Raw genomic sequence first — 57,671 nt, forward strand, 5'->3', positions numbered from 1 at the left:
TTTAGCTATTGAACCAAACAGTCCGACCTATCTGAATGCTTATGCCTATACACTGGCGCTGCAAAACCGCCGTCTCAAAGAAGCCCGTAAATACGCAGAGTTGGCACTGGATTTTGCCCCTGAGCAAGCCTCAATTCTCGATACATTAGGTTATATTGCCTTCCTGCAAAATGATTTTGATACCGCAGCCAAAGTCTTAGGACAAGCCTATTCGCTAAGTGAAAATGTCAATATCGGAATTCGTTATGCCAAAGCCTTATATATGCAAGGGGCACTCACGCAATTTAGCGAGGTGTTACAGCAATTAAAACAAAAACATGCCAATGCCCCACAATTACAACAACTTGATAGCTTAATCTTACCCATCACCGTAAAAAAGAGTTAAACCATGCATTTGTTTTCAAAGTTATGCATCACCGTATGTAGCAGCAGTATTTTATTGCTAACAGGTTGCCAACATTTGAGCCAGCCCAATAAAGTGCCAGTCTCACCACAAGTACAAGATGAAAATAACTTTAGTTTACAAGGCAAAATCGGTGTCCGTACCCCACAACAATCTGGTAGTGCTTTTTTTACATGGGTACAGCAACAACAGCAATTTGATATTGAGCTGACAGGCATTTTAGGTGTGGGTAAAACCCAAATTGAAGGCAAACCTGGTCAAGTTACTTTAAATAGCGCCAAAACGGGCCTGATTACCGCCGAAACACCAGAGGAATTACTTGAAAAAGCCACTGGTTGGCAAGCCCCAATTATGCATCTTGCCTACTGGGTACAAGCCAAGCCAGCCACTCAAAATGCACAGATTAGCAAAGATGAAAACAATCGCCTGAAACAACTGATTGAAGATGGTTGGACTGTTGATTTTAGTTATAACGATGCGCAAAACCTCCCGAATAAACTTTTGTTGAAGCAAGCGCTTGCAGATGGCAAAGAAAACCGTATTACAATGGTCATTCAAAACCGATAATTTAGATTCTTTTATGATTAGAGTGCCTTCCCCAGCCAAATTGAATTTATTTCTACATATCACAGGCCGTCGTGACAATGGTTATCATGAGTTACAAACTATTTTCCAACTGATAGATTTATATGACTGGATGACTTTTGAGCCATGTTCAGAAGAACATATTCAAATTGAAGGGCTCGCAGAAGTACAGATCGAACAGAACTTGATCTATCGTGCCGCACAACTGCTCAAGCCACATGCAAAAAAAATCTGTGGATTGAAGATTAAAATTGAAAAAAATATTCCGATGGGCGCAGGCCTCGGTGGTGGTTCATCCAATGCCGCCACCACCTTGATCGTACTCAACCAACTCTGGCAATGCGATCTAAATGAACAGCAACTGGCCGATTATGGAGTGCAGTTGGGTGCTGATGTTCCCATCTTTGTTTTAGGCCGAAATGCATGGGCCGAAGGCATCGGTGAACATTTATCATTCATAGACTTAGCTCAAAAAAAATTCATAATCTTAAAACCTGACTGTTTTATCAGCACTCAACAGCTTTTTTCGCAAAAAACATTGACAAGAGATTCTAAGATCACTACATTTTGCGCCTATCAGATAGAACCTTCTAATTTTGGAAATAACTTTGAACCTCTGGCTCGACAGTTATACCCTGAAGTAGAAGAAGCAATGCAGTATTTAGATCAGTTTGGTCTAGCAAAGCTTACAGGTACAGGTGCTTGTGTTTTTACTGAAGTAACCGATGAAATGGATACAGAGCAAATTTTGCAAAACGCGCCTTGTAAAGCTTACTTGGTCAACAGTTTAGCAGAATCACCTCTAAGACATTTTAAAGTTACCTGTTAGGGGCGTCGCCAAGTGGTAAGGCACCGGGTTTTGATCTCGGCATCCGTTGGTTCGAATCCAGCCGCCCCTGCCAATTCATCTGTAGATATATGTAATATATAGGGGCGTCGCCAAGTGGTAAGGCACCGGGTTTTGATCTCGGCATCCGTTGGTTCGAATCCAGCCGCCCCTGCCATATCTAAGACAGACTTGTTTTATATTGATATTTGATCAAATATATTGACATTATCCTGTAAAACTATTAAAGTTCTGCCGCATTAGGGGCGTCGCCAAGTGGTAAGGCACCGGGTTTTGATCTCGGCATCCGTTGGTTCGAATCCAGCCGCCCCTGCCATCCAAATTCATTATAAGCCAACCGCCAAGGGTGCTTCATGCCCAATCTTGTCGTTTTTAGTGGAAGTGCTCATCCACATTTCGCGCAAAAAGTCGTAAGCCATTTACACATTCCTTTAGGTGCTGCTTCTGTAAGCAAGTTCTCTGATGGTGAAATTTCAGTAGAAATTACTGAAAATGTTCGTGGTAAAGACGTTTTTATCGTTCAGTCTACCTGTGCGCCTACCAATGATAACCTGATGGAAATCTTGGTTATGGCTGATGCTTTGCGTCGCGCAAGTGCTGGTCGTATCACTGCTGTCATTCCTTATTTCGGTTATGCACGTCAAGATCGTCGTCCGCGTTCTGCGCGTGTACCGATTACAGCGAAAGTTGTTGCAGATATGCTGACAACCGTTGGAATTGACCGTGTGGTAATGATTGACCTACACGCAGACCAAATTCAAGGTTTCTTCGATATCCCTGTTGACAACATTTATGGTACGCCAGCGTTATTGGCTGACTTACGTCAACAACAACATCATAACCTCGTGGTGGTTTCACCTGACGTTGGTGGTGTTGTTCGTGCCCGTGCTGTTGCAAAACAAATGGGTGATATCGACTTAGCTATCATCGATAAACGTCGCCAAAAAGCAAATGAATCACAAGTGATGCATTTGATTGGTGATGTAAAAGATCGTGACTGTGTCATTGTTGATGACATGGTAGATACAGCAGGTACGCTTTGCAAAGCTGCCGATGCACTGAAACAGTTTGGTGCTCGCCGTGTTGTTGCGTATGCGACTCACCCTGTTCTATCTGGCAAAGCAATTGATAACCTTCGTAACTCTGTGATTGATGAACTGGTTGTTACAGACACCATTCCGCTTTCAGATGAAGCATTGAATCTAGGCAAAATTCGCCAAGTTTCTGTTGCAAGCATGGTTGCTGAAACAATTCGTCGTATCAATAACGAAGAATCTATTAGCGCAATGTTCGATAGTTATCTATAATAGCCCAGCTTTTTTCTTAAACCCTAGCTCGCTAGGGTTTTTCTATCACTAAACTGGTCGCAAGTTTAGTTACTTACACTCAATGAGGATATGCCCATGGCAAACTTCGTATTAAATGCTCAATCACGTGAAGCTGCACAACAAGGGAAAGGTTCGAGCCGCCGCCTTCGTCACGCTGCTCAAATTCCAGCAATCATCTACGGTGGTAGCGCTGAGCCTGTAGCAATTACTTTAGAGCTTCGTGAAATTGTTAAAGCTTTAGAAAACAACGCTTTCTTCGAAGAAGTTATCGAAATCAAAATCGGTGACAAAGTTGAAAACGTTAAAATCCAAGCGTTACAACGTCACCCAGCTAAAAACACGCCTATGCACGCTGACTTCAAACGCGCATAAGTGTTAAAGGCGTAAATTAGTGTCAAATATTTCGCTAATTGTCGGTTTGGGCAATCCTGGAAAGGAATACGCCCAAACCCGCCATAATGCAGGTTTCTGGTTCGTTGAACAGCTTGCAGATCGTTATGGCATCTCTTTAAAAGCTGATCCTAAGTTTCATGGATACAGTGGTCGTGGCCAGATCGAAGGTCATGACGTTCGTTTATTACTCCCCACCACTTTTATGAACCGTTCTGGTCAGAGTGTTGTCCCCTTCGCCAAATTTTATCAAGTTGCTCCTGAAGCAATTCTGATCGCGCATGATGAACTGGATATGAATCCAGGTATTATTCGTTTGAAAACAGGTGGCGGACACGGCGGACATAATGGTCTTCGCGATATCGTTCCACATATCGGTGCGAATTTTCATCGCTTACGCATTGGAATTGGACACCCTGGTTCAAAAGATCGTGTTTCTGGCCATGTGCTTGGTAAAGCGCCAAGCAGTGAGCAAGGCTTAATGGATGCAGCCATTGACCATGCCCTATCCCAAGTGAAAATGCTGGTTGATGGACAAGTGTCACAGGCCATGAATCAAATTAATGCTTACAAGCCTGCTTGAACTGAATTGTTGATCAATCCCGCTTGCCATATTGCATTTTTAAGCGCAAAATGCGCATCAAACCGCCCATAGCCCGCGGAAAACGTGACAAGTCAACCTTAAGAGAATCATCTTAGGTCTTACTCAGGAGACGCTAGCCATGCTATCTCGTTTATTAAAATGTAAAATTCACCGTGCAGTTGTGACGCATGCAGAGCTTCATTATGAAGGTTCTTGCGCAATTGATGGCGTATTAATGGACTTAGCAGGGATTCGTGAATACGAAGAAATCCACGTATGGAACGTCACCAATGGTAAACGCTTTACCACTTATGCAATTCGTGGTGAAGACGATTCAGGCATTATCTCAGTCAATGGTGGCGCAGCCCATCAAGCTGATGTCGGTGATTTAGTGATTATTGCGACTTTTGGTGATTTTACCGAAGTTGAAGCCAATCTTCACAAACCACGTCTAGTCTATGCAAATCCAGACAATACAGTAAACCATACTGCAAACTGTATTCCTGTACAAATTGCATAAGCAATTAAAGATTTCCAAAAAGCCAGTCGCATATATGAACTGGCTTTTTTATTGACTGAATAACATCAATTTAATATCTCCAGTATCAATACAAAAACACTGAAAAATAAGGTCAGGTTTTACGCAAGCAAACTTGCAAAATAGCGCTAGAATTTGTTCAATAAAAAGACAATAAAGATAATTTGAACAATATGGATATTATTAATATTTTAACTAAAGTGAGCCTCTTTGCTGAGCTAGATCATGCGATGCTTGAGCCATTGCTACCCTATTGTCATATTCGTCATCTGCAAACGGGACAACAACTGTATTGTGCCCATGATATTGCGGATCATGTCTATATTGTTGCCTATGGGCGCGTCAAACTTACCACCACGACGGGACTATTGACCTATTATGGCCGTCATGAGCTTATCGGTGAAACAGGCGTAATTTCCAATCAGCCCCATCATGCTACGGTCAATGCTGTTCGAGACACAGCTCTACTCGGTATTCCTCAGCAACAATTTCTAAATTTTATCCATCAACATCCCAAAGTCCTGTTCGCCTTATCCAGACTGATCATCAATCGTTCACAGCCCGAACAGCAACATTGTCATGTAATGGGAAGCAGCCGGACACTTTCGGTTATTCCTGTCTCTGCCCACATTCCAGCTACTCACTTGGCAGAAAAACTCACTGAGCACCTACAACGTTGGCCACGTGTACGCTTGGTGACTGCCGCGCATATTGATGCCCTGTTTGGAGCAGGTTTCAGCCAAACCCCACTGGATTACAGCCCTGAAGATTTACAGCTTAGACAATGGTTAGCCAGCTTAGAAGAAAAACATTGCTATGTACTTTATGCCGCCGACAACAGTGAGGATGAATGGTCAAAGCGCTGTTTGCATCAGGCAGATCGGATTCTGATTCTGGCGGAGGCCAATCAAACACCAACCCAAACCCCACTCTCGCATGTGCTTACTCAACACGACTGGCAAAGCCCAATTGAATTGGTTTTGCTTCGTTCCGAAGGTGATCCTTCACCCCATACCCTCATCTGGAAACAGCTCTATCATGCCCGTGCCCATTACTTTGTCCATCCTTGGGCTCAGAATGATATCTGTGCGGTGGCGCGTCAGATTTCCAGTCAAGGGGTGGGTTTGGTCCTTGGCGGTGGCGGTGCACGTGGCTTTGCCCATATTGGTTTAATTCGTGCGCTGGAGCAATTGCATATCCCGATTGATATTGTCGGTGGTACCAGTATGGGGGCTTTTGTGGCCGCATTGGTCGCTTGTGGTTTTGACAGTGTAGAAATGACCCATATCGCTTATGAGACTTTTGTAGCACGCAACTATCTCAATGATTACACCATGCCACGGGTTTCCCTGATTCGGGGACAACGTTTTCATAGCCGCCTCCATGCCATTTTTGGACACCGACGTATCGAAGAACTTAGACAGACCTATTACTGTATTTCGACCAATCTCACCACAGGACAGGCCGTTATTCATGATCAAGGTGAACTTGCAACTTGGGTCGGCACCAGTATGAGCGTACCTGGGGTAGCACCACCAGTGGCTTGGCATGAAAATCTCCTCTGTGATGGTGGTGTGATTAATAATCTACCTACCGATGTCATGCAGAATTTAGAAAGAGGAACAATTATTGCCAGTAATGTCAGTTTACACGATGATATCCGAGTCCCCGGCATTGGACTGGACAAACCAGATCAAAGTGCCCTGCTCAACTGGAATAAAGTGATTAAAGATAAACTATTACATGCACCACGACTGGCAGAAATCCTGATGCGTACTGCAACCCTTGCCAGTGATACCATGATTCAAACAGCAGCCATTGAACGGGCCAATTTACATGTGCGCATGCCGATTGAAGGCATTGGTATGTTTGACTGGCATAAACTTGATGAACTGGTTGAGCGTGGCTATGACCACGCCATAGAGATATTGCTCCCTATTCGAGAAACGCTACCCAGTGCATAAGCAAGAAATGGAATTACACAATGGCAGACCGAATCTGATAGCGATCTAGTAAAGTGTCTAAATACCGATAAGTTTCAGGGTCTAATTGCTGCATATAACCATCAAGAATACGATGACACTGTTGCTGCTTTGCAACAGGCATCCGTCGCATGATGTCAAATGTCACTTCCCATTGTGAGCGTAATAATGACGCATAAGCAATATGATGCAGGACTTGCTCATCAATTTGGGCAATTGCGGTCGCGACGACCTCTCTCGCTTCATCTTGCATATAGTTCACAATAACCAACATATCGGTCCACAAATCGCAACGATCAGCCGCCTCGACAATACTCTGGATAATCTCCACACGCCTTAATGCTGGCAAATTAGCAACAAAACGCTGTGCTTGTGCCGACAAGCAAGCCACAACAGGCAACATATCTTCCCATAACTGGTCTTCTTGCGTCGCCTGAATAATAGCATTGACCACAGGTTCGCCTTGCAGAACCGCTAGATCGCCAAGCTCCTGCTTCAGTCCATAACTGATATAACTCATTAGCGCCAGAACTTTGGGCCAGACTAGACGTTGACTTGGATCACCAATGATTAATAAGGCTTTCTCAATCCGCTGTTTGGGTAAGACATGCACCAAATGGTCAATTTGCTCACGCGACTCAATAAAAAAAGCAATCTCCAGCAGATCGCTCTCACTCTCAACCACTTGTGCCACGTCCTGCAAAACCACATCAGACAACATGCTGACGAAGCGCCCCATGGTGACAAAATCACGCTGTTCCAGCAGGACTTGAGTAATCTCGGTAATCTGATGCGTAGTGAGATAGCCCAACAACTCTCTCGCCAAGCGTGGGTCTAAATACACTGAGATTGCAGCAACAGTTTTAGCTGGCAAGTGCTTCACAATACGATAAGAACGTTCCGTGGGCAAATACACCGCAATTTGCGCCACGATAAAGGGTTCCAAGACGTGTTTCACCATAACAACACTGATCCAGCGCGGTAGCCAGTTGACCCAGGCAGCCAAATAGCGAAATCGTTTTTTCTGCTGATTCTGTAATCGTTCTAAGAGCGCAAAACGGAATTGCCTTAAATTTTCAGGCGCCAAAGACTGCATAAATACCAATTCTGCTTCAGTGACCCTCAAGATACGTGCCAACTTGATGATTTCTGCCTGTACCGCAAGTCGAGTCATGACTTTCCATCCCCCTTATCGATCTCGGAACAACCAACGTAGAAAAAAAGGAGTCTGATATAAGCTCTGATTCATTTTCTGATCTTCATGCTCAAGGGTGCGTTGTAATTGCTGATTGAGCCAAGCCAAATCTTGACTAGATAATTGAGAAAATGCTTGAAGACTCATCACCGGTCGATGTAATTGTTGCGCTAATTGTTCTAGCTCAGTTTTCGCTACTTTCTCCATTTTACTAATCCCTGCTCATGATTATTGTTTTATCTATTGAGTGTATGCTCAATTTGATGCGATTGCCAATTTCACAGATCGGCAGCAAGATCTGAATGGCGGCTCAGTTCTTTTTTTCATTTTTATAGAACGATTCATTCTATAAAAAGTTGCCTTTTCGCATAAAAATCTGGCTATAATCAAGGCACATCGCTTCAGGGCGGGGTGAGATTCCCCACCGGTGGTAAGTTAGGCCTTGCAACCCAATGACCTAATCAGCCCACGAGCCTGTATATATTTATATATACTCGCAGATTTGGTGAGAAACCAAAGCCGACGGTATAGTCCGGATGAAAGAAGACGAAATCACTAGAACACGCTTTTGGCGTTGTTTTTGTGCACGCTTATTTTTACATCAGTCCTGAAATGTTCAACCGTATCCTAATTACGAGAGCGTTTCATTATGTCCAGTTTAATTCAACCCGAACTTTTCTTTTCAGCCCTTCCTCCTGCTGAACAACGTATTCAACAAGCTTTAGAAGACATCCGCCAAGGCAAACCTGTGTTGGTGATGGATGACTTTGACCGTGAAAATGAAGCAGACCTGATTATCGCGGCGGAAACACTGAGCGTTGAAACCATGGCACAAATGATTCGGGATGGTTCAGGTATTGTGTGTTTATGCCTAACTGAAGCCTTGGCTGATCATTTAGAACTTCCACCCATGGTGGTCGACAATTCTAGCCAATTCAAAACCGCATTTACCGTAACGATCGAAGCCGCACAAGGCGTGACCACGGGTGTTTCAGCCAAAGATCGCGTCACCACCGTTTTGGCAGCAACCCAAGCAGGTGCCGTAGCGAGTGACCTCAATCGCCCAGGTCATGTTTTTCCTTTACGCGCGCGTGAAGGTGGTGTGTTGAGCCGTCGTGGCCATACTGAAGGAACCATTGATTTAGCACGTTTGGCAGGTTTAAAACCAGCTGGAGTACTCTGTGAATTGACCAATCCAGATGGTTCAATGGCGTCGGATATCCAAGTGCTTGCTTATGCACAAACCCATGGTCTTACGGTAATCAGTATCGATGAACTGGTGCAATATCGTCTCAAACATAATCTCTGATGAAAATAAAAAGCCTCGATCATTCGAGGCTTTTTTATGTCATCGATATTTATGATACTTTCCGCTCTGCATTCAGTTCAGCAATCGCTATAAGCAGTTGACTAAATTGTGAAATTTGGCTCACGGGTTGTGCCTGAGCCAACTCCTCTGCTCGACCATAGCCATAATTCACTGCAATGGTTTCAATGCCATTGGCACGTGCGCCCATAATGTCATATTGGCGATCCCCCACCATAATGCAATGCTGAGCATCCAGTTGTTGTTGCTCAAGAATATAGGCAATTAAGTCAGCCTTATTGGTTCGCTCACCAGTCAGTTCACTGCCATACATTTCGGTAAAATATTGATCCAACTGAAAATGAGCCAGAATCTGCTTGGCATAAATGATGGGCTTGGCTGTCGCTAAGAACAAAGCATAACCTTGTGCTTGTAATTGTTGCAAAGTCTCGACGACGCTTGGATAAACCTCATTTTCAAATAAGCCAATGACCGAAAAACGTTCACGGTAAGCCAACAGAGCCTGTTCAGCCAACGCATCATCTTGGGTATTCAGTAATTTTGCCAAAGATGCTTTGAGTGGCGGCCCAATAGTCCAGTCCAGATCCACATCATCAGCGACAGGCTGGCCTAATTTTTCTAATGCAAAACGAATTGAACCATGAATCCCAATTTTAGGATCGGTTAAGGTTCCATCTAAATCGATGAGAATATTTTTGATCGTCATTCGTTCAATCTCTTGCAGTCTTACACAACAGTGTCGAGAGTTTCTCGAAACTTCCCTATACTACCGTAGATTGAAGAATAAAAGGAAATTGCAGTGCGCCCAACCGTACTTTGTTTTTCAGGTTTAGATCCATCGGGTGGAGCTGGCCTACAGGCCGATATTGAAGCAATTGGACAAAGTGGCGCACATGCAGCCATTGCCTGTACTGCTTTAACCATTCAAAACTCACAACAAGTGTTCGGTTTTGAAGCCACTTCCAAAGAATTACTCTTGGCGCAAGCCAATGCAGTGGTTGCTGACTTGCCAATTAAATGTGTGAAGTCAGGTATGCTCGGCACAACTGATAATATTGCGGCACTGGCTGAATTTTTACGTGAGCATCCCGATTATCTCTATGTGCTCGATCCAGTACTGGTCGCAAATAGTGGCGGTTCACTCGGCGATCAGGCGACCTTAGTCAAAGCCTTTGTAGAATTGATTCCTTTGGCGACGGTGATCACCCCCAATACGGTTGAGCTAAGAGCCTTAACTGGTCTGGATGATATTGAACAAGCGACCCATAAACTGTTTGAAATGGGTGCAAAAGCAGTATTGGTTAAAGGCGGCCATGAAGACACTCCAGATCATATCCGTAACGTGCTTTATGCCGATGGCAAAATGCTGGCTGAGAGCCGCTGTCCTCGCTTAGAAGGTCAATACCACGGTTCAGGTTGTTCATTGGCAAGTTTCATTGCTGGACGTTTGGCCCTAGGTGATTCTTTAAAAATTGCGGTTCAGCATGCTGAAACCTGGTTATTTGGTGTATTAAAACAGGCAGAAACACCCGTACCCAATGGGCAAAAGCTTCCAAAACGCTTTTAAACGCTCCAGAAATCGTTAATTTTTTCAAAAATTTTTTATTAAAAAAGGCGCATCAAGCGCCTTTTTTAATACTCACAGATTATTGTGGAATACGTAAAACTTGTCCTGGGAAAATATCATCTGCATTTTTAAGTAATGGACGATTAGCTTCAAAGATTTTATTGTATTGGTTTGGATCACCATAATACTCTTTTGAAATCTTCGACAAGTTGTCGCCTGATTTTACCGTGTAGAATTTACTTTCTGGCTCAGGACTTTCTACCGTCATCTGATCATCCACTTGTGCGACATGATCGGTATTTCCTACAGCAAGTACGATCTTTTCTTTATCTGCCTGACTTTTAACTTGCCCTTTAATTGTTGCAGTATCCGTTGTGCCGTTATATGTCACAGCCAAGCCTTCAACCCCAAGACCTAAACTTTTAATCAAACCTAATAATTTATTTGCAATCTCTTGAGCTGAAGGTTCAGCTGGTGTTGCTGGCGCAGCTTGAGGCTCTGCAGGCGCTGTATTTTTCTTACCAATACCTTTAACAAAATCAAAAAGACCCATTGTTATTTCCTCTGTAATTATAAACCGCATATGGTCAAAATCGACCTACATCTAGTTATACAGAAAAAATAAATCACTCGAGTTTCAATTTAAAGCGGTCTTGTAAATATATGTATATGCCATAGAACTTAATTAAAAACATTCTGTTGCGAAAGCATTACACACAAAAAAGCCACCTTGCGGTGGCTTTTGATCATGCAAGATGATTAACCAAGTTTCTTAGTTACGTAATCGATTGCAGATTGAACAGTTGTGATTTCGTTTGAATCTTCATCTGGAATCGTGATGTCAAAATCATTTTCGAAAGACATTACAAGTTCAACCAAATCTAAAGAGTCAGCACCTAAGTCATCCATGAAAGATGCTTCGTTCTTAATCTCTTCAGCACGCATACCTAATTGTTCAGCTACAGCTTGTTTGATGCGTTGTTCGATATCGCTCACAGGAATTCTCCTCATTGCTTGTGGCGTTTTAATTTGCCACTAGTTTAATTGAATATTAAATTTTTTAAAAGTTTATACATCGCCACTTAGGCCATGTATAGACCACCATTTACATGTAAAACTGTACCAGTAATGTAACTAGCCTTATCGCTGGCAAGGAAACTCACTGCATCCGCAATATCTTGAGGTTCACCTAAACGATTTAAAGCGACTTGATCAGTCATTTTTTTACGAATCTCTTCGCTTAACTGATCAGTCATTTCAGTGGCAATGAAACCAGGTGCAACACTGTTCACTGTAATCTGACGGCTCCCCATCTCTTTGGCTAAGCTACGACTGAATGCTTCAATTCCTGCTTTTGCTGCCGAGTAGTTTGCTTGTCCAGGATTGGCAAAATGTGCAACCACCGAACTGATATTAATAATGCGACCAAAACGCGCTTTGGTCATGCCTTTCAATACACGCTTAGACAAGCGGTAAACGGCTTTCAGATGGATATTGAGAATGTCATCCCAATCATCTTCAGACATACGAAGCAACAAATTATCTTTGGTAATGCCTGCATTGTTGACCAATACCAACACTGAACCATATTTTTGCTCAATGTCTGATACCAGTGCATCAATGGCTGCGCCATCGCGAACATCCAGTACAGCGCCTGTTCCATGCTCAGCAAAGCTTTCTGTCAATTTTTGCGCGCCTGCTTCAGAAGTCGCGGTACCAACTACAAAAAAACCGTCTTGAATGAGTTGCTGTGCAATCGCTGCGCCAATACCGCGGCTTGCTCCTGTCACTAACGCAACTTTTCGTTGTTGTGTCATGCAATTTTTCCTTCTGCCACTAACACTGCGTTTAGGGCATCTTCCATACGTGCTTTGCTATCAATGGCAAATGCTTTTTCTATGTTCGGTAATCGCTTGGCAAGATTACTGAGCACGGTACCTGGTCCACATTCAACCACATACTGAATACCCTGATCTTGCAGATATTGCATGGTCCGTGTCCATTGAACTGACTGATACAACTGAGCCGTTAATGCCTGACGTAACTGGGCAACATCTGTCGCGATTTCCGCGTTGACATTTTGTATTACAGGAAGGCATGGTAGCTCAATGGCAGTTTGTTCCAAAGCTTCCGCAAACTTTTCTGCGGCTGGCTTCATCAAGGTACAATGTGAAGGCACCGAAACAGGCAATGCGATGGCCTTACCTGATTGTTCTTTTGCTTCTGCCATGACTTGTTGAACCAAAGCCGTGCTACCTGCAATCACAACCTGCCCTTGTGCATTATAATTTGCAGCTTCAACCGAGCCTTGTCCCGCAGCAGAGGCATTGGCATTCTGACAAAGCTCAATCACTTTTTCATCCGCCAAGCCAAGAATCGCAGCCATGGCACCTGTACCCTGAGGAACAGCACCCTGCATCAATTTGCCACGCAAATGAACCAGTTTAACCGCATCAGCTAAAGTCATTGCTTCTGCCGCAACAAGCGCACTGTATTCCCCTAAAGAGTGCCCAGCAAGGTACTTTGGCACAATTCCACCCAGTTCTAACCACACACGCCATAAAGCAATGCTTGCTGTCAATAACACAGGTTGAGTATTTTCAGTTTGGTCTAAGCCTTCACCACTCTGGGCAATCTGCCACAGATCAAAACCGAGTGCTGCTGATGCTTCTGCAAATGTATCTTGAACGACACTAAATTGCTCTGCAAGTTCAGCCAACATACCTGCTTTTTGTGAACCCTGACCAGGAAAAACAAATGCTGTTTTTGTTGCCTGAGCTGCCTGCTCAAGTCGTTTAGTCGACATATAAAAATCCTTAAAATGGTCTATCGCCAATTTGATCAACTCCCATGATTCTACATGAGAATGACAACAGACTCTTTTCCGATGCGGCAATTTACCATTGATTAAATCGTTTTTTAATTGCGAAAAACAACAAAAAAGGGAGCTTTCGCTCCCATTTTTTCTATACTTTAAGCTAACGCTTAATGCATATGGTTCAATTATTCAGCATCAGCTGCTTTAGCGAATAATTGACGACCACGGTAAATACCGTCTTTAGTCACGTGGTGACGACGATGAGTTTCACCAGTAGTTTGGTCTACAGATAATGCATTCTCGGTTAAAGCGTCATGTGAACGGCGCATGTCACGGCGAGAGCGACTTTTACGGTTTTGCTGAACGGCCATGATGGCTCCTTACAAAGATCGAAAAAATGGATCAGAAACAAATTCAGTTGTCTTAACTCAACATTATATCACAAATTATGAGTTAAGTTTACCCTTCAAACTTGCCAAAACATCAAACGGGTTATCCCGCTTCTCTTCGACAACGTCCTGAATGGCAGGTCGATGTTTATGCTCACAAACATCATGCTTGGGAGATAAAGGCATCAACAATAACAGTTCATCTTCTAGTAGTGCGAGCAAATCAATCGAAGCAGGTGTATCAAAATCACCTTTTTTCGAAGACTCACTTTCACCTAAAACGATGAAATCAGCATCCTCATCCAAGCGCTCTATCAGTGACTCATCATCGATCAAAGCCAAATGAAAGCTTGAAACAAGTTCAGTTTCAACGGTATCCAAACAACGTTGGCATTCCATTGGAACTTTCGTTTCAATATGTCCATCCAGCCATACAATACGATGATATGCATCCATTGATAGCTTACAGTCTACGTTGATCAATCGATCATTAATTGATCCAACAGCTTCACGAGCAATACGAGCAAAGCGAGACAATGGCAGTGTGCCTGACCATGTAAAGCCCTGTTCAGCCCATTTAAACGGCTCAATCTGTGCCGGAAAGGTATTTGCTGACATAATTAAGGCGGCAATTCTACAAATTCATCGGTACTCTGTCAAAGATTAAGATACAATTTTGCACTTCTTTAGACAGAACTCGGGGTAAATTAAGCAATGCACCTGTTGCAGCCGCAACTTGAAGTAACAACTTCATTACTCGTAAGCACCCATTCAACCTCTGCTCCTGCATTAACGCCAGATCAAGTGCAACGCTCATCTTGGCAAAAGTTAACATCAGAACCAGAACAGGTTGATTGGCTTATTTTACACTTTAATCACTGGTTTTCCCACCATAATGTGACACTAGTTAAAGGTGATTTTGAACCAGAATATTTCCCATCAGAAAATGGACAGCCCGCAAGAATCCAATTTGCCCACGGTTTCTTTAATAGTGCGCTGCATGAAATTAGCCATTGGAGCATTTCTGGCGCGCAACGTCGCCTACTGCCTGATCTTGGGTATTGGTATGCACCAGATGGCAGGACGGCTGAACAACAAGCCTTATTTGAACAAGTCGAAATCAAACCCCAAGCAATTGAATGGCTATTCGCAACTGCCTTTGGTCGGAAATTTCGTGTCTCTTTGGATAATTTAACCGGCGACAGCGGCAATGGCCAACAATTTAAAGATCATGTCTTTGCACAAGTACAGCGTTATTTTTCTGGCGAAGCTAAATTGCCACGCGACGCAGCGCATTTCATTCATTACATCTGCCATTGCACACGGAATAGCACACCATTACAACGAGATGAATTTAAACGCGAACACCTTGATTAAAAGACAAAATTGTCACATCTAATGCTTGCAACTTAACCATAACCCGTTTCATACTAAATTTAGCCATATAGATCAGGGAGTTCAAAGATGTTGCATTTACATATTCATCCTGAGAATCCACAGGCTCGCTTAATTACCCAAGCGGTAGAACGTATTCGTGCAGGTGATGTGGTGGTGTATCCTACCGATGCCGCCTATGCAATTGGTTGCCAAATCGGCAATAAAAACGCAATGGAACGAATTGCGCAAATCCGTGGCTTAGGCCCGAAACATCAATATGCGATTATGTGTTGTGATTTATCTGACATTGCGACCTATGCCAAAGTCGATAATGCCATGTATCGCTTATTGAAAAACAACACCCCCGCAGTCACAACGTTTATTTTGCCCGCGACTAGCGAGGTGCCAAAACGATTAATGCATCCAAAGAAAAAAACCATTGGTCTGCGTATTCCAAGTAATCCTGTTGCACAGGCCTTATTACAAGAACTGGGTGAACCGCTGCTAACCAGCACCCTGATTTTGCCTGAGCAAAAAGATCCGCTGGATGATCCTTATGATATTGAAAACCAGTTAGGCAAACGTATAGATGTATTTATCGACAGCGGCTTCGGTACCTTATCCACCACCAGTATTGTGGATTTATCTGGAGAAAATCCTGAAATCGTACGTCGTGGTGTCGGTGATGTCAGTGCTTTTGAATAAACACTGATTTTTAATTTATAAAGAAATCAGATAGCCGCTGTTTCTGAAAACCTTGTGCATCAAAATTATCAGGACTAAGCCATTGCTGATAGATTTTTTCTAAATCAGGCCACTCCTCATCGAGGATTGAAAACCATGCGGTATTACGGTTATGCCCTTTGGTAATCCGATCTTGACGGAATAAACCTTCGTACTGAAAACCAAACCGTAAAGCAGCAGCTTTAGAAGGTGCATTACAATCATCACACTTCCACTCTACACGCCTAAACCCATGGGCAAAACATTGTTGTAACAGTAAAAATATCGTTTCAGTTGAAGCTTTAGATTTTTTCATTCGATGAGAAAAATAAACATTACCGATCTCAATTACCCCCAGCTCCAGTCTTGGATTTAACAATGCAATCCAGCCTTGAATTTCCCCATCGACTTCTATGAGGAAATGTGTAGAGCCATTAAAACCAAATCGATTTTGCAAATCCTGTTTTAACAAAAACTGGCTTTGCGGTGCAGCATAAGGTAAATAAGTCCAGCATGCTGCATTGGGCTCTGTGGCAACCACTTGCCAAATCTGACTAGCTGCCTGATCAGAGATTTCACCGACGATATGAATCAGTCTTAGGGAGCGACTGACAAGATCGCTGCTGATTGGCTGACTAGGTGGATGGTCTAAGGCAAAGCCAACGGTTTGTCCAAATGAGTTTTGTTGTGTTTTTAAATATTGTTTCATGGCAATTTATCATTTAAATAAAATAATGATTTCGCTGCTCATTTAAGCATATGTTTTTTCTATAGCCGATATAATCTTGCATAAATACAGAAAATACCCTGAGAAGTTTAAGGTTTTTGTAAGTCAGTAATTTATTAAATTGGCAATTTCGATTAGAATAGACTTGCTCTTGGTAGCATGTGCCCTCCTTGCACACAAAATTATATCTTTCATGCTTTTGAAAATTCGCGTGGCTTATAACGGTAATGAACCAAATTCTCCCCCAAACATTGGAGTCCACTCCTTCCATTCGCGTGCTTGACGAGTGGCAAGAAGTCATACCTGAAGATTTATATATACCCCCTGCTGCGTTTGAAATTTTACTGGAACAATTTGAAGGTCCTTTAGACTTTCTGATCTATCTGATTCAAAAAAATGGCTTTGATTTATTGCAGGTCGATATTTCTCCGATTGCAACCCAATATCTATCCTATATGGATAGTATGAAATCACTCAATATCGAATTAACTGCAGATTATATGGTGATGGCTGCATTACTGGCTGATCTGAAATCACGTCTACTTCTACCAAAACCTGTTGCTGTTGATCAGTTTGAAAAAGATCCGAAACAGGAATTGATTGATCGTTTAGAAACCTATTTACGTATCAAGCAAGCGGCGGAACGATTGGGGCAAATGCCAATTTTCGAGCGCGATACTTTTAGCACCAATGTCAGTATTGGGCATATTGCCCCGATTTATGAAGGCTATGATGTTGCTGCCTTACATGATGCTTTATTTTGCGTCTTCAACCGCCCAGAACCGATCACCCATGTGGTCGCACAAGAGCCCGTCCTCTTAGAAGAACGTATTGCCTTTATTGAAAGCCAACTAGCATCAGGTGAAGCCTTGAGTTTTATTGAATTATTAAATCCGATGCAAGGCCGTATGGGTATGGTTGTGACGTTTATGGCGGTACTTGAACTGACACGTCAGCAAAAAATTCAAATTATTCATACCGGAATTGAAGCTCCCTTAACGATTCAAGGAGTGACGGCATGAGTTTAGATCAATTTGAGCAGAATGAAGGCATGTCCTTTGAAGACATTCATCATGAGGTTTTATTGCAAATTGAAGCGATTTTATTCGCCAGTGACTCCCCAGTTTCTCTTGCGCGCCTAAAAGAAGCCTTTCAAAACCAATATAATAAGCAACAATTACGTACGTTTTTACAGCAACTTGCGATGTTGCAACATGGCCGATCCATCGAGTTAATTGAAACGGCGCAAGGTTTCCGCTTTCAGGTACGTGCTAAATATCGAAATGTGATTGCACAGGTTTGGCCAGAACGCCCAACCAAATTATCACCATCATTGCTCGAAACAGTCGCAGTGATTGCTTACCATCAGCCCGTCACGCGTGCTGATATTGAACAAATTCGTGGTGTGTCCAACAATAGCCAGAATTTAAGAACGCTTTTTGACTGGAACTGGATTAAAGAAGCTGGTTTCAGAGATTTACCTGGAAGACCTGCGTTGTTAATTACAACGCCCCAATTTTTAAATGCATTTGGTTTAGCTTCGCTAGGCCAATTGCCTCCCCTGCAGAACGCCAAGGAAGCATTCATGGCTCTCGATGCACATGCACCGAAGTCTTGAGAAGGTGAACTGTTGATCATTATGTCTAAGGTTGTGCTGTCATGAGTGAAAAATTACAAAAGGTTTTAGCGAGAGTCGGGTTAGGCTCGCGTCGCTATATGGAGGAAGTCATTGCTGCTGGTCGTGTCAGTATCAATGGTCAGATTGCCCAAGTCGGTGAACGTATCGAACCAGGTGATGAGCTTCGTATCGATGGTCGTAAAGTACAATTCCAAATTGAAGACGAAATCCGTCGTCGTGTTTTAATTTACTATAAGCCAGAAGGTGAAATTTGCTCACGCAATGACCCTGAAAAGCGTCCTACCGTATTTGATCATTTGCCGCAAATCGCCAATGACCGCTGGGTCATGGTCGGTCGTCTGGACATTAACAGTACTGGTTTGTTGTTATTCACCAATGATGGTGAACTTGCCAACCGTTTAATGCACCCTTCAAACGAAGTTGAACGTGAATACGCGGTTCGTGTGATGGGCGAAGTGACACCTCAAATTCGCAATAACATGCTGAAAGGGGTTGAGCTTGAAGATGGTCCAGCCAAGTTTGAATCATTCTCTGAAATTGGTGGTGACGGGATCAACCGTTGGTATCAAGTGGTGGTGAAAGAAGGTCGTAACCGCGAAGTTCGCCGTATCTTTGAATCACAAAGCCTGAAAGTCAGCCGCTTATTGCGTACCCGTTATGGCACGGTCATTTTACCGCGTGAGTTACGTACAGGTCGCTGGATGGAACTGGATAAAACCGATATCGACAACTTGGCAAAATCAGTGGAATTAAAACCACGTCAAGGGACAGGTTTATTCGGTATGGCAAAACGTCGTACCGAGCGTATGGCCGACAAACCTATGGCCGCGCGTCGTGGTGGTTACCTCCGTCAACAACGCCGTGATGACGAACAAGATCAATCACAGCAACGTTCAGGCGCAAATAGCAACAACAATAATGGTCGTAAAACCATTGGTTTCAATAAAGGTTTTAAAAAGTTCTAATCTTTTTTCCTTTAAAATAAAAAAACGCTCTGATCAGAGCGTTTTTTTATGCCTTGCTTTTAATGAGGGTGGGCAATCCCCTGAGGAATCGCATTCAGCAACTTTTTGGTATATTCATGTTGTGGATGGAGGTACAGTTCATCCGAATTGGCGATTTCCACCAACTCACCATGATTCATGACCATTACCTGATCTGAAATATATTTCACCACCGATAAATCATGAGAAATAAAGATATAACTCAAACCAAACTCGTCTTGCAGGTCCTGCAATAAATTCAGCACCTGTGCTTGTACCGATACATCCAGCGCAGAAACCGATTCATCACAAATCAAAATCTCTGGTTTTAAGGTCAAGCAACGTGCAATCGCAATCCGTTGTCGCTGCCCGCCAGAAAACTCATGCGGATAGCGATCATATGCTTGCGCCGGTAGGCTTACCCTTTCCAGTAATTCCAAAGCAATCTTTTTACGTTCTGCATCATTTTGACCAATGCCATGAATTCGCATCGGTTCCAATAGAATCTGTCCGATGGTAAAACGGGGATTAAGCGATGCATACGGATTCTGGAAAATAATCTGAATCTTGCGCTGGTACTGACAAAACTCTTTCTCACTCATGGCAAGAATATCTTTTCCACCAATCAATGCCTGTCCGCCGGTTGCTTCATGTAAACGCATCAGCAACAAGCCCACAGTGGTTTTACCTGAACCTGACTCGCCAACCAGCCCTAAAGTTTTACCTTTTGCAAGCTGAAAAGAAACCCCTTTCACCGCTTGAAACTCGTCACGTCCCCACAAGCCCTTACGGCTATAAAACGACTTTTTCAGGTCTTTGACATCTAAAACAATGGGTTCTTCGCCAGTCAGACCACGGACACGTTGTTTCAAGTTTAGATCAGACAGATTGGTGGCTTCGATCAGTTGTCCATTTTCGTCCTGCTTCATAAAATCACTGGTCACAGGCAAACGATATGGACGAGTCGAGAGCTGTGGACGACAATGCAGCAAAGCACGGGTATACACATCTTGTGGTTGTTCCAGCACCTGTTTAACTGGGCCATTTTCACGAATTTCACCATGACGCATCACAATCACTTCATCTGCGATTTCCCCGACCAAAGCCAGATCATGGGTAATAAACAGCATCGACATTTCATGACGTTGCCGTAAAGACTCCAGTAAATCAATAATCTGCTTCTGAATCGTGACATCCAAAGCCGTAGTTGGTTCGTCCGCAATCAACAGCTTAGGTTCACAGGCAATTGCCATCGCAATCATCACCCGTTGCTGCTGGCCTCCTGAAAGCTGACTCGGATAGGCATCAATCTTGGTTTCGGGTGCTGGTATACCCACTTCTCGAAGTAGCTCTAATACACGTCCTCGCGCTTGCTTGCGCCCCATACCTAAATGAATACACAATACCTCGGCAATCTGGTCGCCTACAGTAAAGACTGGATTCAGTGAGGACATCGGTTCCTGAAAAATCATGGCAATGTCTTTACCACAGATCTTTCGAATTTCTTTAGCCGATAAATTCAGTAAATCTTTTCCCTCAAAGCTGATTTGGCTCTGTTCTGCAATCTGGCTTTGCCCTTTGGGCAACAACCCCATCACCGCAAGGGAGGTGACCGATTTGCCACTACCCGACTCTCCAACCAAAGCCACGGTCTTGTTTTTAGGAATGGAAAATGAAATACCTTTGACCGTTTCAATCCACTGTTTATTTTCACCTTTAAAGCTGACATGCAGATTGTCGACATGTAATAGCGTCGTTTCATTTTGATCTTGCATAATTATCTCTCCGCTATTTCAACTTAGGATCTAAAGCATCACGCAATGCGTCGGTAAACATTGAGAATGCTGTGACCAAAACCGCCATTGCGATCGATGCCGCTGCCAATTGCCACCATTTGCCCAAGATCAACTCACTTTGCGCTTCATTCAACATACTGCCCCAAGACACCACCCCCACAGGTACGCCAAAACCGAGGAAGCTGAGAATCACTTCGGATTTGATAAATGACACCACCAAAATCGAAATCTGTACCAAGGCAATATGACTGACGTTCGGAAAGATATGCACGAACATACGACGTAAATGGCTGACACCAATGGCTTTGGCCGCAAGCACATACTCCCGTGATTTATGCTTCATATATTCAGCACGTATCAAGCGGAAAACACCTGTCCATCCCGTCAATCCAAGAATTAACACAATCGACAGAATGCCTTTTTGTTGTAGGACTGCGGCAATAGCCAATACCAATAGCAAATAAGGGATCGAGGTAAAAATGTTATAGAACCAGTTCAGTACATCGTCGACCCAGCCACCAAAATAACCGGCAATGGCGCCTAAGAAAGTACCAATCACGACGGCCAATACTGCTGACAGTAAGCCGACTAGAATTGAAGTCTCAGCTCCTTTAATGGTTTTGAGCAATACATCTTGTCCCCATTTATCTGCACCAAAAGCCAAGGTGGTTTTTAATTCTTGTTTTTGATCCAGTAAATGTCCACCGAGCTGCTGATCAATCTGCTGCATATCCTCAGCCAATGGATCAACCATGCCATAGTTATCTATAGGAGAACCGTTTTGTTGTTCCTTTTTAATTTCTGCATTCAATTGTTGAATCACCTCTTTCAAGGGATCAACTGGATTTTCAGGCAAAGCGGCAGCTGTTTCCGTCTTGGTTTTGATTTGGTCTAACTCTTTATCTGCACCTAAAAATGTCGGCGGCGCATAACTGACGGCCACTTCTTTATTCCAGTTTGATGCAATTACCCCCGTCATGGATAACGCCAATAAAATGAAATAGAACAGCACCACAATAAAAGAAACGACAGCGATACGATCTGCTTTCAAACGCCGTAATGCCAGTTGCCATAAACCTGTTGCAGCTGTTGAATCATTTGAAGAGACTTTGCCTTTAAAAATTGTATTAAGCATCTTCATCCTCCTACTTCAGCTGTACACGAGGATCGAGGAGCTTATAAATCAGATCGGCGATCAGGTTAAAAATCATGGTCACCGCAGCGATATATACGGTAATCGCTTTAATCACTGGAAAATCACTACGTTCAACAGCAATAATAATTTCACGGCCGATTCCGGGAATACCAAAGAAACGTTCGATCAGGAAAGCTCCGATCAACAAGGCAGGCAAACTGGCCATCACTTCGGTCACAATCGGAATCGAGGCATTCCGCAATACATGCACACCAAGAACCCGAGACTCCCCCACGCCTTTAGCACGTGCTGTACGGACATAATCTTGATTGATTTCATCCAGCACAAAGCTGCGATATAAACGCAACGTCGGGGCAATACTGACCACCAACATGATCAAAATAGGCAACAAGGCATAATGGAATAGATTTTGGCTAAAACTATCACTCCAGCCCTGTACCGGGAACCAACTGAGTTGATACGCCAAAACATATTGAAATACGATGATATAAACCAAGATACTGATCGACATGCCAATGGTACACAGCATCATCACCATACGATCGGTCAATGAACCACGAACCGATGCAACCGCCAACGCCAAGATGATAGAAATGACAGTTTGTAAAATGGTCAGTGGAATCAATAAGGTCAACGATGGCCCTAAACGGGTCAGAATAATCTGCGAAACGGACTCTCCTGTACTCCAGCTTGCACCATAGTCAAAGGTCAGAATCTGCTTAATAAAAATCCAAAGCTGTACATAATACGGTTGGTCAACGCCCAACTGTTTACGGATGTTTTCAATTTGCTCGGGGTTAGACATCTTCCCTGCCAAGATATATGCAGGATCACCTCCAACCCAGTTAAACAAGAAGAAAATCAGCAAAATAACACCCAACATGGTCGGGATCATTTGCCATAGTCTACGCACGACATAAGCAAGCATAATGGCAAATCCTTATTTAACCCGTTGACCTGTAATTTCATTAAAGAAAGCTTTGTTATCTGGTTCTCGGCCTAAAAAGTCTTTGACCAATTGTGCAGCATCTTTCTGACTGCCTTGCGACAAAATCGTTTGACGGTAACGCTGGCCAACTTCCGGATTATTCAGGTTGTCACCAAAAGCAGATAACATATCCAGGGCCAATACCTCAGACCACATATAACCGTAATAACCCGCTTGATACCCCATCAAATGACCAAACTGTCCCGGGAATTCAGTATTCGGTACGTAGCCCAATGCAGTTGCAGACTCCATTTTTTTCCAGACATCCATCGGCTGTACTTTCAGTGCATCCGCACCATGTAACGCCATGTCATATTGCGCATAAAGGGTTTGACGTGCATAGCGCAGACCACGTCCATAATTATGGACTGATTTAAGACGTGCAATCAGTGCATCATCGACGCGTGGGCAAGCAGGATCACAATAGTCGGCCACTTTAGCTAAGGTTTCTTTACGACGCGCCCACTCTTCATACATTTGTGAAGGTGCTTCAACAAAGTCTCGTTCGACTGAAGTCCCTGACTGACCTGAATAACGGGTTTTCGATAAAATGCCATGCAAAGCATGTCCAAACTCATGTACAAAAGTTTCCAGTTCATCACTGTTTAAACCTTTGCGGTTAAAGTTGGTGACCAATACCGAAATGGGTTTACGCTTGCTGAGCGTACTGCCCCCATAAACACCCCACACCGCCGCATGACCATACTTGCCTTCACGCGGAAATTTATCCATGTATAAACCGCCAAGGACTTCACCCGTCTTCTTATCGGTAACATCGTAATATTCAACTTCATCTTGCCATTTAGCGACTTTGGCGGGTTTAAACTCAATGCCATATAGATCAGATGAAATCGCAAATAACCATTTTTGAGCGGCCAATGTCGGGAAATAATCACGGAGTTTTTCTTGATCAATCTGGTATTTTTCCTTGCGGAGTTTTTCACTCCAGTAATTGACATTCCAGCGGTTAATTTCGGCTTGTTCTAAAGCAATGTTCAAGGTTTTGGCTTTAAATGCACGTAATTCTTGTACTTCTTTTTGCTCTAAGGGTGCAACCACTTGATGCACATCGGACAAGAACGTATTGACCGTTTTGGGTGTTTTGGCCATGCGCTTCTTTAAAGCCCAGTCAGCATAACTTGGCTGACCAAATTGCTGCGCCAATTCATAACGCAAATCGATAATCTGTTTCAGTAAAACTAAATTCTTTTCAGTACCACGGCGTGTAAATGCGGTTTGATAACGTTTCCGTGCCGCATCGCTGTCTGCCAACTCCATAAACGGTTGGTACTCTGGATATTCAAAGCCTAATAAATAGTTACCTTTGTCATTTTTCTTTAGGCCTGCAAGATAGCTGTCAGGTAGTCCTTTCAATTCGGCTGGCGTAAATTCTAATTTTTCCGGGTTATCACGAATATTACGGGAGAACTCTTGTGAAAGTTTGGTGAGCTCATCAAAAATCGTTTTGACCCGTGCTCTTTTTGCAGGGGGAAGTTGTACCCCAGTATCTTCAAAGGCATCGAGGATATCCTGCCGATATTTACGGTCAATCGCATCCTTGGCTTTGGTGTTTTTAAAACGTTGATACAGTTTTGGATTTTGATAAATTTCCGTCTGTAGTTGATTGAGTTTGACCTCACAGTCTTCTGCCGCTTTACGCAATTTCGCATCAGGATCGACATTGCTATACAGGCTAATCGGCCCTGAAAAATCTTCAAAGCTGGCCATCAGTTGATCCCACTCTGCCAAGACAGGTGCCGCATCAGATTGAGCGGTTACGGTTTGTTTTTCGAGTTGAGCGATGCGCTGCTTTAAGGTCTGCACATTGGCATCACACCATTGCGCACTTTCACTGGTTTTTAAAATTGGTAAAGTCGTTCGGGTATTTTCAGCCCAAATACCTTGGCTCATGCCTAGCGCTGCCAGGGATAACAGCCCCAGTGTTGATCGTTGTAATATTTTTTTCGCCATTTCTCTCTCCAATTTAATCTGTTTGTTATTTCTTGTCTTGAATATCGATGTACATCCACTCTGCGGGTAATACCGGATGCTTTTTATAACCAATCACACGCGGTTGAGCGACTACAGTACGGTAGCGAGTCGACATGAACTGTACAGGTGAATAAAACTCTAACAGCCGTGACATTTTGCGATACAGCAGATCACGCTCAGGACTGTCATCCAGTTTCTGTGATTGCTCATAGAGACGATCATATTCTGGTAATTTAAAGCAGGTATGGTTGGTCGCATGGATATTATTGCCATAGAACAACTGCACAAAGTTATCTGCATCAGGGTAGTCTGCAATCCAAGCGGAGGCCTTAAACATGGTCTTACATTGTTTTTCTGCTTTTAAACCTTCAGCAAATGGAACGGGTTTTGACACCATATTAATTTTGATATTGGTCAGATCTTTTTTCAGCAATTCTGCCATTTGCATACTACGGGCACTACTGGTTGAAGGCATAAACTCAATTACTAAAGGTTTGCCATCCGGTAGAGTCCGCCAGCCGTTCTTACCGACTTTATAGTTATAGCGATCCAGTAACAGATTGGCTGCCTTGACTGAATAAGGAATGCTGCTTTTATAATTTGGATCATGCCCTGCCACACCAAAGGGAATTGGCGACTCTAATTTTTGAGCATTGCCTTTGGCTAAAATACTAATGAATTTATCTTTGGAAATTGCCATAGACATGGCACGGCGCAGTGCAATCTTGTCCTTACTCAAGCCCCCTACCACAGGGTTCTGGATATTCCAATACAGATAGTCAATCGACGGATCTAAGATACGCGATAGCTGGATACCCTTCTTGGCAAGTTCAGGTTTTAATTTGCCATCTTGATCTAAGGCCTGTACGGGTAACTCACCATCCAAGGTAAATAAATCCAGTCCATCTTTCTGAAAAGACAGCCATCCAGATTGCGATTCTTCAATCACCTGAATATCAACTACACCAATCTGCGGCATTTTCTTGCCTTGCATTTGTTGCACGATTTTCTGATCGGCAGGATCACTGGACTTAAAATCCCAGATAAAACCACGATAATCTGGATTTGCTTTCAGAATAATCCGAGAACCCGGTGTCCAGTGTGACAGCATATAAGGGCCTGTTCCGACAGGTCGCCCCATCACATAACCCGCTTTATCCCGATATTTTTCAATCACCTCGCGCGCCACTGCACCCGTCGGTTGATGCGCCAACAGCATCGGAAAATTATGATTCGGTTCTTTTAAACGGATCACCAAAGTATACCGATCAGGTGTTTGTATCCCCGCCATCGGCTGATCATAATTAAATTTCCCAGTTTTACTGGCTTGTTGAATAAATGGTTCAATGCCCACGATTTTATCTTCGAACAACCAGCTGTTTGGTGAATGTAGATTTGGATCAAGTAAGCGTTTAAATGAATACGCATAATCAGCAGCAGTGAGTTCACGCGGCTTGCCTTGAAATGCAGGATCAGGGGTGAAATAAATCCCTTTCTGAATCCGAATGGTATAGGTCAAACCATCTGCACTCACTTCAGGTAATGCCACTGCCGTTTTTGGCACCAATTTGGCAGGAGAAGCTAAATAATCGTAGGTATAAAGGGTTTCAAATACCGAATAAAGAATATGTGCAGAATATAAATCTTGCGTGGCAACGGGATCAAAACCCGTTTCTGCGACTGGAAAAGCATAACGAAGTACTTTTTTAGGATCCGCTGGGCTTTTCGCTTCTGTAATCGTTACCCCTAGACTTAATGTTGTCCCCAACAACAGCGCCACACTCATGTGTTGCATCGAAAGTTTAAAATTCTGCTTCATCATAAATGCATCGCTTATTTTTGAGTTGGTGAAACAATATCTAAATATTGCCAATTGGTATTCATGATCGGATGGGCCTTAAAGCCCTGTACTTCAGGTTGAATCAACCAGTTGCGAATCCGTGTATCTTGTAAAATCCAAGTATTGTCTGCTTCGATTTGGCGACTCATTTTTTCATAGAATGGCATCCGTTTTTCAGGGGGTTGCTGCATGGCTTGTTTGTATAGATTGTCATAGGCATTAGACTGATAACAGGACTGATTACCTCGTCCAACATTCGGGCCATAAAGTAACTGCGTGAAATTTTCACCTTCAGGATAATCCGCATGCCATGCCCCACTCCACATCATGTATTGACACTGGGTTGCGGCTTTTAAGTTATCGGCAAAATTACTGACTTTAAAGTCTGCCCGAATCCCGACTGCATCTAAATTTTTCTTCCATAACTCAGAATACATTACGGAAGATGTGCCACTCTCGGTATTTATTTTTAAGGTTAGAGGTTTGCCATTAGGCAAATTACGATAACCATCGCTGCCTTTTTTATAACCAAAATGATCCAATAATTTATTGGCCAATACCGGGTTATAACCGATGCTGCTGCGGTAATTCGGGTTATATCCACTTACGCCAGCTGGTACTAGCATTTCTGCCTTAACCGCCTGTCCCTTTCTTAAAATACGGATATATTCATTGACATTAAAGGACATCGCGATGGCACGTCTTAACGCAATTTTATCTAGGCTATTACCACCAACAATAGGATCACGCATATTCAACATCGAATAGGTAATCTCCGCCTCTTTATTGGCATAAAGACGTATACCCTGTCTTTGCATTTCTGCTTTTAACTGATTATTTTGATCAAGCACTTTAGGAATTGCATTTGAAGTGACCTTATCAAAATCCAGTTGCTTGGACTGAAAGGCGAGCCAACGTGATTGTTCTTCTTCGATAATGCTGATATTGACTTTGCCAATTTGCGGCATTTGCTTGCCACTCATTTCTTTGACCAGTTGATCATCCCAAGCCGTGCCTGTGGATTTAAAATTCCAGACAAAACCGCGGTAATCTGGATTGGCCACCAATTCGATCTTGCTGCGGGGCACATATTTACTCAGCATATAGGGCCCTGTTCCCACAGGATGCATAGCCAAACGATCTTTATAATATTCAACAACTTCACGCGCAGTTGCGCCAAAGCTACTATAGGCTAGAATATAAGGAAAATTATAATCAGGTTGCGTCAAGGTAAATTGAATCGTATATTTATCCAGTGCCTTAACACCTTCAATCTTGGCATCATAGTTAAATGTGCCGGTTTTTTTAGCTTGGTCAACCAGTGCATTGGCACCGACGATTTTATTATCAATAAAAGAAAATGATGAGGCATGATTTTTAGGATCGAGTATCCGCTTAATGGAATAGACATAATCCTCAGCAACCAACTCCCTACGCATGCCTTTAAATGCTGGATCATCAGTAAAATAAATCCCAGGCTTTATTTTAAATATATAAATCTGACCATTTTTTTGAATGACAGGTAGGCTTTCTGCTGTGGACGGAACCAATTTCACTGGGCTAGCCAGATAATCATATTGTAGCAATCTTTCAAAAATCACATCGGCAACATTACCACTGTAAAAATTAAAAGTTTTAACCATGTCAAAACCATCATCTGGTGCTTCAAAAGCAACACGGAGTACTTTATCTGCTTGGGCAGGTGTTTTTGCATACCCCATCGGCATGCATGCAATAATGGTTGAGAATACAGTGACCGTAAAAAAAGTTGACTTCAAATCAGTGCTCACATTATCGTTTTTTAATAAATACTAGACTTTTGCATAGCATTCAACACTACAACCGTTTCCCTTTCAGCATGTCTCATTCCAGTTTTTTACTAAAAAATCATTTATTTAATGATGTTTTACCAGTTGGAAAAATTCAGTCAAAAGAAAAACCCCTTAAAGATCGAAAATTACCTAGCTATTTTCATGCCACTTTTCCAATAAAAAAATAAGCCTGTTTTTTAATCAAAAGACATTCCAAGCAGACTTATTTTTCACGCATCTTAAATAAAAGTAACTTTATGCCAAATCATATTTTTATATATTATTTTCCATTTCAATGAAATAAAAATAATAAATCTAATGTTTTATAGCAATAAAAGACTTAATGCACCACAAAAAAGCAAAAATAAAACTTTATGATTCATTTTAATGCATTAAAAAATCATACCTTATCTGGAAGTTTATGTTAACTAGGCGACATCTGAAATTATTTCAACATTTTTAATATTTAGTAAAAATATGAAAAGCTTATATATAAAAACTAAAACACTTTTACACATTTTATTCTACATTAAGCAAAATCTAAAAATAGGGTTTGGCACAGCTCTTGCTAAAACGGATTTATTGAATTTTTAGAGTGGCAATCCATTTAGGGGTTAAATAATCAATGAAAAAAGCCAACTTCGCTCAACCAACTGCTCTGCCAAAAGCGGGCAAAACCATACTCAAACTCAGTACACTTAGTTTAAGTATGTTGTGTTTAACCATGGCTCACGCTGCTGAGGCAGAATCATCATCCGAGGAAAAAGTAGCCAAAGTTGTAAAAGTTGCAGTTACAGGTTCTTCCATTAAAGGCGTTGCAGCACAGAGTGCTTCACCGATCACAGTCGTCAAGGTTGATGAGATTCTAAAACAAGGGATAACCACAACAGAAGAAGCACTCACTAAAATTACGGCCAACCAAGCAGGTTTTGTTACTTCACAAAACGTCGGACACTCTGGTACTGCAGGAGCAACAGCCAATTTACGAGGAGTTGGCGAAAATAAAACATTGATTTTACTCAATGGTCGCCGTTTGGCTGCAAGTGCATTTGATAGTGGTGTAACCAATTTAAATGTGATTCCACTGGCCATGCTTGAACGGATCGAGATCGTCCGTGATGGTGCTTCTGCAATTTATGGTACCGATGCCATTGGTGGAGTCATCAACTTTATTACCAAGAAACAATTCACTGGATTAAATATCAGTGGTGGCCTTACCCAACCTGAACATAAAGGTGGTGATACTCAAGACATCAGTATTTTTGGTGGCTATGGCGACCTTGAAGACAATGGTTTTAATGTATTTGGTGTGGTTGATTATCGCCATGGCAATGACATCATGGCTAAGGATAGAAAGATTAGCGCAAAAGGCAGCCTGATTCCCGAACTTGGTCTTGATACACGAAGTTCAGCCTCGTTCCCTGCCAATTTCGTTGATTCTAAAAATGGAACCAGTGGAAATCCTTATGCAGCAACAGGCTGTGGCGGTTATGCAGGTACTGAAGCACTTGGTAAAGTTTGTCTACTTAACACGCAAAACATGATCGGGATTGTGCCGAAAACAGAAGATATTTCCGCGATGGGCCGTTTAACGCTGAAGCTAAATAATAACTTCAACGCCATTGGTGAATATGTTTATGCCAACAATAAGGTCTCAACATCAGTCGCACCCGATGTCTATAACGGCAATAATAAAGTGAGCCTTGGCAAAAATAGTAAATATTATCCAGGGAATGGTTTCGTACCTGCTGTTGCTAACCTCAGTGGTGAACCACTTCTACTCTCACTACGCTCACAAGCTGGTAACCGTATTAGTGATACAGAGAATGAATCTCATCGAGTTTTTGTAGGTATTGAAGGTGAAGCATATGGTTGGGATATCAATACAGGTGTCAGCTACGCACGTAATGCAGTCACAGAAACAGCAACCAGTGGATATTTAGATAAAGCGGCTGTGCAATCAGCTTTAGATGCAGGCCAACTTAATCCATTTGGGCCACAGGCGGCTGGAGATGATCCGAATCTTTGGAACAAACTCTCACTTTCAGGAGATTATAACAAAGCAAAATTAGAATCCAGTACAGTCGACTTTACTGCAAGCCGACCAATTTATACCTTACCTGCTGGTGATGTTGGTTTCGCATTTGGTGGCAGTTTCCGCCATGACAAGTGGGATTCTACTGTAAATTCAGATCTTGCTGCTCGCTTACCAAGCCTTGGAACTGATCCTAATAATCCACATCAAGAAGGCAAGCGCGATATCTCATCAGTATTTACCGAACTACAAATCCCACTACATAAAACGTTAGAAGCACAAATTGCAGCGCGCTACGACAACTATAGTGATGTCGGTGATACCTTTAATCCAAAAATTGCTTTACGTTGGGAACCACTTAAACAACTCATGTTCCGTACTTCGTACAGCACAGGCTTCCGTGCACCAACCTTATATGAAATCAATAAAACCAATAGTCGAACTTTATCACCAAATAACAGTGACCCAATTTTATGCCCAGGGGGTAAAGTTGCCGCTGGCGGTAGTGAGGCTCGTGACTGTAATCAGCAATTCGATCGTATGCAAGGGGGAAATAAAGAGTTAGAGCCTGAGAAGTCAACCTCGGTTACCGCAGGATTTGTACTTGAACCAATCAAAAATCTTGTGTTCTCTTTGGATTACTACAATATTGAAATCAAAAATCAGATTTCTGCCCTAGATTCTGCCGCTATTTTTGCAGATCCAAACAAATATCAAGATAAATTTGTCCGTAAGACAGATGGCTCCATTGACTATCTCATTACCACCATGCAAAACATGGGGAATATAAAAACAGAAGGTTTTGATCTAGGCTTAAATTATCTCACGCCCATGACCTCAACTGGACGTTTTGGTTTTGGTATTGATGGAACCTATATCACGAAATACGATTACCAAACCGAGAAAAATGGTGAATGGTTTAGCAACCTAGGGGCATATCAAGATAATAGCCCGATCAGCAATGGCGGACCAACAATTCGCTGGAAACATGTGGCAAACCTAAATTGGTATTACGAAAATTGGGCTCTGAATTTCCAGCAACAATTCACAAGTGGCTACAAAGATCAAAACTCGGACAATCTTGCTGATGGTTATAAGAATCATCGTGTCAGTGACTATACCGTTTATAACGTTTCAGGAACCTATAAAGGCTTTAAAAATCTAGATTTAACACTTGGTATTAAGAATCTGTTTGATGAAGAACCAACGGTTTCCAATACAGTGACTAACTTCCAGTATGGCTATGATCCACGTTTTAGCGATCCAACAGGCCGTACCTACTTCGCCCGTGGCACCTACAAATTTTAATACGTTTCGTCACTACGGCATGACTCTTGTTCTGTCGTAGTGGTTTACCGCAATCCTCTGATTCATCAAAAATTAAAGTGGTCAGTATCAATTTTTTAATTGGTCTCATCCTCCAAACGATGGTGAATCCATGATTGTAATTTCAGGAGTAATTATGGGCATCCCCTTTTCTGAGAATGAAAATCAACCCGCCAAACGCCTAGTCGGCATTGGTCTGGTGTTATTTCTACATCTCATTATCGCCTATATTCTGATGACAAGTTTAGCGACAGACTTTAGCAAGCCTGTCGATAAACCTGTAGAGCTACAGATTATTCAGGACATCAAACCACCACCGCCGCCAAAACCTGAGGAACCTAAACCGAAAGAAAAGCCCCCAGAACCACCGAAGATGGTCGAAAAAGTGGCCAAGATGCCTGACCCACCGAAACAGGTGGAGAAAGTCACCCCTGTGCAAAAACCAGCACCTGCCCAACCGACTAAAACAGCCGTGGCGACACCAACACCCGCGCCTGCTACTGCAAGTCCAAGCCCTGTTGCTGCTGCACCATCAGCCCCCGTAGCAGCTGCAGCTCCGCCTCCAAAACCTGCGGGGATCTCGCGTGGTGTTTCTGAAGGTGAAGCAGGTTGCCAAAAGCCTGAATATCCACGTGAAGCCTTGATGAATGAAGAAGAAGGTACGGTGCGTATTCGGGTACTGGTCGATGGCTCAGGTAAAGTGATTGACTCAAAAGTAAAAAAATCGAGTGGTAGTAAAAGTCTGGATAAAGCAGCGGTCAAAGCCTATAGCTTGTGCACATTTAAACCAGCCATGAAAGACGGTGTACCACAACAAGACTGGTACGAAATCGAATATCCATTCACGATTTCCTAAAGAAAAGCATTGAACAAACAAATTTTTGGAGAATTTAAAATGAAAAACACAGCAAAACGTATTTCTAGAATCGCGGCAATTGGTCTCATTGCAGGAACGACCTTACTTCCAGTTGCAGCTGTTTGGGCTGATGAAACTACGCAGACCACCGCCATTACCACAACCAGTACCGATGCGACTGCACAAGCTGCACCGACACCACCACCATTACCTGCAACAGTGGAAAAAGTACATAACCCTTATGGCTTGGAAGCCCTCTGGCGCGAAGGTGATTTAGTTGCAAAATCGACTTTATTCATCCTAGTGCTGATGTCAATTGGTACGTGGTACATCATTCTGTCTAAAGTGTTTCAGCAAAGTAAAATCAAGCGTCATGGCACAGAAGCGGAACGTCATTTCTGGGAAGCAGAATCGCTGAATAGCGCAGCAGAAAGCTTAAATAGCAATAGTAGCTATCGTTATATTGCTGAAAAAGGCATTCGTTCGACCAAACATCACGATGGCACCTTATTAGAGCGTATTGATTTCAACACATGGGTGACCATTTCTATTCAACGTGCTATCGAAAAAGTACAAAGTCATCTCAGTAATGGCTTGGCCTTCCTTGCAACCGTTGGGTCAACAGCACCCTTCGTAGGATTATTTGGAACAGTTTGGGGAATTTATCATGCGCTGACCGCGATTGGTATTTCAGGCCAAGCATCGATTGATAAAGTAGCAGGCCCTGTGGGCGAAGCCTTAATTATGACGGCGATTGGTTTGGCTGTCGCAGTGCCTGCGGTACTGGGCTACAACTGGTTAACTCGTCGTAATAAAGCCGTAATGGACAATGTTCGCTCCTTTGGTTCGGATTTACATGCGGTATTACTCAGCGGTGATTTAAATCGCAATCACCCAGACCGTGATCTTAAATAAGGAAGAATGCTATGGGCATGATGATAAATTCTGATCAAAGTGACGATGAAGTCATTGGGACGATTAATACGACACCGCTGGTCGACATCATGCTGGTGCTGCTGATTATCTTTTTAATCACGGTTCCAGTGGTCACGCATACCGTTCCAGTTAAACTCCCAGAAGAGAAAAATACGCCTTATGCCACCACCCCACAAAATATCCAGCTTTCAGTGAATAAAACAGGGGATATTTTTTGGAATGAACAACACGTTGCAAATAAGGAAACCCTACTCGCACGTTTACAAGTTGAAGCACAAAAGCGTCCACAACCTGAGGTTCATATTCGTGGTGATCAATTGACGCACTATGAAGCAATTGATCAAGTGATTAGTACAACTCAACAAGCTGGGATTGGCAAAATTGCATTTGTCACTACTCCGCCTGCTTCCGCACAATAACAGGAGGAACCACAGATGGGTATGAATGTAGGTTCAAAAAAGGATGAAGATGAGGTGATGCTTGACGTCAATATGACACCACTGATTGATGTCATGCTGGTGCTGCTGATTATGTTCATTATCACCATCCCGATTCCAAATAATGCCATTAACATTAATTTGCCGAATGGTACACCGCCACCACCAACAGATCAGAAGCCACCAGAAACGATTAACCTGCGTGTCGATGCACAAGGACATATTTTCTGGAATGATCAAGCGGTTGCAGATCGTCAGGCACTTAAGGTTTTATTCGAATCTGTGGCCCAAAAAGCCGATCAGGATCAAATTAAATTTAAACCAGATGCTCAGGCGGAATATAAAAATATTGCAATGGTGATGGCGCTGGCTCAACAAACCAATGTCACTAAAATCGGTATCGTCAGTAATAACTAAATAATAAAAACAAGAAACTATTCTCATAATGAGAGTTTACTCCTGCGCTAACAAGTTCGCTTGTTAGCTTTTTTTATTGCCCTTTATGCTCATTCAGCAATACGCCTTTATTATTAAAAAAAATTATATATATCAATTGTTTTAGTTAATTAAAACCCTTTCAAATCAGTTATATTTTCCATATTCATATGTGAAATTATAGTGATTTTTATTAAATGAGGGTGTCTATAAAAAGTACATTTCATTCATCCAGCCCCAACAACATTTTAGATAAAACAAACATCAAATACGTGTCTTTTAATTAATCATGAAAAAAAACGGTATTGCATTATTACTCACTGCCTGTGCTAGCCTTGCACATACAGCAACGACTGGCGCCACATTCACCAATGAGCAGTGCCAACAAGATTTTAATTTTATTGCAAATTTTTTATTAGAAAATGATGCAGGCATTCATGCGGATGAATGGAAACAATATCCAGATATTATCAATAGGTTATTCAAAACACAGCAAAATAAAATGACCCAAATTAAAACAGTTAAAGACTGTACTGTAATCATTGAGCCTTTTTTACGCTCGATACGTAAAGGACACCTTAGAGCATCAGATCAATCAATCTTTCATGGCTTTCATGTCAGCACAAATTCAAGTTCAGATCAAAGTTTAATAGAAACTCAACAACTATCTGAATTAACGTCTTATATCAAAGTCACCTCTTTTCGAGAGGGAATGAAACAAAAACTAGAAAAAGTCATTCAGAAAAATCAGGATAATATTCGTACTGCCCCCTATATCATTATTGATGTCCGTGAAAATAACGGTGGTAATGATTCAAATTATTTCCCTTTAATACAATTATTAGGTCAGCATGAGTACTGGTTTCAGTCACCTAAAATGTTCTCTACCCCAGAGAATATTAAAGCATGGGCAATCTATAAAACATTATTGAACAGTGCTTCACATAACAAATGGAATGATGCAATCACTGCAAAAATGCGAACACAACCTTGGCGTTGGGTCAGTCTATTTGATACAAATGAAATTAGACAAACCATTAACAAAAAAGAAGCTTTAGCCCAACCTAAAAAAATAGTGATTTTGATGAGTTCAGAATGTGGAAGCTCATGTGAGCAATTTATCTTAACTGTAAAACAAAACCCCAAGGTCATCACGATGGGGCAAAATACTTATGGCACTATCGCAGCATCTAACATGCTTGAAAAATTGACACCATCCAATAAAATCTACTTAAGTTATGCAGGAACTTATGTCAATTTAGGCATCAAAGATGTCGATCGTTTGGGTATCCCACCTCAAATAAAACTGCCCCAGCCCCAGAATAAAACGGCCTATAATGCCGAAATTTCGTTGGCGCAAAGCTTGTTGGAAAATGAAAAACTATAACGTCATTCAAGGATGAGACTAAAACTTTTCCAACTCAATCCATTTTGCTTCTGGAAGGTGATGGCATTAGCTCAACAAACCAATGTCACTAAAATCGGTATCGTCAGTAATAACTACATAATAAAAACAAGAAACTATTCTCATAATGAGAGTCTACTCCTGTGCTAACAAGTTCGCTTGTTGCTTTTTTATTTTATTTCACTGATCATGATCGGAATAAGCTTACTACTTACTTTATAGCCTTGCGGTTTGTTATTACAAGCATCCCCCGTCACTGTGGTTCGAATGACATAAGGTGAATAAGGCATCACATTTAAATAGCCAGAGTTCTCTCGTCCCGTACGACAATCTTCTGCACCTAGTTTTTCATCATAGCGCCCGTTATAAGAAGATTCTTCTACTCTTGTAATCAGCTTAGTACTCCATTGATTTAAATAAACTAGACTTTTACTCGATTCAACCGTGCCCTGTCCTGAGCCCGCGCTTTCAATTTCGATCAGTTGAATCGGCTTACCTTTATAAACGGTTGGATGTACTTTAAAGCTATTCGATTGACCACCAAACTCTTTTAAGATTCGAGCCTGTTTTAATTTGGGACGGGTTAATACATAACCAGCCCAAAAATTCCGTCCCGCATTTTCAAAACTCACGCCCGATAAATAGGCTTCTTCCCCTGAGATCAGTTTTACGGCTTCGGTAGAATCAATCTGAATGGCTTGAGGAGGATTGGCATTTGAATCTTGTAAGTTGGTGATCCAACTAATGATGGTTTTATCTGTTGGCACAGCAGCATGAGTTGTTGAGACTGGAATCAAAAATCCAAATAAAATGGATAGAGCTAATTTATTTTTCTTGTTCATTTTAGGCCTTACTTTTATAAAATCGAAACTCTCAGATGAAATATGATACTCGGAAACGTCATCCACAACCTGCGTGAATTTTGCAATATATTGTTTCTGCGAAATAATAAAAACAAGAACGGAGAGAGAACAGGTTTTGTAGATGACAATGCCTTTGCCTACTTTGGGCGAAACCAAAGTAGGGCGAACCTGAACGAAGTTGAAATATATTTCAACTGAAGCGCAAGACATAGTGGTTTATCCCTAACTTTAGCTTGAACTCAGCGAGACTCTGTGAAGAGCCACTATTTTGATTCTAATTAAAATTTAAGTTATTTAAACTTTTCCAACTCAATCCATTGAGCATCAGGAAAATGCTTTGCCAAATAAGCTTTTAAATAATCTGCGGTATCTTTCGAAATAACTGGATCTTTCGACTCATCCTTTAAGTTATACACCAAAGCATGCAAACTCAAACCACGCTGCTTTAATGCTTCTAAACTCAATAAAGTATGGTTAATACTGCCCAAACGTCCAGAAGTCACCAAAATCACAGGAAATTGATGCTGAGCAATATAATCAATGGTCAACATCTCTGTAGTTAAAGGCACCATCAAACCACCTGCACCTTCTAACAGCACCACCTCAAAACGTTGGGCAAGTTCCTTAGTCGCTGCCTCGATTTTGGCAAAATCCAGATCACGTCCATCCAGACGTGTGGCTAAATGTGGTGAGGCAGGATAACTAAAAATTTCAGGCATGGTCAGCTTTTCGTGATCTTCCTGAAACCAGCCACTGCCCATAATTTCACGGTGTTTTTCGATATCTTCTGAGATATCTACATTACCTGTTTGTACTAATTTCTGAGTAATAACACGTAGCCCTTGCTCGGTCCAAAGTTTGGCGAGATAGCCTGTGGCATATGTTTTACCAATTTCAGTATCAATACCGCTGACAAAATAAATACGACTCATCTATTTAATCTCCTTTCCCTGAGTTATCGAACTTTGAGGGTAAATTTCATGAATATAAGGATAATCACTCAAACGCTGATCTAAAGAATATTCAATACAGATTTCACTACCTGCATAGTCTTGTATCTGGTAGGTATAAGGGAAAATTTGACTATTCTGCTCATTTCGTAATAAAAACTGACCACTGCTTCTGCCGGATTTCTTAATATTTTTAGCCCAACCACACATGGCTTTTCGCGGCGCATTTTGGTTCATATAATCTGTTATCCAGCTCGCCAACCCAAAAGACAACAAAATCATCATTAAAACTATCCCTTCAATAATCAGATTGGGGATTTGGTCTTTTTTCCAGATGCGTATATATCCTAAGCTGATCAGTAAAACACCCAAAATCAAGCAAACCATTGTCCAGAAGAAAGCAGAAAACACCAGAAACATTAAACTTATGCTCAATGCAAAATAACCATGCACAATATTATGTCTGGACGTTAACCGATCTGGCATAATCCTACTCATTTCCTAAAGATAATGACTCTGCTCTCCGTGCAATCACATAAATCGGATCATAAGTCAGGCGGAAACCCTGTTCATCATAAAACTGTTGATAATCTAAATAAAACTGCTGCAAGGATTGCTTGGTCCAGCGATGTGACTGAGCTGTTGCGGTTACCCCTGTCGCTTTTAAATGCTGCAATACCGATTTGGGATGATCAAAATAAACCTGCTTCAGTTCTTGCGCGATGAACAATACTTCAAAGCCTTGCTGTTCCAAGTACCGTTTCAGTACATCATGATCAATATAAATTAAACCTTGTCCAGTCAGCTGTTTAATTTCAGTGAGATTATCTGGCCCAAAAGTAGAAAAACCAAAATATGCATTGGGTTGTAAGGCACTGTGAATCCGCCGTAATAATGCAGGCAGATCCATCATCCATTGCAATGCTGAACTGGAAATCACCGCATCCAAGCCTTGAGGTAATGCCAGTTGTTCAATATCACCAATCAGCCAATTTACATGTTTAAGATTTAGAAAATGCTGATCGACATCTGCATATAAATCATTTAAGAACAGTTGCTCAACCTGAAAATAAGACTCACATAAATAGGTGAGATTGCCTGAACCACAGCCAATCTCTAGGACTGAATCCAAGTTTTGCGGACAATACACTTTAAGGTATTCAAATAACTGCGCACTAATTTGCTTTTGTACCACAGCATGCTCAACATAGCTTTGCCCTGCTTTGGCAAAACGTCGTGCAACCAATGCTTTATTGATGCTCACAAACACTCCACCAATTGTTCCAATTCAGCTTTTTGCACCAAAGAAGTCAAGGAAATACGCAAGCGTGAACTATTCTGTGGCACTGTTGGTGGGCGTACTGGCATGGCATAAAACCCTTGTTGCTGCACATAGCGTGCTTTTTCAATGGCCGCTTGGCTTTCACCTACGATAATCGGAACAATATGGCTGCTGGATGGACTGGAGAAACCTTTTGCAATTACCGCCTGTTGTAAATACTGACTGATCTCAGTCAAGTGCTGACGCTGCTGCTGCATGCTCAATACTTTATTAAAAATAAAATCTGACCATGCCATCGAGATCGGTGGTAAAGCCGTGCTGAAAATCAATGGACGCATTTTATTGATCAGATAGTCACGGATGATTGAATCACAAATGATATAGCCACCCACAGACGCAATTGCCTTACCAAAGGTTCCAACCAAGAAATCAATCTGATCCAATACGCCATATTGTTCGGCACAGCCCAGACCCTGCTCACCCCTGACCCCAATCGCATGGGCTTCATCGACATACAACATGGTTTTGGCAAAGCGCTGTTTTAACTGTGCCAATGCTGCCAAATCAGTCTCATCGCCATCCATACTAAAAATACTTTCAGTCACCACAATAATGCGTTCAACTTGCTCATCTTGGTGATACTTTTGCAATAACTGTTCCAGATGTTGCAAATCATTATGACGATAACGCACATATTGAGCAGTCGATAATCGAATCCCATCAATCATACTGGCATGTACCAGTTTATCGGCCAGAATCACGGTTTTGCTATCGGCCAAGGCAGGCAAAAGACCGATATTCATGTGATAACCGCTATTAAAGAGTAAGGCCGTGCGACCAAATGCTTTGCTTAGGCTATTTTCAAATTGCTCATATTCTGCAAAATTGCCTGTAAGCAAGCGTGATGAAGATGAACTAAAAAGTGCTCGTTCAATTTTCAGCGTATCCAGAAATTCTTCTCTTAAACTTAAATCAGCGGCCAAACCTAAATAATCATTGGATGCCAGATTCAACATGCTTCGATCTTGAATGGTGATCCATTTTCCCAGCTGTTGATTTGCAGTAAATTGGCGAAAATTACCTTGCTGTTTAAGTTGCTCAAGCTGCTCGGCATAATGATCAAGGAAAGACATTGGCATTTGCTCCTTGCATATTTTTCACCACTTCGCTCATCTGTGCTAATAAATAATGGAGTTCATCATCCGTGATCACATACGGCGGCATCACATAAACTAATTTACCAAATGGCCGCACCCAAATACCCCGTTCAACGAACTGTTGCTGCAAGGTTTTCATATCGACATTACTGGTTAATTCAACGACCCCGATCGCACCTAACACACGGACATCAGCAACATGATCGAGCTGTGCTAAATCATTTAACTGCTCAGCAAGAATTTTTTCAAGCCGTTGAATATTGGATTGCCAATCCTGTTCTATCAGCAGTTGAGTACTTCTTAAAGCAACCGCACAGGCCAGTGGATTTGCCATAAAGGTTGGGCCATGCATAAACACACCCGCTTCACCACGACTAATGCTTTCAGCCACTTCCTTGGTGGTTAGGGTCGCAGACAGCGTCATATAGCCGCCAGTTAAGCCCTTCCCAATACACATAATGTCAGGTTCAACTTGCGCATGTTCCCAAGCAAACATTTTACCTGTACGCCCAAAACCTGTGGCAATCTCATCAAAGATCAACAGTAAATTGTATTGCTCACACAATGCTTTGGCTTGGCGCAAATATTCAGGATGATAAAAACGCATCCCGCCTGCACCCTGCACAATCGGCTCAATAATCAGGGCAGCAATAGTGTGATGATGTTGTTCGATCTGTTGTTTGAGTTGTTGAATATCTTGCGGATTCCATTCGCCATCAAAACGACTTTGTGGCGCGGGAACAAAAATTCGATTGGGTAAACTTGTCCCAAAAATCTGATGCATTCCTGTGACTGGGTCACACACCGACATTGCATTCCAGGTATCACCATGATAACCAGAACGGGTGGTAATAAAGTTGGTTTTCTCAGGTTGATGCAATGCAGCCCAATACTGCACTGCCATTTTTAAAGCAACTTCAACCGAAACAGAACCTGAGTCTGCGTAGAAAATCTTATCCAAGCTCGGTGGCGTGATTTTTAATAATAATTTGCCTAATTCAATTGCAGGTTCATGGGTCAGACCACCAAACATGATATGCGCCATGTTCTGCAATTGATCTGTAACCGCTTGGTTTAGTTCAGAGTGGTTATAACCATGAATGGCACACCACCATGACGACATGCCATCAACCAAAGTTCGACCATCTTCTAATTCAATGGTCGCACCGTAGGCACGTTTAACTTTAAAGGTTGGCAATGGATTTAACATCGAAGTATAGGGATGCCATATATGTTCTAAATCAAATAAATCGGTCATCCTCTACCTCATTTGCTGCTATTTCAAAATTTTCCATCAGCCTAATCACGCTTTTAGATACTCGGAAATGTCATCTGCAACCTGCGTGGTATAAACAAGATACAAGGCTTAGTACACTAGATCAAAAGAAAAAATGACAGAAGTGAACAGGTTTTGCAGATGACAAATGGTTTTGCCTACTTTTCCCGAAAGAAAAGTAGGTCGCCGAAGGCATATCCTAGAAAATGGATGAGAACTCGGCATGATTCCATTAGGCCTATAAACCAGGCTCTATCTTAAACTTGTCAAAAGCTAAAATATATTGCGATAACTTTCAATTCAAGCAAGATTAAACCGTCTGTTGAATAAAATCTTCAATTATTTGCACAGTCTGCTCAACCATAAAGCACGGAAAACCATGCGAAGCTCCATCAATCGAAACAACACATAGATTCTTTGCAGCTAAATCCTTTGTTTTTTGCATAACTTGGTAAGGAACTAAAGCATCATGCTCCGCAAAGACATGTAACTGTCTGCCCTGATAATTTTCATACAACTCAACCAAGTTTAATTGCTCCAGCAACTGCAATCCCTGCCGAAGCAAGGCAATCGGTTGTGGACGAATCAATTTTTGCATAACCAAAAAGTCTTTTTTTGCTGAACTGGCACCTTGACAGACCAACAAACCAAAACGCTTTAAAGTACTAATCGCATCCTGTTCAAATGACTGTTTAAATTGGATAAAGGTTTCAATAGGCATGGCAGCCATCCAGTCTGTTTGTGCCACAAAACATGGATTTGACGCTAACGTGATTAAAACTTTCTTTTCAGCATATTGTTGCTGGATTTGATCGACCAGCAAGGTTGCCAGTTGTCCACCAAGCGACCACCCTACAATCACATCAAATTTCACTGCACGTTCAACATACTGTTGCAAGATGTCATCATTCAGCGCATTAAAGATATTGATCCGCTCAACGCTATGCCCCTTTTGTTCTAAAGCCTCATGTAAAGGTTTTAATAATTCAGCACCACCGCCCCATCCTGTAATCAGTAGAATCTTATAACTCACATGCTTGCCCAATTCTAAAAACGTCAACGCAGTATACGCTGATTAACATTGGTTATTATTTTCCAAATCTACCAAAAGCTGTGCAGGAATCACCTGCTCCCAATGTTGCTTAAACTGTCGATGCACTTGATCAATATCAAAGCAACTGTTTCTTGCCACCTGCTGAGCATAAGCAAGATCTTTAGCACGCATATAAGCCAGTAAATAGTGCTCTCCATTCAATTCAAGTTGAAACCAAGATTCAACGGTTACCCCTTCAGCTTGCAGTGTTTGAATGGCTTCTGTTTTACGTTGTTCAATTTCTTGCTGCCAAGCCTCGACCTCAGCCTGCCTATTTGTTTTTAATTTAATCAGAACTGCACCAACATCCATGCTTTTACCTTTTCTGTTAGTATTTATGAAATATATACAACAAATGCATCACGGGAAAAAACATAATTCACTTACTGCTTATAAGTTAAAACTAAGATTATTTAAGTCATCAGATGAATTTTCGATATACATAATCATTATTTTCTTCATCGATTTTTTCAAACCCGAATTTTTCAAGAATTTTTTTTGAAAATATATTCCGATAATCGACATAAGCCTCTATTTTTTTAACATCTTCATTTTTTTCTAGAAAATTTTTAAGCCAATTTACAGCTAAAGATCCGTAACCTTGATTCCAAAATTTTTTATAAATTACATAACCAATATAAGCCTTGTGCTCATCTTTCAAAATTGTTGCCTGAAGAGTACCAATAGGCTCTTTTCTCTCCAAGTCATGATAGATGATCCAGTTTAACCACACTTCATTTTCACTTTTAGATCCATCTATTAAAAATTGATATCGATCTTTCAACGCTTGTATATTTTTATATTTAACATCTGGAATATATAAATATAATTCATCATCTTGCAAAGATAAAAAAGTTTTATCTGCATCATCGACGCTTAATAAAAAAGTGTTTATTTTATTCATTACAAACCCACCATTTTTAAATAATCATTCATATTTATTTTTCACCACTCAATCTAATTGACTAAGTTAAAAGGATTATTCCTTTTTGTTACTGCGAATTTAATGAAAAAATTGTGCCAACTTTTCATCTATTTCTACTTCTTTTTAAATTCACCATTCAATTAGAATCGATCAAAATCCTGTAAAGAATTTTCTAACACATCTCTTTTGTAAATTTGCTAAAGTAGCTGCTATTACACTTTGAGATCAACATGATGAATACGATAAAGTCCAAAGTTCTCGTTTTATGTAGTTCACTTTTTTTACTCAGCACGCCTAGTCTCAGTACAGCGCAAAGTACCTTATTTTCCAAGCAAGATACTGCACAAAAAGAATGGGTTGGACAGTCTGCGCCAGACTTTAAACTGCAAGATCAGAGTGGCAAATGGCATACCTTGAGCCAGTATAAGGGTAAATGGGTAGTGCTATATTTCTATCCTAAAGATAATACGGCGGGCTGTACTCAAGAAGCCAATCAATTTAAATCGCTGTATCCTCAATTTACCAAATCAAATGCTGTGGTGCTGGGTGTCAGTCTGGATGATGTCGCATCACATCAAAAATTCTCAGAAAAACTCGGTTTACCCTTCCCGATTCTTGCTGATGATCAAGGCGAACTGGCCAGTAAATTTGGCATCGTTCGAAATTTAGGAATTGCCAAGATCGCCAAACGAGAAAGCTTTTTGATTAATCCTCAAGGTGCGGTGATGTATCACTACACCAGCGTAAATACTCAAACTCATGCCGATCAAGTCTTGAAAGACCTCAAAACCTTACAAAGCAAATAATCGCTTTGGAAATTCTGAGTCAACTCATCGATTGATCATCTGCCTAGATTTTTAAGTCTAGGCATTTTTATACGCGTTTAAAAATCAATGCCAAGCGAATCATCAATCGGGTTCTGGTCCAGTGTAAACACAGTCCGCTGATAAGGAATGCCTTCCAGATCATACACCTGATAAACCCAATCAAATAACAGTGGTCAGCGTTGGCACCTGCAGTAGGTTCAAGGCTAGATAAGCATGTGACTGATACCATATTGCCATTCGACATCCAAACCTCTGACTACTTTAAATATGCTGCAAGTTTATTTTAAAGGCTTTGCCCTGTAATACATTCGCATTGACTATGATGTGAAACATGGCAATGACTTTGGTGAAGACCGCTTATTTGTGAACTATAGTAAAAAATTCTAAGTCTTATATTTCTTCCTCACAAAAAAAAGAGAACTTCAAATGAAGTTCTCTTTTTACGTATCACAGCTTAAGATCTGATTGATTAAATTTGTGATTGAATATAATTCTGTAAACCAATCAACTCAATTAAACGTAATTGCTTTTCTAACCAATAGGTATGATCTTCTTCTGTATCTGAAAGCTGCTGACGCAACATATCACGGCTAATATAATCGCCTTTTTCTTCACACAGTTTTATACCCACTGCCAATTTTTCACGGACATGGTATTCAAGGGCTAAATCAGCTTTTAAACAACTCACCACATCGCTACCGACATTGATGTCTTCACGGTTCATATTAGGTTGAGCACCTAGGAACAGTACACGACGAATGATTGAATCTGCATGAGATGCTTCTTCTTGCATTTCATGGTCAATACGCTCATAGATCTTGTTTAAGCCCCAATCTTCGTACATTCTTGAATGAATTAAATATTGATCACGAGCAGCCAATTCACCGCCAATGAGCATATTTAAATAGTCGATGACTTCTGGATTGCCACGCATAATACTTACTCCTATCGAATGACAATATTATGGCCAAGTTACACTGGAATTGCAAAAACAAAAGTGTGTAAGTTTATGATTTTTATAAAATTAAAATGAGAAACATACGCATTTACAGTTCGAATTGGCTGAATTTATCTAAATAAAATAAGCCTTTGCATATCATTTATCAGTTTTAAAATAGATAATTCTATTGAAAATCATTTGTTTGATTTTTTGTAACGACTAGCAATGCTTCTTATTTCGCCAATGTTTTGATCAAAAAAACATAAAAAATGACTGCTCAGCTGTTGTTTGTTCAGTCAAAATTCGGTAAATAACAGCAATCACAAAAACATAATGCGGAAACCACAATGGATAAAAGCAAACCAATTTTGGTCACTGGCGCGACGGGTTATATTGCAGGCTGGATTATTGAACGTCTGTTGAATCAAGGCTATACGGTTCATGCCACGGTGCGAGACCCATCCAAGAAAAATAAGATTCAGCATTTGTATGCTCTTGCAGAGCAATCTTCTGGAAAAATTGAGTTTTTTAAAGCCGATTTACTTGAGCCACAATCATTTGATGCAGCGATGCAAAATTGTGAAATCGTGATTCATACCGCATCCCCTTTTGTGGTAACCAATTACAAAGATGCAGTCAAAGACATTATTGAGCCTGCGGTGAAAGGCACAGAAAATGTATTGGATAGCGTTAATCGTACTGAATCGGTCAAACGTGTGGTACTCACTTCAAGTATTGCCTCAACCTATGGCGATGCAGTTGAGATTCAACACACTGCCAATAATGAGTTTGATGAAAATCACTGGAACAAAACAAGTAACGAAACACACCAGCCTTATCCTTATTCAAAAGTCATGGCAGAACGTAAAGCTTGGGAAATGGCAGAACAACAAAATCGTTGGGATTTAGTCTGTATTAATCCCGCCTTGGTGATGGGGCCATCTCTTACTGATGCGAGCCAGTCAGGTAGTATTGAAGTATTACAACAGTTCGGCAATGGCACCACCTTGTTCGGTGTACCGCCCATGTGGAATGGTATTGTCGATGTTCGTGATGTTGCCGATGCGCATGTGGCTGCTGCATTAAATCCAAAAGCACAAGGCCGTTACATTATTTGTGGTGGCACACTCAGTTTATTGGACATGGGTAAGGCACTTACTCAGAAGTTTGGCTATAAGTTTCCATTCCCGCACTTTACTGTACCAAAAACTGCCTTTTCATTTGTCGCACCAATCCTCGGTTATTCACGTCAATTTGTAAAATTGAATATGGGTTACCCAATCTATTTTAATGCGCAACGCAGTGTCAAAGAGCTTGGGATTGAATATCGTGATGTACGTGAAAGTGTCTGTGAACATTTCCAGCAATTGCTGGATGATGGCATTGTGAAAAAATATATTTAACATCAAAAAAGGCGGCATAAATGCCGCCTTTTTTATCCGTTCGTCCTAACTCAAAACTTAAATAAAGAATCAGGCTTCATACTGCTTCAAAAATTCCAAGAACTCTTGCTCATTCAAAACTCGAATGTCTAATTTCTGCGCTTTGTCTAGCTTACTGCCTGCCTTCTCACCTGCAACCACACATTTGGTTTTACTCGACACACTGCCACTGACACGCGCACCTAAAGCTTGAAGCTTCTGGGTTGCTTCATCACGGCCCATGGTTTCCAGTGTTCCTGTCACGACCCAACTCTCACCATTCAATGGTTGACGTGTTGGTGCAGTTGGTGCATCCCAATGAATGCCTGCCGCCATTAAACGATCCAACACTTCAACGTTATGCGGTGCTTGGAAAAAGTCGGCAATCCATTCTGCGGTAATATCACCTACATCTGGGGTTTTCTTGAGTGCTTCAATATCCGCAGCTTTTAAAGCTTCAAGCGTCTGAAAGGTATTCGCCAGCATACGTGCGGTGGTTTCACCCACCCCACGAATTCCCAAGGCATAGATAAAACGCGCCAAAGTGGTTTTCTTACTGGCTTTAATCGCATCAAACAGGTTCTGAACCGATTTCTCACCCATTTTCTCAATGGTCAATAAAGTGTCGCGGTGCTCATGCAAATGATAAATATCAGCCACATCTTTAAGTAGGTCGAGATGCAGAAGTGACTCCACCCAACGGTCGCCTAAGCCTTCAATATCCAAAGCTTTACGTGAAACAAAGTGACGAATGGCTTCAATCCGTTGCGCAGCACAATACAGGCCACCCGAACAACGTGCTAATGCCTCACCCTCTGGCATCACCACAGGTGATTCACAGACTGGACAATTGGTCGGAAGATGCACCATCTCCGCATCGGCAGGTCGGAACTCAGCCCAAACCTTCTCAACTTTTGGAATCACATCACCGGTACGATAGACACTGACTGTATCGCCAATACGCACATCTAAACGATGGATTTCACCAATATTATGCAAGGTCACATTAGACACCGTCACCCCACCAACAAACACAGGTGTTAAACGCGCAACTGGGGTGAGTGTTCCAGTACGCCCCACTTGCCAATCAATATTTTCAACTTTGGTCAGTGCAGCCTGAGCTGGGAATTTATAGGCCGTTGCCCAACGCGGTTCACGACTCAGGAAGCCGAGCTGTTGCTGCTGTTTAAGGCTGTCCACCTTAATGACCATGCCATCAATTTCAACTTTAAGATCTGGACGTTCTTGTTGAATCTGTTCATAGCGCTGTTGTACTTCTTCAATCGAAGCACACAGGAATTGACGTTCTGCAATTTCAAAACCAAATCGGGTTAACCAGTGCAGGCTGTCATGCATGGTTTCAAGACCATGGTTGGGCTGACATTGCGCAATCCCATAAGCATAGAACGCCAAGGGACGTGAAGCTGCGATATTTGGATCAAGTTGACGCAGGCTTCCTGCTGCGGCATTACGTGGATTGGCAAAGGTCTTGTCACCTTTGGCTTCTTGATCGGCATTGAGCTTTTCAAAGCCTTGCTTTGGCATCAACACTTCACCACGAACCTCAAGAAACTCTGGGATCGCTTGATGCTGACTGGATAATACTTTCGGCAGATTCCGAATGGTTTTAACATTCTGGGTAATATCCTCGCCTGTTTCACCATCACCACGTGTTACACCACGAACCAAGACACCATTTTCATACCACAGTGAAATCGCTAAACCATCGAGTTTCAGTTCAACCTCATACTGGACTTTCTGATTCGGTAAACGCTCGTCAATACGACGGGCGAAAGCGAATAGGTCTTCCTGATTAAAGACATTCCCCAATGACAGCATTGGCACCGCATGAGTCACACTTTCAAATTTTGACAACGCTTGACCACCGACTTTATTGGTCGGTGTATCCGCCTGAATACAGTCTGGATATTGTTGTTCTAAGGCTTTCAGCTGATGAAATAAATGGTCATATTCACTATCTGAAATGGAGGGTTGATCCATCACATAGTAAGCATGATTATGTTTTGCAATCAGTTGAATCAACTGACGCATTTGCTCAATAACTGACTTGTGTTCCATTTAAATTTCACCATATAAAAGGGCGGAAAAACCGCCCTATAATTTTTACTAAATTTATTATAAAAGATTCATTAGACGGTTGCTTGATTTGGACGATAATCAATCACATGATGACGCCAATGCTCTTTCAACTGCGGTGTAAACTCTAAATTGTTTTCATCATAGACTTTGCCATCGACTTCACGTGCAATTAAGCCTGCAATACTGGTCATCATGTCATAACCTGTAACCGCTTTGCTATTTGGTAAAGCCAGGAAGAATGCAAGACCTTGCACTTGCTCGCCCGATAAAGTTTCCAAATCAAAACCTGCAGGACCATTATCCGTCATCCGCAATACAGAGAACATCAAGGCACTTGGTTCATCAGTGTTTTCATAACGATGGAAACACGACATTTCACCGAAACGTAGACCGTATTTTAACAATACCTTGAGTGCTTTATCGCCTGATAAGGCACGGCGTGGATTCGGATAAACATTCAAGGCAATGATCTGCTCTGCGGTTGCTAAAGCGCTTTCATCATCGTAGCGTTGCTGTTCATGTAGATGCACATCCAGAATATTACTTTCGCCATCAAACTCTTCAATGGCAACCGTTTCAATATTTGGATTTAAACTAAGCTCAGCTTCGGCTTTGCTTTCCTCTGCTTTCTCTGTAGCTTCTACATTTTCAGAGACCACTGTTGTTTCTGCTTCAACTGCTACTGTCTCATCTTTTTGTGCCGCTTCAAGCTCTGCAACAGCTTCAACAACCTGTTCTACTTTAGCAGTTTGTTCTGTTTCGGCTGTTTTTGTTTCAACACCAGTTGTGTCAACGGCTTGCTCAGTTACAGGCTCCGATGCAATTGCTTCAGTATTTAAACTTGGTTCAACACGCTCAGTTGTGGTCATCACTTCTTTTTGTAAAAGCTGGTCACGTACATGACGTGGAATCACAGGTTGCTGACTTTCAGGATTAATATGTAAATCTGCATCTAATGATGGCTCAACTGGTTTTGGTTTTCTTAAAATCATGATTAAACCAACGAGCATAATCGCAACGGCAGCAACAATGCCTATTATTGTATTCATTTCCATACTAAGACTCCGCAACTAACCCGTATTCTTTTGCCTGTTCTAAATCGACAGTCACTAATTTTGATGTGCCTGGCTCTGGCATGGTGACTCCAAGTAAATCAGTTGCCATGGTCATCGCCAATTTATTATGTGTAATGTAAATGAATTGCACTTGTTCAGAAAGCTCTTTTACCAAATTACAATACCGTTGTACATTGGCATCATCAAGTGGCGCATCAACTTCGTCCAGTACGCAGAACGGTGCAGGGTTCAATCTAAAGATGGCAAATACCAAAGCCAAAGCTGTTAGGGTCTTTTCACCACCTGAAAGCAAAGCCAAGGAACTGTTACGCTTGCCAGGTGGGCGTGCCATCAACTTCACCCCAGACTGCCAATCATCTTCAAGACTTAAAGTCGCTTCGCCACCACCAAACACCTTTGGAAACAGCAGTTGCAACTCTTGATTGACCTGATCAAAGGTGGTCATAAACAACTTACGGGTTTCCTGATCAATACTTTTCATGGCGTCTTTGAGCTGATCAACGGTATTTTGTAGATCTTGCATCTGATGACTCAGTTCATCAAAACGCTGTGACACTTCTTCATATTCTTGTGAAGCTGCCAAATTCACTGCACCAATTTTTTCAAATTGCTGCTGCGCTTTTTCCAGTTTCTGCTGATGATCTTTCATTTCAATCGACACATCAGATAAAGCGTCTGTATTCAGTTCTTTCAACTGCTCCAGATAATGTTCACGATCTGATTTCGCTGCCTGCCAAGCCAAACGCTTTTGTTCTAACTGCTCGCGCACCTGCTCATCTTTTTGCTGTGCTTGATGGCGTTGTTCCGTCAGTTGCTGCTGCTTCTCTTGCACTTGATTCAGTTCAAGCTGCCATTCATTCCAGGTTTTTTGCAGCTTTTCGGTTTGCTGGAATTGCTGTTGAAATTGTGACTCCAAGTTGGGTAGTTCAAGCTGAATCGGATCAACAAACTTCTTGGCCTGTTCGATTTGTTCAATGATTTGACGATATTGTGTTTTTAGGAATGAGATATCTTTCTCTAACAACTCAATTTGTTGATTGGCTTGCGAGGTCTGGCGGCGTAAAGCTTCACGTTGCTGCTGTTGTTGAGTCAGCTGCTGTTGTTGCTCATCCAACTGCTCATTCAAGTTTTCTACCTGAAATTGCAAAGTCTTATAATTTGGCAACACGGCTTCTAATTTCAGTGCAAGCGCATGCAGATCAATCTCCAGATCATCACGCTGCATGGCATCTTCTTCAAGCTGTAGATCAAGCTGTTTCAGTTGATCTGCCAGTTGCTGTTGCTGCAATACAAAGGCTTGTGCCGTACTTTGCAGCTTGGCAATTTGTACATCCAGCTGTTGCAGTTCTTTTTGCTTTTGCTTCAGGTTTTGTTGTTGCTGCTGCAAGCGCTGTTGCTGCTGTTGCAAAGCCTGCTGCTGTTGCGAAAACTGATGTTCCAGATCAAGCAACTGCGGTTGTTTCTGTGCGAGTTGCTGTTCAATTTCCTCTAAACGGACTTGATGACTGAGCATGCCCTGCGCAGTTTGGCTGTCTTCATCGTAATGCAAAGCAATTACCCAGTCCGCCCCGACATGATAACCATCCAGCGTTAAAATGGATTGTGCGTGCTGGAGATCCGCTTGGTATCGCAAAGCTGTGGCTAAATCTTCTGCAACGGCGACATTGGCCCATAAAGAAGATTGTGGTGCTTCGATCCATTCACTTAAATAACCATTAAATCCACCCCAGCCCTCCTTTATAAAAGGAGGGAGTCCCCCTCTTTTTAAAAGAGGTGAGGAGCGATTATAGCTCTGCAAGGGAGATTCTGTTTTTAACTGTCGTGAGATACCCTCTTGGAAGGCTTGCCCATTCTCAATCAACTGCGCTTGTAACCACTTGGCTAAAAACTTCTCAATAATGCTTGCATGCGCTTTAGCTTGAGCGCTCAAACGTAGGCTTTGCATCAATCGAACTGCATGTTGATCCTGCTTCGGACTTTGCTTGGCAACGAGCTGATTCAAGTTCTTTTGTTCAGCCAATAAAACCTGAATCTCGGTTTTCAGGCTTTGCAGATCCGTTTTGTTCGTCTGTTGTTGATCTTGCTGTGTCTGGACATTCTGCTGTAATTGCTCAATTGCAGTTTCTAATGCAATGATTTCCTGTTGCAGTTGTTGCTGCAATTGTTCTAGCTGCGCTTGCTCATCATCCTGAACCTGAGCACGAATCTGAGTGGTTTGCGTTTGCAAGGTCTGCTTTTGCTGCTCAATCCGCAGCACATTCTTACCCAACTGCTCAATTTGCGCGGCCATCTGCAACTTTTTTTGTTGTTGCTGATCGACTTGGATTTTCAGTTGTTCAAATTGCTGCTGTGCTTGCTTATGTTGTGCTTGAACATCGCTAAAATTGTGCTCAGCCGTTTGTGTCTGCTGCTCTAAGGCAAGCAAAGTTTCATTTTGCTCATCAAATTGGGTACTTAGAGTTTCAACCTGCAATTCGGAGAGTTGCAAACGCTCTTTGGTTTGTACTTTCTGCTGTTCGAGTTGCTGCAAACTGCTGCTGTTTTGTTGGAATAAACTCTGTTTTTGTTCCAAAGTCATTTTTAATTCAGACAGTTTTTTCTCGGCTTGCTGCCATTCATGCTGCAACGGTGAAGACTGCTGAATTAAGCGTTGGAATAAAGCACTGGTGGCTTCAAGATCGTGCTCAATGGTCTGTGACTCAGAACGAACCAACTTAAAGTTTTCACCCAGTGCCGTCATTTCCACCGTATATTCTTGTTGTAGCTTTTGACTTTGATTGGCTTGGAACGAAAGGATTTCGATTTTTAAAGTACGGATCTGTCCTTCTAGGGTCTTATATTGAATTGCAGCTTCTGCCTGACGTTTTAAACTTCTGAGCTGAGATTTGAGTTCAGCCGCAATATCGTCTAAACGTGCCAGATTCTGTTCAGTATGTTCTAAGTGCTGTAAGGTTTCACGACGGCGTGCCTGATAACGGGACACTCCTGCCGCTTCTTCAATAAACACACGCATTTCTTCGGGCTTGGCATCGACCAAACGGTTAATCATGCCCTGTTCAATCACCGCATAAGAACGTGGTCCTAAACCCGTCCCCAAGAAAATATCGGTAATATCACGACGGCGGCAACGGGTGCCATTCAGGAAATATTCAGATTTACCTTCACGTGTGACCTGACGACGAACCGCAAGCTCGCTATAGGCATTATAAGCGCCACCGAGTTTGCCGTAGGTATTGTCAAAACGAAGTTCAACACTGGCAACCCCGACAGGTTTGCGCTTGGCGGTGCCTGTAAAAATGACATCCTGCATACTGCCACCACGCAACTGACGTGCGTTGGACTCGCCCATTACCCAGCGAATTGCATCAATGACATTCGATTTACCACAACCGTTCGGCCCAACCACCGCAGTACGGTTGGCCTTAAAATGTAATGTTGTACTATCGGCGAAAGATTTAAAGCCTGAAAGTTTTAAACTGCTTAAACGCATACTGCCCTAACTAGCGGCGTGAGCGTCTAGCCCAAGCCAATTCAATCTGTTTCATACGTGTCAGAGATTCCAACACAAGGTTGCGCAAGTGTCGACAAAAATCTTCCATAAATAAAGCAGCTTGTTGTGATTTTCGGATCAAAATAGCATCAATCACCAACTTAAACAGCGTAAACGATTCTTGTAGCTCTCGACGGGAAGTATTCAGAGTCAAAAAATAGCTACGGCGTAAGGAAGGGAGTAGCTCCTTATAAAATTTCATCAGATAAGGATTCGCTACCATCTCATGCTGTTCTGCTAAATATTGAAAGATCGCATCGTAAAATTTTTCAATATCACCTGCACGGACAAACTCAACCAGTTGATCCAATAAAGTTTGTAGTTGTTCTGCTTCATTAACCCGCCACGTTTCACTAATCCGTTGCACAATGTGTCCAAGTACCATCACATTGGTATCAAATAAAGCTTTGACCTGCTGAGCTGACATTTCAGAGACAATGGCACCACGACGTGGAAAAATTTCAATTAAATAAGTACGTTCCAGTAACAGCAATGCCTCACGAACCGAGCCACGGCTGACATCTAACTCTTTCGCAATGCGCAACTCCTGAATGCGTTCGCCTTCAACCAGCTCACCACTAATAATTTGTTCACTAATATATTTTGCAATCTGTTCAGAAAGACTATCAGCCTCTTCGAGATTCATGAGCCCCTCGCTATCTTTGTTATACACATTGACCCAATGTTAATTGCGCTTTTTTGTTTTAACTGATCTGAGGGTATAAATTCTATATCATTGTCTGACAATTTTATTGCTTTTTAAGCCAATCAACCTAAAAATCTCACTCACATTCTCAATATGGACTAAATACCCAGTTTTTCTATAATTAATATCAGCTAGTTAAGCTTTACTGTTTGAATTCACCATATATCTGAAAATATGTTCTTTCATCACATTTTTATTGATACACATCACAAAAAATAATATTTTCATTAATTAAATCGCATTTAAATTCTCCTACTGAATCATTCAGTCCATCTATAGATGAGTCATAACATGGGTATTCATCAAGCTGTCAATATTGCAATTTTTGGGTTAAGCCTCAGAACCTTGAATGAGTTAAAGCAGCAGGTTCAAACGGCTGTGCCTGATCATATCCAAATCAACTGGAGCAATATTGCTGAACCACAACTTGATATCCTTATGATCAATCAAGTGTTTTTTGATTCACCCAATATCAAGAGCCTGCTCCAGAACAATAAGATCAATGTACTCAAAATTGCCAATGATGAAAATAAAAACAGCGCCATTGAAAATGACACTTTATTTTTACCACTCAATCATCTGCATCCTCTACATCACTGGCTCAGCTTCCATCTAAACGAACGTTTGAATCAGGGCCTAGAAAATATTGAAATTGAGTCAGCCCCAAGCTTTCATCGCAAGCAAATTAAAGAGGTCTTACAAGAAATCCAGAATCCTAAAAATGGTAAGATTCAATTGTTTGATAACCAAGGCTTAGTTGCGATTGCCGACCCGCGCAATCAATGGCTATGGCAACACCCTGAATTCCACTCATTTCAAACGGATCCAAGCCTAAACTATACCTACGCCACGCAAAATGATCTGCATTGGACCCTAGATACGCCACAACAAGATTTACAACAGTGGCTCTGGCATTTACTCTGGACATCAATGGATTTTGAAGGCTTATGTCCCGCCTCTGCCTCCAGTTTTTATCTGCAATTCTGGCCTCAACCGAAGCATAAAGCAGATCGCCAAGATATCCTGCGGATGTCTGCCTGCTTTGCCCAAGGTGCACAAATCAGTACGGTTGCACAGCAACTTAAGCTACCTGAACAAAAAGTCAGACACTTTGTCGCTGCATGTTTAGGGGCAAATTGCGGAACACTGATTAAAGATCAACAGGCAAAATATCAACCCAAAGCATCACAAAGCGAGCCAGAACAACATTTTATGAAAAAGTTGTTTGGCCGACTACGTCATCGTTTAGGCTTTTAATCAAGGACACACATATGATTCTACATCAATATAAAATTGTCTTTGGTGGCACTATGGGTTCAGGGAAATCCACAGCGATCAAAGCCCTATCTGAAATTGAAGTCCTCAGTACCGAAGCACTGAATACCGATACCGGATCGCATGACAAGTTACTGACCACTGTTGGGATTGATTATGGCGAATTGACTTTGGAGGATGGTGTCAAGGTTGGCCTCTATGGCACGCCAGGGCAAGATCGCTTTGATTTCATTTGGGCTGTAATCTGTAAAGGTGCGATCGGCACCATTGTGATGATTGACCATGCTGCCGAAAATCCGTTGCTGGATTTAGAGCAATATCTTCAGGCATTTCAGCCCTTTGGTCACAATATTGTGATTGCAATTACCCATATAGATCGTATGCCAGAACGCACCCTATCCATCTATCGCGAGTGGTTGGCCAGCAAAGAGCTCAATTACCCACTGTTCTTTATTGATGCACGTCAGCAAGATGATGTACTTCTTCTGGTCGAAACCTTGGTTGCTACCATTGAAGTACATTATGGACTCACCAGTTAAAAGAGCTTAGAACAAGCCTTTATAAATAAAATAGCTGCCCACCACCACCAATAGACCTGCAAAACATTTTTTTAGCATGGCGGGTGAGAGACGATGGGCTACTTTGGCGCCAAATTTTGCGGTGATAAAACTCATCACACTGATACCCAGAAAAGCATAAATATGCACATAACCAATCGTGTTCGGTACCTCAATTTGTTCTTTGGCACCAAACCACATAAAACCGATTGCTCCCGCAACTGCGATGGGTAAACCACAGGCTGCGGAGGTCGCCACTGCCTTTTGCATGACGATGCCATGTCGATTCAAATACGGAACCGTTAAACTGCCACCCCCAATACCAAAAATGGCAGAAGCCACGCCAATACCGCCACCCGCGGCAAGTTGTAACGCTGCTGAAGGGAGATGACGATTGGGATCAACCACTGCACTCGCCCCTCTAAACATCTTATAAGCCATCCAAACCGCAAATACCCCAATCACTAACTGTAAATGCTGTCCTGACATTAAGTCCGCTACCCCCGCACCCAGAAATGAACCCAGCACCAATCCTGGTGCCAAATTACGAAACACAGGCCACAACACCGCCCCTTTTTTATGATGTGCCATCACCGAACTAATCGACGTCACAATAATGGTTGCCAATGATGTCCCAACTGCAATATGCATGATGACATTGGGGTCATAATGCATTTGAGTGAAGACAATATATAAAATCGGCACAATAATTAGGCCACCGCCCACACCAAATAGCCCCGCAGCAAATCCAGCAATTGCACCAATCAGCAAATATATGATTAACTCCATAAACACATGACCACTCTACTTGTAAAAATGATGGATGATTTCGCAACCCGCCAGCTGCAGCAATTATTGAACGCAAAAAATCAATCTCCAGAAGTGGTACTGCTTAAAACAACCACAACATCGACCAATGATGATATGCGTGAAATTGCGCAAAAAGGGATAACCACAGGATTGGTCTGTAGTGCACAGCAAACGCAAGGTCGTGGTCAGCACCAACGACAATGGGCCTCTCCTGAAGGCAACATTTATTTAAGCACACTGATTCAAACCAATACAGCACTGGATGGTCGCTTAGCGCTTGAAGTTGCGTTAAATATCTTACAGATGCCAAGCTTGCATGGCTTGAGCTTGCAGGTCAAATGGCCCAATGATTTATATAGCTCTCAGGGAAAATGGGGCGGAATCTTGGTAGAACCACTTTCACCCAATCAAGCCATTGTGGGGGTAGGAATGAATTTAAATACGCCACC

57 protein-coding genes, 3 tRNA genes, 2 pseudogenes and 1 riboswitch (2 of these 63 only partly in view) are annotated in these 57,671 nt (G+C 42.0%); of the genes and pseudogenes, 30 read left to right on the forward strand and 32 right to left on the reverse strand.

The window, feature by feature from the left end:
- From F895_RS15155 to F895_RS15105, 11 genes are all read left to right on the forward strand, one after another.
- Positions 1-385: the final stretch of a tetratricopeptide repeat protein gene (locus F895_RS15155; protein ID WP_005239279.1), read on the forward strand. Its footprint begins 1,334 nt before the window's first position; 385 of the gene's 1,719 nt are visible here — the last part of the coding sequence; its start codon lies off the left edge, out of view; its stop codon occupies positions 383-385.
- Positions 386-388: 3 nt separating this feature from the next.
- Positions 389-970, forward strand: a complete 582-nt coding sequence (gene lolB, locus F895_RS15150; RefSeq protein WP_005239280.1) for a lipoprotein insertase outer membrane protein LolB — start codon at positions 389-391, stop codon at positions 968-970.
- Positions 971-983: 13 nt separating this feature from the next.
- Positions 984-1,817: a 4-(cytidine 5'-diphospho)-2-C-methyl-D-erythritol kinase gene (gene ispE / locus F895_RS15145; RefSeq protein WP_010590143.1), complete on the forward strand. Its 834-nt coding sequence runs from the start codon at positions 984-986 to the stop codon at positions 1,815-1,817.
- Positions 1,816-1,890 (forward strand) — tRNA-Gln (locus F895_RS15140). Before ispE ends, F895_RS15140 begins: the two co-directional genes overlap by 2 nt.
- A gap of 27 nt (positions 1,891-1,917) precedes the next feature.
- Positions 1,918-1,992: transfer RNA gene (locus tag F895_RS15135), tRNA-Gln, on the forward strand.
- Positions 1,993-2,076: 84 nt separating this feature from the next.
- Positions 2,077-2,151: transfer RNA gene (locus F895_RS15130), tRNA-Gln, on the forward strand.
- 37 nt (positions 2,152-2,188) lie between these two features.
- Positions 2,189-3,142, forward strand: a complete 954-nt coding sequence (locus tag F895_RS15125) for a ribose-phosphate pyrophosphokinase (protein WP_005239282.1) — start codon at positions 2,189-2,191, stop codon at positions 3,140-3,142.
- Positions 3,143-3,238: 96 nt separating this feature from the next.
- The gene (rplY, locus tag F895_RS15120; protein ID WP_005239283.1) at positions 3,239-3,535 is read left to right on the forward strand and encodes a 50S ribosomal protein L25; all 297 of its coding nucleotides are present in this window, start codon (positions 3,239-3,241) and stop codon (positions 3,533-3,535) included.
- A gap of 19 nt (positions 3,536-3,554) precedes the next feature.
- Positions 3,555-4,136 (forward strand): aminoacyl-tRNA hydrolase, encoded by a 582-nt coding sequence (gene pth / locus F895_RS15115; protein ID WP_005239284.1) that lies wholly within the window; start codon positions 3,555-3,557, stop codon positions 4,134-4,136.
- 139 nt (positions 4,137-4,275) lie between these two features.
- Positions 4,276-4,656 carry an aspartate 1-decarboxylase gene (panD, locus tag F895_RS15110; protein ID WP_004655255.1) on the forward strand — a complete coding sequence of 127 codons (381 nt, stop codon included), beginning with the start codon at positions 4,276-4,278 and terminating at the stop codon, positions 4,654-4,656.
- A gap of 191 nt (positions 4,657-4,847) precedes the next feature.
- The gene (locus F895_RS15105; protein WP_005239285.1) at positions 4,848-6,638 is read left to right on the forward strand and encodes a patatin-like phospholipase family protein; all 1,791 of its coding nucleotides are present in this window, start codon (positions 4,848-4,850) and stop codon (positions 6,636-6,638) included.
- A gap of 13 nt (positions 6,639-6,651) precedes the next feature.
- Here the strand turns inward: F895_RS15105 and F895_RS15100 are convergent, their stop codons facing one another.
- Together F895_RS15100 and F895_RS15095 are read right to left on the reverse strand one after the other, a co-directional pair.
- Positions 6,652-7,830 carry a hypothetical protein gene (locus tag F895_RS15100; RefSeq protein WP_005239286.1) on the reverse strand — a complete coding sequence of 393 codons (1,179 nt, stop codon included), beginning with the start codon at positions 7,828-7,830 and terminating at the stop codon, positions 6,652-6,654.
- A 15-nt stretch (positions 7,831-7,845) separates the two neighbouring features.
- The gene (locus F895_RS15095) at positions 7,846-8,058 is read right to left on the reverse strand and encodes a hypothetical protein (RefSeq protein ID WP_005239287.1); all 213 of its coding nucleotides are present in this window, start codon (positions 8,056-8,058) and stop codon (positions 7,846-7,848) included.
- 187 nt (positions 8,059-8,245) lie between these two features.
- A riboswitch (FMN riboswitch) is annotated at positions 8,246-8,403 on the forward strand.
- A gap of 97 nt (positions 8,404-8,500) precedes the next feature.
- On the opposite strand from F895_RS15095, the gene ribB reads away from it, so the two are divergent.
- On the forward strand, positions 8,501-9,160 hold the full coding sequence (gene ribB, locus F895_RS15090; protein WP_005239288.1) for a 3,4-dihydroxy-2-butanone-4-phosphate synthase: 660 nt from the start codon (positions 8,501-8,503) through the stop codon (positions 9,158-9,160).
- 49 nt (positions 9,161-9,209) lie between these two features.
- On the opposite strand, the gene F895_RS15085 is transcribed toward ribB, so the two are convergent.
- Positions 9,210-9,884, reverse strand: a complete 675-nt coding sequence (locus F895_RS15085; protein WP_005239290.1) for an HAD-IA family hydrolase — start codon at positions 9,882-9,884, stop codon at positions 9,210-9,212.
- 93 nt (positions 9,885-9,977) lie between these two features.
- On the opposite strand from F895_RS15085, the gene F895_RS15080 reads away from it, so the two are divergent.
- Positions 9,978-10,745, forward strand: coding sequence for a hydroxymethylpyrimidine/phosphomethylpyrimidine kinase (locus F895_RS15080; protein WP_005239293.1), 768 nt, complete (start codon positions 9,978-9,980; stop codon positions 10,743-10,745).
- Between the two features lie 79 nt (positions 10,746-10,824).
- Here F895_RS15080 and lysM read toward each other — a convergent pair whose 3' ends face one another.
- The 6 genes from lysM to F895_RS15050 form a co-directional block, all read right to left on the reverse strand.
- The gene (gene lysM, locus F895_RS15075; protein WP_005239294.1) at positions 10,825-11,298 is read right to left on the reverse strand and encodes a peptidoglycan-binding protein LysM; all 474 of its coding nucleotides are present in this window, start codon (positions 11,296-11,298) and stop codon (positions 10,825-10,827) included.
- A 206-nt stretch (positions 11,299-11,504) separates the two neighbouring features.
- Positions 11,505-11,741 carry an acyl carrier protein gene (acpP, locus tag F895_RS15070; protein WP_004655272.1) on the reverse strand — a complete coding sequence of 79 codons (237 nt, stop codon included), beginning with the start codon at positions 11,739-11,741 and terminating at the stop codon, positions 11,505-11,507.
- An 86-nt stretch (positions 11,742-11,827) separates the two neighbouring features.
- Entirely contained in the window at positions 11,828-12,562 is a 735-nt protein-coding gene (gene fabG / locus F895_RS15065; RefSeq protein ID WP_005239296.1) for a 3-oxoacyl-ACP reductase FabG, read from the reverse strand.
- Complete coding sequence (gene fabD / locus F895_RS15060) at positions 12,559-13,551, reverse strand: ACP S-malonyltransferase (protein WP_010589901.1); 993 nt, start codon at positions 13,549-13,551, stop codon at positions 12,559-12,561. The genes fabG and fabD overlap by 4 nt, the downstream gene beginning before the upstream one ends.
- A gap of 197 nt (positions 13,552-13,748) precedes the next feature.
- Complete coding sequence (gene rpmF / locus F895_RS15055; protein ID WP_004638135.1) at positions 13,749-13,934, reverse strand: 50S ribosomal protein L32; 186 nt, start codon at positions 13,932-13,934, stop codon at positions 13,749-13,751.
- A 75-nt stretch (positions 13,935-14,009) separates the two neighbouring features.
- Positions 14,010-14,570: a YceD family protein gene (locus tag F895_RS15050; RefSeq protein WP_005239300.1), complete on the reverse strand. Its 561-nt coding sequence runs from the start codon at positions 14,568-14,570 to the stop codon at positions 14,010-14,012.
- 96 nt (positions 14,571-14,666) lie between these two features.
- On the opposite strand from F895_RS15050, the gene F895_RS15045 reads away from it, so the two are divergent.
- Both F895_RS15045 and F895_RS15040 read left to right on the forward strand, forming a co-directional pair.
- A complete protein-coding gene (locus F895_RS15045) occupies positions 14,667-15,329 on the forward strand; it encodes an elongation factor P hydroxylase (protein WP_005239301.1) in 663 nt (220 codons plus the stop codon).
- A gap of 87 nt (positions 15,330-15,416) precedes the next feature.
- On the forward strand, positions 15,417-16,034 hold the full coding sequence (locus F895_RS15040) for an L-threonylcarbamoyladenylate synthase (protein WP_005239305.1): 618 nt from the start codon (positions 15,417-15,419) through the stop codon (positions 16,032-16,034).
- 10 nt (positions 16,035-16,044) lie between these two features.
- On the opposite strand, the gene F895_RS15035 is transcribed toward F895_RS15040, so the two are convergent.
- Entirely contained in the window at positions 16,045-16,761 is a 717-nt protein-coding gene (locus tag F895_RS15035) for a GNAT family N-acetyltransferase (RefSeq protein ID WP_005239307.1), read from the reverse strand.
- Between the two features lie 245 nt (positions 16,762-17,006).
- Between F895_RS15035 and F895_RS15030 the strand changes: the two genes are divergently transcribed.
- From F895_RS15030 to rluB, 3 genes are read left to right on the forward strand one after another with little or no spacing between them, the layout of a single operon-like run.
- On the forward strand, positions 17,007-17,801 hold the full coding sequence (locus F895_RS15030) for a segregation and condensation protein A (protein ID WP_005239308.1): 795 nt from the start codon (positions 17,007-17,009) through the stop codon (positions 17,799-17,801).
- Positions 17,798-18,397 (forward strand): SMC-Scp complex subunit ScpB, encoded by a 600-nt coding sequence (scpB, locus tag F895_RS15025; protein ID WP_005239310.1) that lies wholly within the window; start codon positions 17,798-17,800, stop codon positions 18,395-18,397. The genes F895_RS15030 and scpB overlap by 4 nt, the downstream gene beginning before the upstream one ends.
- Before the next feature lie 41 nt (positions 18,398-18,438).
- Positions 18,439-19,383 carry a 23S rRNA pseudouridine(2605) synthase RluB gene (rluB, locus tag F895_RS15020; protein ID WP_005239313.1) on the forward strand — a complete coding sequence of 315 codons (945 nt, stop codon included), beginning with the start codon at positions 18,439-18,441 and terminating at the stop codon, positions 19,381-19,383.
- A gap of 59 nt (positions 19,384-19,442) precedes the next feature.
- Here rluB and F895_RS15015 read toward each other — a convergent pair whose 3' ends face one another.
- The 6 genes from F895_RS15015 to F895_RS14990 are packed head-to-tail and all read right to left on the reverse strand — an operon-like array spanning position 19,443 to position 28,951.
- Complete coding sequence (locus F895_RS15015) at positions 19,443-21,176, reverse strand: ABC transporter ATP-binding protein (RefSeq protein ID WP_005239315.1); 1,734 nt, start codon at positions 21,174-21,176, stop codon at positions 19,443-19,445.
- A gap of 13 nt (positions 21,177-21,189) precedes the next feature.
- A complete protein-coding gene (locus F895_RS15010) occupies positions 21,190-22,332 on the reverse strand; it encodes an ABC transporter permease (RefSeq protein WP_005239316.1) in 1,143 nt (380 codons plus the stop codon).
- Positions 22,333-22,342: 10 nt separating this feature from the next.
- Positions 22,343-23,281, reverse strand: coding sequence for an ABC transporter permease (locus F895_RS15005; RefSeq protein ID WP_004655290.1), 939 nt, complete (start codon positions 23,279-23,281; stop codon positions 22,343-22,345).
- A gap of 12 nt (positions 23,282-23,293) precedes the next feature.
- A complete protein-coding gene (locus F895_RS15000; protein WP_005239317.1) occupies positions 23,294-25,312 on the reverse strand; it encodes a M3 family metallopeptidase in 2,019 nt (672 codons plus the stop codon).
- 25 nt (positions 25,313-25,337) lie between these two features.
- Positions 25,338-27,155 (reverse strand): ABC transporter substrate-binding protein, encoded by a 1,818-nt coding sequence (locus tag F895_RS14995; protein ID WP_005239318.1) that lies wholly within the window; start codon positions 27,153-27,155, stop codon positions 25,338-25,340.
- An 11-nt stretch (positions 27,156-27,166) separates the two neighbouring features.
- Positions 27,167-28,951, reverse strand: coding sequence for an ABC transporter substrate-binding protein (locus tag F895_RS14990; protein ID WP_010589902.1), 1,785 nt, complete (start codon positions 28,949-28,951; stop codon positions 27,167-27,169).
- A gap of 658 nt (positions 28,952-29,609) precedes the next feature.
- Here F895_RS14990 and F895_RS14985 point away from each other — a divergent pair.
- From F895_RS14985 to F895_RS14960, 6 genes are all read left to right on the forward strand, one after another.
- Positions 29,610-32,327: a TonB-dependent receptor gene (locus tag F895_RS14985; RefSeq protein ID WP_005239320.1), complete on the forward strand. Its 2,718-nt coding sequence runs from the start codon at positions 29,610-29,612 to the stop codon at positions 32,325-32,327.
- Positions 32,328-32,481: 154 nt separating this feature from the next.
- Positions 32,482-33,201, forward strand: coding sequence for a TonB family protein (locus F895_RS14980; protein WP_005239321.1), 720 nt, complete (start codon positions 32,482-32,484; stop codon positions 33,199-33,201).
- 39 nt (positions 33,202-33,240) lie between these two features.
- Positions 33,241-34,116, forward strand: a complete 876-nt coding sequence (locus tag F895_RS14975; RefSeq protein ID WP_005239322.1) for a MotA/TolQ/ExbB proton channel family protein — start codon at positions 33,241-33,243, stop codon at positions 34,114-34,116.
- A gap of 11 nt (positions 34,117-34,127) precedes the next feature.
- The gene (locus F895_RS14970) at positions 34,128-34,556 is read left to right on the forward strand and encodes an ExbD/TolR family protein (protein WP_005239323.1); all 429 of its coding nucleotides are present in this window, start codon (positions 34,128-34,130) and stop codon (positions 34,554-34,556) included.
- A gap of 15 nt (positions 34,557-34,571) precedes the next feature.
- Positions 34,572-34,991: an ExbD/TolR family protein gene (locus F895_RS14965; RefSeq protein WP_005239324.1), complete on the forward strand. Its 420-nt coding sequence runs from the start codon at positions 34,572-34,574 to the stop codon at positions 34,989-34,991.
- A 520-nt stretch (positions 34,992-35,511) separates the two neighbouring features.
- The gene (locus F895_RS14960; protein ID WP_227501363.1) at positions 35,512-36,396 is read left to right on the forward strand and encodes a S41 family peptidase; all 885 of its coding nucleotides are present in this window, start codon (positions 35,512-35,514) and stop codon (positions 36,394-36,396) included.
- Positions 36,397-36,584: 188 nt separating this feature from the next.
- Here the strand turns inward: F895_RS14960 and F895_RS0118815 are convergent, their stop codons facing one another.
- The 9 genes from F895_RS0118815 to F895_RS14920 all read right to left on the reverse strand — a co-directional run bounded on the left by F895_RS0118815 (position 36,585) and on the right by F895_RS14920 (position 43,939).
- Positions 36,585-37,256, reverse strand: a complete 672-nt coding sequence (locus F895_RS0118815; RefSeq protein ID WP_010589903.1) for a hypothetical protein — start codon at positions 37,254-37,256, stop codon at positions 36,585-36,587.
- A gap of 311 nt (positions 37,257-37,567) precedes the next feature.
- On the reverse strand, positions 37,568-38,209 hold the full coding sequence (gene bioD, locus F895_RS14955; protein WP_005239328.1) for a dethiobiotin synthase: 642 nt from the start codon (positions 38,207-38,209) through the stop codon (positions 37,568-37,570).
- On the reverse strand, positions 38,210-38,713 hold the full coding sequence (locus tag F895_RS14950; RefSeq protein WP_005239330.1) for a hypothetical protein: 504 nt from the start codon (positions 38,711-38,713) through the stop codon (positions 38,210-38,212).
- A gap of 4 nt (positions 38,714-38,717) precedes the next feature.
- Positions 38,718-39,491 (reverse strand): malonyl-ACP O-methyltransferase BioC, encoded by a 774-nt coding sequence (gene bioC / locus F895_RS14945; RefSeq protein WP_005239332.1) that lies wholly within the window; start codon positions 39,489-39,491, stop codon positions 38,718-38,720.
- A complete protein-coding gene (locus F895_RS14940) occupies positions 39,488-40,642 on the reverse strand; it encodes an 8-amino-7-oxononanoate synthase (RefSeq protein WP_005239334.1) in 1,155 nt (384 codons plus the stop codon). The genes bioC and F895_RS14940 overlap by 4 nt, the downstream gene beginning before the upstream one ends.
- Positions 40,629-41,924 (reverse strand): adenosylmethionine--8-amino-7-oxononanoate transaminase, encoded by a 1,296-nt coding sequence (bioA, locus tag F895_RS14935; RefSeq protein ID WP_005239337.1) that lies wholly within the window; start codon positions 41,922-41,924, stop codon positions 40,629-40,631. The genes F895_RS14940 and bioA overlap by 14 nt, the downstream gene beginning before the upstream one ends.
- 328 nt (positions 41,925-42,252) lie before the next feature.
- A complete protein-coding gene (locus F895_RS14930) occupies positions 42,253-42,975 on the reverse strand; it encodes an alpha/beta hydrolase family protein (RefSeq protein WP_010589906.1) in 723 nt (240 codons plus the stop codon).
- A gap of 42 nt (positions 42,976-43,017) precedes the next feature.
- Positions 43,018-43,347: a DUF6176 family protein gene (locus F895_RS14925; RefSeq protein WP_005239340.1), complete on the reverse strand. Its 330-nt coding sequence runs from the start codon at positions 43,345-43,347 to the stop codon at positions 43,018-43,020.
- A 109-nt stretch (positions 43,348-43,456) separates the two neighbouring features.
- On the reverse strand, positions 43,457-43,939 hold the full coding sequence (locus F895_RS14920) for a GNAT family N-acetyltransferase (RefSeq protein ID WP_005239341.1): 483 nt from the start codon (positions 43,937-43,939) through the stop codon (positions 43,457-43,459).
- 251 nt (positions 43,940-44,190) lie between these two features.
- Between F895_RS14920 and F895_RS14915 the strand changes: the two genes are divergently transcribed.
- Positions 44,191-44,766: a peroxiredoxin gene (locus tag F895_RS14915; RefSeq protein WP_005239344.1), complete on the forward strand. Its 576-nt coding sequence runs from the start codon at positions 44,191-44,193 to the stop codon at positions 44,764-44,766.
- 77 nt (positions 44,767-44,843) lie between these two features.
- On the opposite strand, the pseudogene F895_RS19340 reads toward F895_RS14915, so the two are convergent.
- A pseudogene (locus F895_RS19340) lies at positions 44,844-44,954 on the reverse strand (LysR family transcriptional regulator); the annotation flags it as partial.
- 106 nt (positions 44,955-45,060) lie between these two features.
- On the opposite strand from F895_RS19340, the pseudogene F895_RS20230 reads away from it, so the two are divergent.
- Positions 45,061-45,174 (forward strand): annotated as a pseudogene (locus F895_RS20230) (hypothetical protein); the annotation flags it as partial.
- A gap of 82 nt (positions 45,175-45,256) precedes the next feature.
- On the opposite strand, the gene ftn reads toward F895_RS20230, so the two are convergent.
- Positions 45,257-45,721 (reverse strand): heteropolymeric bacterioferritin subunit Ftn, encoded by a 465-nt coding sequence (ftn, locus tag F895_RS14910; protein ID WP_005239345.1) that lies wholly within the window; start codon positions 45,719-45,721, stop codon positions 45,257-45,259.
- A gap of 353 nt (positions 45,722-46,074) precedes the next feature.
- Between ftn and F895_RS14905 the strand changes: the two genes are divergently transcribed.
- Entirely contained in the window at positions 46,075-47,130 is a 1,056-nt protein-coding gene (locus F895_RS14905) for an SDR family oxidoreductase (protein ID WP_005239347.1), read from the forward strand.
- 69 nt (positions 47,131-47,199) lie between these two features.
- On the opposite strand, the gene ligA is transcribed toward F895_RS14905, so the two are convergent.
- The 4 genes from ligA to F895_RS14885 all read right to left on the reverse strand — a co-directional run bounded on the left by ligA (position 47,200) and on the right by F895_RS14885 (position 54,520).
- A complete protein-coding gene (gene ligA, locus F895_RS14900) occupies positions 47,200-49,227 on the reverse strand; it encodes an NAD-dependent DNA ligase LigA (protein ID WP_005239349.1) in 2,028 nt (675 codons plus the stop codon).
- 71 nt (positions 49,228-49,298) lie between these two features.
- Positions 49,299-50,303, reverse strand: a complete 1,005-nt coding sequence (locus tag F895_RS14895; RefSeq protein ID WP_005239351.1) for a cell division protein ZipA C-terminal FtsZ-binding domain-containing protein — start codon at positions 50,301-50,303, stop codon at positions 49,299-49,301.
- 1 nt (position 50,304) lies between these two features.
- Positions 50,305-53,814 carry a chromosome segregation protein SMC gene (gene smc, locus F895_RS14890; protein ID WP_005239353.1) on the reverse strand — a complete coding sequence of 1,170 codons (3,510 nt, stop codon included), beginning with the start codon at positions 53,812-53,814 and terminating at the stop codon, positions 50,305-50,307.
- Between the two features lie 10 nt (positions 53,815-53,824).
- On the reverse strand, positions 53,825-54,520 hold the full coding sequence (locus tag F895_RS14885) for a GntR family transcriptional regulator (protein ID WP_005239356.1): 696 nt from the start codon (positions 54,518-54,520) through the stop codon (positions 53,825-53,827).
- A 351-nt stretch (positions 54,521-54,871) separates the two neighbouring features.
- Here F895_RS14885 and F895_RS14880 point away from each other — a divergent pair, with 351 nt between their 5' ends.
- Together F895_RS14880 and F895_RS14875 are read left to right on the forward strand one after the other, a co-directional pair.
- Positions 54,872-55,837 carry a hypothetical protein gene (locus F895_RS14880; RefSeq protein WP_005239358.1) on the forward strand — a complete coding sequence of 322 codons (966 nt, stop codon included), beginning with the start codon at positions 54,872-54,874 and terminating at the stop codon, positions 55,835-55,837.
- 14 nt (positions 55,838-55,851) lie between these two features.
- Positions 55,852-56,394 carry a GTP-binding protein gene (locus tag F895_RS14875; RefSeq protein ID WP_005239359.1) on the forward strand — a complete coding sequence of 181 codons (543 nt, stop codon included), beginning with the start codon at positions 55,852-55,854 and terminating at the stop codon, positions 56,392-56,394.
- Positions 56,395-56,400: 6 nt separating this feature from the next.
- Here F895_RS14875 and F895_RS14870 read toward each other — a convergent pair whose 3' ends face one another.
- Positions 56,401-57,201 carry a sulfite exporter TauE/SafE family protein gene (locus F895_RS14870; RefSeq protein WP_005239361.1) on the reverse strand — a complete coding sequence of 267 codons (801 nt, stop codon included), beginning with the start codon at positions 57,199-57,201 and terminating at the stop codon, positions 56,401-56,403.
- 6 nt (positions 57,202-57,207) lie between these two features.
- Between F895_RS14870 and F895_RS14865 the strand changes: the two genes are divergently transcribed.
- On the forward strand, positions 57,208-57,671 hold the 5' portion of the coding sequence (locus F895_RS14865) for a biotin--[acetyl-CoA-carboxylase] ligase (protein WP_005239363.1). 313 nt of this gene lie beyond the right edge of the window; 464 of the gene's 777 nt are visible here — the first part of the coding sequence; its start codon is at positions 57,208-57,210; its stop codon lies off the right edge, out of view.

The organism is Acinetobacter sp. CIP 64.2, assembly GCF_000369645.1.
In the GTDB taxonomy this organism is placed as follows: domain Bacteria; phylum Pseudomonadota; class Gammaproteobacteria; order Pseudomonadales; family Moraxellaceae; genus Acinetobacter.

What these genes read in the sequence shown, in the direction of transcription:
- lolB (WP_005239280.1), top strand. Translation starts at nt 389, where the DNA reads ATGCATTTGTTTTCAAAGTTATGCATCACCGTATGTAGCAGCAGTATT.
- ispE (WP_010590143.1), top strand. Translation starts at nt 984, where the DNA reads ATGATTAGAGTGCCTTCCCCAGCCAAATTGAATTTATTTCTACATATC.
- F895_RS15125 (WP_005239282.1), top strand. Translation starts at nt 2,189, where the DNA reads ATGCCCAATCTTGTCGTTTTTAGTGGAAGTGCTCATCCACATTTCGCG.
- rplY (WP_005239283.1), top strand. Translation starts at nt 3,239, where the DNA reads ATGGCAAACTTCGTATTAAATGCTCAATCACGTGAAGCTGCACAACAA.
- panD (WP_004655255.1), top strand. Translation starts at nt 4,276, where the DNA reads ATGCTATCTCGTTTATTAAAATGTAAAATTCACCGTGCAGTTGTGACG.
- F895_RS15105 (WP_005239285.1), top strand. Translation starts at nt 4,848, where the DNA reads ATGGATATTATTAATATTTTAACTAAAGTGAGCCTCTTTGCTGAGCTA.
- F895_RS15100 (WP_005239286.1), bottom strand. Translation starts at nt 7,830, where the DNA reads ATGACTCGACTTGCGGTACAGGCAGAAATCATCAAGTTGGCACGTATC.
- F895_RS15095 (WP_005239287.1), bottom strand. Translation starts at nt 8,058, where the DNA reads ATGGAGAAAGTAGCGAAAACTGAGCTAGAACAATTAGCGCAACAATTA.
- ribB (WP_005239288.1), top strand. Translation starts at nt 8,501, where the DNA reads ATGTCCAGTTTAATTCAACCCGAACTTTTCTTTTCAGCCCTTCCTCCT.
- F895_RS15085 (WP_005239290.1), bottom strand. Translation starts at nt 9,884, where the DNA reads ATGACGATCAAAAATATTCTCATCGATTTAGATGGAACCTTAACCGAT.
- lysM (WP_005239294.1), bottom strand. Translation starts at nt 11,298, where the DNA reads ATGGGTCTTTTTGATTTTGTTAAAGGTATTGGTAAGAAAAATACAGCG.
- fabG (WP_005239296.1), bottom strand. Translation starts at nt 12,562, where the DNA reads ATGACACAACAACGAAAAGTTGCGTTAGTGACAGGAGCAAGCCGCGGT.
- fabD (WP_010589901.1), bottom strand. Translation starts at nt 13,551, where the DNA reads ATGTCGACTAAACGACTTGAGCAGGCAGCTCAGGCAACAAAAACAGCA.
- rpmF (WP_004638135.1), bottom strand. Translation starts at nt 13,934, where the DNA reads ATGGCCGTTCAGCAAAACCGTAAAAGTCGCTCTCGCCGTGACATGCGC.
- F895_RS15050 (WP_005239300.1), bottom strand. Translation starts at nt 14,570, where the DNA reads ATGTCAGCAAATACCTTTCCGGCACAGATTGAGCCGTTTAAATGGGCT.
- F895_RS15045 (WP_005239301.1), top strand. Translation starts at nt 14,667, where the DNA reads ATGCACCTGTTGCAGCCGCAACTTGAAGTAACAACTTCATTACTCGTA.
- F895_RS15040 (WP_005239305.1), top strand. Translation starts at nt 15,417, where the DNA reads ATGTTGCATTTACATATTCATCCTGAGAATCCACAGGCTCGCTTAATT.
- F895_RS15035 (WP_005239307.1), bottom strand. Translation starts at nt 16,761, where the DNA reads ATGAAACAATATTTAAAAACACAACAAAACTCATTTGGACAAACCGTT.
- F895_RS15030 (WP_005239308.1), top strand. Translation starts at nt 17,007, where the DNA reads ATGAACCAAATTCTCCCCCAAACATTGGAGTCCACTCCTTCCATTCGC.
- scpB (WP_005239310.1), top strand. Translation starts at nt 17,798, where the DNA reads ATGAGTTTAGATCAATTTGAGCAGAATGAAGGCATGTCCTTTGAAGAC.
- rluB (WP_005239313.1), top strand. Translation starts at nt 18,439, where the DNA reads ATGAGTGAAAAATTACAAAAGGTTTTAGCGAGAGTCGGGTTAGGCTCG.
- F895_RS15015 (WP_005239315.1), bottom strand. Translation starts at nt 21,176, where the DNA reads ATGCAAGATCAAAATGAAACGACGCTATTACATGTCGACAATCTGCAT.
- F895_RS15010 (WP_005239316.1), bottom strand. Translation starts at nt 22,332, where the DNA reads ATGCTTAATACAATTTTTAAAGGCAAAGTCTCTTCAAATGATTCAACA.
- F895_RS15005 (WP_004655290.1), bottom strand. Translation starts at nt 23,281, where the DNA reads ATGCTTGCTTATGTCGTGCGTAGACTATGGCAAATGATCCCGACCATG.
- F895_RS15000 (WP_005239317.1), bottom strand. Translation starts at nt 25,312, where the DNA reads ATGGCGAAAAAAATATTACAACGATCAACACTGGGGCTGTTATCCCTG.
- F895_RS14995 (WP_005239318.1), bottom strand. Translation starts at nt 27,155, where the DNA reads ATGATGAAGCAGAATTTTAAACTTTCGATGCAACACATGAGTGTGGCG.
- F895_RS14985 (WP_005239320.1), top strand. Translation starts at nt 29,610, where the DNA reads ATGAAAAAAGCCAACTTCGCTCAACCAACTGCTCTGCCAAAAGCGGGC.
- F895_RS14980 (WP_005239321.1), top strand. Translation starts at nt 32,482, where the DNA reads ATGGGCATCCCCTTTTCTGAGAATGAAAATCAACCCGCCAAACGCCTA.
- F895_RS14975 (WP_005239322.1), top strand. Translation starts at nt 33,241, where the DNA reads ATGAAAAACACAGCAAAACGTATTTCTAGAATCGCGGCAATTGGTCTC.
- F895_RS14970 (WP_005239323.1), top strand. Translation starts at nt 34,128, where the DNA reads ATGGGCATGATGATAAATTCTGATCAAAGTGACGATGAAGTCATTGGG.
- F895_RS14965 (WP_005239324.1), top strand. Translation starts at nt 34,572, where the DNA reads ATGGGTATGAATGTAGGTTCAAAAAAGGATGAAGATGAGGTGATGCTT.
- F895_RS14960 (WP_227501363.1), top strand. Translation starts at nt 35,512, where the DNA reads ATGACCCAAATTAAAACAGTTAAAGACTGTACTGTAATCATTGAGCCT.
- F895_RS0118815 (WP_010589903.1), bottom strand. Translation starts at nt 37,256, where the DNA reads ATGAACAAGAAAAATAAATTAGCTCTATCCATTTTATTTGGATTTTTG.
- bioD (WP_005239328.1), bottom strand. Translation starts at nt 38,209, where the DNA reads ATGAGTCGTATTTATTTTGTCAGCGGTATTGATACTGAAATTGGTAAA.
- F895_RS14950 (WP_005239330.1), bottom strand. Translation starts at nt 38,713, where the DNA reads ATGCCAGATCGGTTAACGTCCAGACATAATATTGTGCATGGTTATTTT.
- F895_RS14940 (WP_005239334.1), bottom strand. Translation starts at nt 40,642, where the DNA reads ATGTCTTTCCTTGATCATTATGCCGAGCAGCTTGAGCAACTTAAACAG.
- bioA (WP_005239337.1), bottom strand. Translation starts at nt 41,924, where the DNA reads ATGACCGATTTATTTGATTTAGAACATATATGGCATCCCTATACTTCG.
- F895_RS14925 (WP_005239340.1), bottom strand. Translation starts at nt 43,347, where the DNA reads ATGGATGTTGGTGCAGTTCTGATTAAATTAAAAACAAATAGGCAGGCT.
- F895_RS14920 (WP_005239341.1), bottom strand. Translation starts at nt 43,939, where the DNA reads ATGAATAAAATAAACACTTTTTTATTAAGCGTCGATGATGCAGATAAA.
- F895_RS14915 (WP_005239344.1), top strand. Translation starts at nt 44,191, where the DNA reads ATGATGAATACGATAAAGTCCAAAGTTCTCGTTTTATGTAGTTCACTT.
- ftn (WP_005239345.1), bottom strand. Translation starts at nt 45,721, where the DNA reads ATGCGTGGCAATCCAGAAGTCATCGACTATTTAAATATGCTCATTGGC.
- F895_RS14905 (WP_005239347.1), top strand. Translation starts at nt 46,075, where the DNA reads ATGGATAAAAGCAAACCAATTTTGGTCACTGGCGCGACGGGTTATATT.
- ligA (WP_005239349.1), bottom strand. Translation starts at nt 49,227, where the DNA reads ATGGAACACAAGTCAGTTATTGAGCAAATGCGTCAGTTGATTCAACTG.
- F895_RS14895 (WP_005239351.1), bottom strand. Translation starts at nt 50,303, where the DNA reads ATGGAAATGAATACAATAATAGGCATTGTTGCTGCCGTTGCGATTATG.
- smc (WP_005239353.1), bottom strand. Translation starts at nt 53,814, where the DNA reads ATGCGTTTAAGCAGTTTAAAACTTTCAGGCTTTAAATCTTTCGCCGAT.
- F895_RS14885 (WP_005239356.1), bottom strand. Translation starts at nt 54,520, where the DNA reads ATGAATCTCGAAGAGGCTGATAGTCTTTCTGAACAGATTGCAAAATAT.
- F895_RS14880 (WP_005239358.1), top strand. Translation starts at nt 54,872, where the DNA reads ATGGGTATTCATCAAGCTGTCAATATTGCAATTTTTGGGTTAAGCCTC.
- F895_RS14875 (WP_005239359.1), top strand. Translation starts at nt 55,852, where the DNA reads ATGATTCTACATCAATATAAAATTGTCTTTGGTGGCACTATGGGTTCA.
- F895_RS14870 (WP_005239361.1), bottom strand. Translation starts at nt 57,201, where the DNA reads ATGGAGTTAATCATATATTTGCTGATTGGTGCAATTGCTGGATTTGCT.